At 66.9% G+C, this 56,214-nt stretch carries 51 protein-coding genes (2 of these 51 running past the window's edge); 29 read left to right on the forward strand and 22 right to left on the reverse strand.

All coding sequences use genetic code 11. From position 1 onward, the window contains the following. From QOL57_RS15230 to QOL57_RS15250, 5 genes are all read right to left on the reverse strand, one after another. Positions 1-84 carry the 5' portion of a DNA polymerase Y family protein gene (locus QOL57_RS15230; protein WP_089235965.1) on the reverse strand. Its footprint begins 1,326 nt before the window's first position, so the window shows 84 of its 1,410 coding nt (coding positions 1-84); it begins with the start codon at positions 82-84; its stop codon lies beyond the left edge, outside the window. Between the two features lie 9 nt (positions 85-93). After that, positions 94-708, reverse strand: coding sequence for a translesion DNA synthesis-associated protein ImuA (gene imuA / locus QOL57_RS15235; protein WP_089235964.1), 615 nt, complete (start codon positions 706-708; stop codon positions 94-96). 436 nt (positions 709-1,144) lie between these two features. Continuing rightward, positions 1,145-2,152: a cyclase family protein gene (locus QOL57_RS15240; RefSeq protein ID WP_089235963.1), complete on the reverse strand. Its 1,008-nt coding sequence runs from the start codon at positions 2,150-2,152 to the stop codon at positions 1,145-1,147. Between the two features lie 36 nt (positions 2,153-2,188). Further along, the gene (locus QOL57_RS15245; protein ID WP_089235962.1) at positions 2,189-2,839 is read right to left on the reverse strand and encodes a DsbA family protein; all 651 of its coding nucleotides are present in this window, start codon (positions 2,837-2,839) and stop codon (positions 2,189-2,191) included. Between the two features lie 92 nt (positions 2,840-2,931). Beyond that, the gene (locus QOL57_RS15250) at positions 2,932-3,882 is read right to left on the reverse strand and encodes a LysR family transcriptional regulator (protein ID WP_176429823.1); all 951 of its coding nucleotides are present in this window, start codon (positions 3,880-3,882) and stop codon (positions 2,932-2,934) included. Between the two features lie 94 nt (positions 3,883-3,976). On the opposite strand from QOL57_RS15250, the gene QOL57_RS15255 reads away from it, so the two are divergent. After that, positions 3,977-4,867 carry a sterol desaturase family protein gene (locus QOL57_RS15255; protein WP_089235961.1) on the forward strand — a complete coding sequence of 297 codons (891 nt, stop codon included), beginning with the start codon at positions 3,977-3,979 and terminating at the stop codon, positions 4,865-4,867. Positions 4,868-4,875: 8 nt separating this feature from the next. On the opposite strand, the gene QOL57_RS15260 is transcribed toward QOL57_RS15255, so the two are convergent. After that, positions 4,876-5,580, reverse strand: a complete 705-nt coding sequence (locus tag QOL57_RS15260) for an AraC family transcriptional regulator (protein ID WP_089235960.1) — start codon at positions 5,578-5,580, stop codon at positions 4,876-4,878. Between the two features lie 313 nt (positions 5,581-5,893). After that, positions 5,894-6,328, reverse strand: a complete 435-nt coding sequence (locus QOL57_RS15265) for a glyoxalase (RefSeq protein WP_089235959.1) — start codon at positions 6,326-6,328, stop codon at positions 5,894-5,896. A 336-nt stretch (positions 6,329-6,664) separates the two neighbouring features. Here QOL57_RS15265 and QOL57_RS15270 point away from each other — a divergent pair, with 336 nt between their 5' ends. Continuing rightward, positions 6,665-9,460 carry a glycoside hydrolase family 3 C-terminal domain-containing protein gene (locus QOL57_RS15270; RefSeq protein ID WP_089235958.1) on the forward strand — a complete coding sequence of 932 codons (2,796 nt, stop codon included), beginning with the start codon at positions 6,665-6,667 and terminating at the stop codon, positions 9,458-9,460. A gap of 103 nt (positions 9,461-9,563) precedes the next feature. Here QOL57_RS15270 and QOL57_RS15275 read toward each other — a convergent pair whose 3' ends face one another. Beyond that, the gene (locus tag QOL57_RS15275) at positions 9,564-10,469 is read right to left on the reverse strand and encodes a LysR family transcriptional regulator (RefSeq protein WP_089235957.1); all 906 of its coding nucleotides are present in this window, start codon (positions 10,467-10,469) and stop codon (positions 9,564-9,566) included. Between the two features lie 104 nt (positions 10,470-10,573). Here QOL57_RS15275 and QOL57_RS15280 point away from each other — a divergent pair, with 104 nt between their 5' ends. From QOL57_RS15280 to QOL57_RS15295, 4 genes are all read left to right on the forward strand, one after another. Next, the gene (locus tag QOL57_RS15280; protein WP_089237983.1) at positions 10,574-11,932 is read left to right on the forward strand and encodes an MFS transporter; all 1,359 of its coding nucleotides are present in this window, start codon (positions 10,574-10,576) and stop codon (positions 11,930-11,932) included. Next, the gene (locus tag QOL57_RS15285) at positions 11,932-12,318 is read left to right on the forward strand and encodes a DUF4440 domain-containing protein (RefSeq protein ID WP_089235956.1); all 387 of its coding nucleotides are present in this window, start codon (positions 11,932-11,934) and stop codon (positions 12,316-12,318) included. Before QOL57_RS15280 ends, QOL57_RS15285 begins: the two co-directional genes overlap by 1 nt. 202 nt (positions 12,319-12,520) lie before the next feature. Beyond that, positions 12,521-14,431: a CocE/NonD family hydrolase gene (locus tag QOL57_RS15290; protein WP_089235955.1), complete on the forward strand. Its 1,911-nt coding sequence runs from the start codon at positions 12,521-12,523 to the stop codon at positions 14,429-14,431. Positions 14,432-14,553: 122 nt separating this feature from the next. Then, a complete protein-coding gene (locus tag QOL57_RS15295; RefSeq protein ID WP_244900622.1) occupies positions 14,554-16,425 on the forward strand; it encodes a hypothetical protein in 1,872 nt (623 codons plus the stop codon). A gap of 57 nt (positions 16,426-16,482) precedes the next feature. Here the strand turns inward: QOL57_RS15295 and QOL57_RS15300 are convergent, their stop codons facing one another. After that, complete coding sequence (locus QOL57_RS15300; protein WP_089235954.1) at positions 16,483-17,436, reverse strand: AraC family transcriptional regulator; 954 nt, start codon at positions 17,434-17,436, stop codon at positions 16,483-16,485. Between the two features lie 91 nt (positions 17,437-17,527). Then, positions 17,528-17,860 (reverse strand): hypothetical protein, encoded by a 333-nt coding sequence (locus tag QOL57_RS15305; RefSeq protein ID WP_089235953.1) that lies wholly within the window; start codon positions 17,858-17,860, stop codon positions 17,528-17,530. Between the two features lie 127 nt (positions 17,861-17,987). Here QOL57_RS15305 and QOL57_RS15310 point away from each other — a divergent pair, with 127 nt between their 5' ends. From QOL57_RS15310 to QOL57_RS15340, 7 genes are all read left to right on the forward strand, one after another. Beyond that, positions 17,988-18,746 (forward strand): SDR family NAD(P)-dependent oxidoreductase, encoded by a 759-nt coding sequence (locus QOL57_RS15310; protein ID WP_089235952.1) that lies wholly within the window; start codon positions 17,988-17,990, stop codon positions 18,744-18,746. Positions 18,747-18,893: 147 nt separating this feature from the next. Further along, on the forward strand, positions 18,894-19,343 hold the full coding sequence (locus QOL57_RS15315) for an MgtC/SapB family protein (RefSeq protein ID WP_089235951.1): 450 nt from the start codon (positions 18,894-18,896) through the stop codon (positions 19,341-19,343). Positions 19,344-19,521: 178 nt separating this feature from the next. Then, positions 19,522-21,180: an L-lactate permease gene (lldP, locus tag QOL57_RS15320; protein ID WP_089235950.1), complete on the forward strand. Its 1,659-nt coding sequence runs from the start codon at positions 19,522-19,524 to the stop codon at positions 21,178-21,180. A gap of 52 nt (positions 21,181-21,232) precedes the next feature. After that, on the forward strand, positions 21,233-21,997 hold the full coding sequence (gene lldR / locus QOL57_RS15325) for a transcriptional regulator LldR (RefSeq protein WP_089235949.1): 765 nt from the start codon (positions 21,233-21,235) through the stop codon (positions 21,995-21,997). A 4-nt stretch (positions 21,998-22,001) separates the two neighbouring features. Next, positions 22,002-23,141: an FMN-dependent L-lactate dehydrogenase LldD gene (gene lldD / locus QOL57_RS15330; RefSeq protein ID WP_089235948.1), complete on the forward strand. Its 1,140-nt coding sequence runs from the start codon at positions 22,002-22,004 to the stop codon at positions 23,139-23,141. Continuing rightward, a complete protein-coding gene (dld, locus tag QOL57_RS15335; RefSeq protein ID WP_089235947.1) occupies positions 23,138-24,844 on the forward strand; it encodes a D-lactate dehydrogenase in 1,707 nt (568 codons plus the stop codon). Before lldD ends, dld begins: the two co-directional genes overlap by 4 nt. Positions 24,845-24,911: 67 nt before the next feature. Further along, entirely contained in the window at positions 24,912-25,784 is an 873-nt protein-coding gene (locus QOL57_RS15340; RefSeq protein ID WP_089237979.1) for a hypothetical protein, read from the forward strand. A gap of 49 nt (positions 25,785-25,833) precedes the next feature. On the opposite strand, the gene QOL57_RS15345 is transcribed toward QOL57_RS15340, so the two are convergent. After that, positions 25,834-26,127 (reverse strand): hypothetical protein, encoded by a 294-nt coding sequence (locus QOL57_RS15345; RefSeq protein WP_025878511.1) that lies wholly within the window; start codon positions 26,125-26,127, stop codon positions 25,834-25,836. Between the two features lie 168 nt (positions 26,128-26,295). Between QOL57_RS15345 and QOL57_RS15350 the strand changes: the two genes are divergently transcribed. Beyond that, on the forward strand, positions 26,296-26,958 hold the full coding sequence (locus QOL57_RS15350) for a decarboxylase (protein ID WP_089235946.1): 663 nt from the start codon (positions 26,296-26,298) through the stop codon (positions 26,956-26,958). 51 nt (positions 26,959-27,009) lie between these two features. After that, the gene (locus QOL57_RS15355) at positions 27,010-27,801 is read left to right on the forward strand and encodes a CDP-diacylglycerol diphosphatase (protein WP_089235945.1); all 792 of its coding nucleotides are present in this window, start codon (positions 27,010-27,012) and stop codon (positions 27,799-27,801) included. Here QOL57_RS15355 and QOL57_RS15360 read toward each other — a convergent pair. Further along, positions 27,798-28,319: a GNAT family protein gene (locus QOL57_RS15360; protein ID WP_342351537.1), complete on the reverse strand. Its 522-nt coding sequence runs from the start codon at positions 28,317-28,319 to the stop codon at positions 27,798-27,800. The two genes, QOL57_RS15355 and QOL57_RS15360, sit on opposite strands and share 4 nt — an antisense overlap. A 303-nt stretch (positions 28,320-28,622) precedes the next feature. Here QOL57_RS15360 and QOL57_RS15365 point away from each other — a divergent pair, with 303 nt between their 5' ends. Together QOL57_RS15365 and QOL57_RS15370 are read left to right on the forward strand one after the other, a co-directional pair. Next, a complete protein-coding gene (locus QOL57_RS15365; RefSeq protein ID WP_089235943.1) occupies positions 28,623-31,349 on the forward strand; it encodes a TonB-dependent receptor in 2,727 nt (908 codons plus the stop codon). 111 nt (positions 31,350-31,460) lie between these two features. Beyond that, positions 31,461-32,093 (forward strand): hypothetical protein, encoded by a 633-nt coding sequence (locus QOL57_RS15370; protein WP_089237977.1) that lies wholly within the window; start codon positions 31,461-31,463, stop codon positions 32,091-32,093. Positions 32,094-32,120: 27 nt separating this feature from the next. Here QOL57_RS15370 and QOL57_RS15375 read toward each other — a convergent pair whose 3' ends face one another. Then, complete coding sequence (locus QOL57_RS15375) at positions 32,121-32,762, reverse strand: hypothetical protein (protein ID WP_089235942.1); 642 nt, start codon at positions 32,760-32,762, stop codon at positions 32,121-32,123. Between the two features lie 184 nt (positions 32,763-32,946). On the opposite strand from QOL57_RS15375, the gene QOL57_RS15380 reads away from it, so the two are divergent. Then, on the forward strand, positions 32,947-34,107 hold the full coding sequence (locus tag QOL57_RS15380) for an amidohydrolase family protein (RefSeq protein WP_089235941.1): 1,161 nt from the start codon (positions 32,947-32,949) through the stop codon (positions 34,105-34,107). A gap of 116 nt (positions 34,108-34,223) precedes the next feature. Here QOL57_RS15380 and QOL57_RS15385 read toward each other — a convergent pair whose 3' ends face one another. Both QOL57_RS15385 and QOL57_RS15390 read right to left on the reverse strand, forming a co-directional pair. Next, positions 34,224-34,661 (reverse strand): DUF3806 domain-containing protein, encoded by a 438-nt coding sequence (locus QOL57_RS15385; protein WP_089235940.1) that lies wholly within the window; start codon positions 34,659-34,661, stop codon positions 34,224-34,226. Positions 34,662-34,792: 131 nt separating this feature from the next. Next, positions 34,793-35,674 (reverse strand): LysR substrate-binding domain-containing protein, encoded by an 882-nt coding sequence (locus tag QOL57_RS15390; protein ID WP_089235939.1) that lies wholly within the window; start codon positions 35,672-35,674, stop codon positions 34,793-34,795. Between the two features lie 94 nt (positions 35,675-35,768). On the opposite strand from QOL57_RS15390, the gene QOL57_RS15395 reads away from it, so the two are divergent. Both QOL57_RS15395 and QOL57_RS15400 read left to right on the forward strand, forming a co-directional pair. Further along, entirely contained in the window at positions 35,769-36,470 is a 702-nt protein-coding gene (locus tag QOL57_RS15395) for an ankyrin repeat domain-containing protein (protein WP_089235938.1), read from the forward strand. A 49-nt stretch (positions 36,471-36,519) separates the two neighbouring features. After that, positions 36,520-37,968, forward strand: a complete 1,449-nt coding sequence (locus QOL57_RS15400; protein ID WP_089235937.1) for an amidohydrolase family protein — start codon at positions 36,520-36,522, stop codon at positions 37,966-37,968. A gap of 32 nt (positions 37,969-38,000) precedes the next feature. On the opposite strand, the gene QOL57_RS15405 is transcribed toward QOL57_RS15400, so the two are convergent. Further along, entirely contained in the window at positions 38,001-38,930 is a 930-nt protein-coding gene (locus tag QOL57_RS15405) for a LysR family transcriptional regulator (RefSeq protein WP_089237975.1), read from the reverse strand. Between the two features lie 54 nt (positions 38,931-38,984). Here QOL57_RS15405 and QOL57_RS15410 point away from each other — a divergent pair, with 54 nt between their 5' ends. Continuing rightward, the gene (locus QOL57_RS15410; RefSeq protein ID WP_141134207.1) at positions 38,985-40,220 is read left to right on the forward strand and encodes an MFS transporter; all 1,236 of its coding nucleotides are present in this window, start codon (positions 38,985-38,987) and stop codon (positions 40,218-40,220) included. A 555-nt stretch (positions 40,221-40,775) separates the two neighbouring features. On the opposite strand, the gene QOL57_RS15415 is transcribed toward QOL57_RS15410, so the two are convergent. After that, entirely contained in the window at positions 40,776-41,429 is a 654-nt protein-coding gene (locus QOL57_RS15415) for a response regulator transcription factor (RefSeq protein ID WP_089235934.1), read from the reverse strand. Continuing rightward, a complete protein-coding gene (locus QOL57_RS15420) occupies positions 41,422-44,454 on the reverse strand; it encodes a sensor histidine kinase (RefSeq protein ID WP_089235933.1) in 3,033 nt (1,010 codons plus the stop codon). Before QOL57_RS15420 ends, QOL57_RS15415 begins: the two co-directional genes overlap by 8 nt. Positions 44,455-44,550: 96 nt before the next feature. Between QOL57_RS15420 and QOL57_RS15425 the strand changes: the two genes are divergently transcribed. The 7 genes from QOL57_RS15425 (at position 44,551) to QOL57_RS15455 (ending at position 51,329) form a co-directional block, all read left to right on the forward strand. Beyond that, a complete protein-coding gene (locus tag QOL57_RS15425) occupies positions 44,551-44,883 on the forward strand; it encodes a hypothetical protein (protein WP_089235932.1) in 333 nt (110 codons plus the stop codon). A gap of 115 nt (positions 44,884-44,998) precedes the next feature. Further along, positions 44,999-45,379, forward strand: a complete 381-nt coding sequence (locus QOL57_RS15430; protein ID WP_223880144.1) for an AraC family transcriptional regulator — start codon at positions 44,999-45,001, stop codon at positions 45,377-45,379. Next, a complete protein-coding gene (locus tag QOL57_RS15435) occupies positions 45,376-46,032 on the forward strand; it encodes a hydrolase (protein ID WP_089235930.1) in 657 nt (218 codons plus the stop codon). The genes QOL57_RS15430 and QOL57_RS15435 overlap by 4 nt, the downstream gene beginning before the upstream one ends. Before the next feature lie 2 nt (positions 46,033-46,034). Further along, positions 46,035-46,460: a DoxX family membrane protein gene (locus QOL57_RS15440; RefSeq protein ID WP_089235929.1), complete on the forward strand. Its 426-nt coding sequence runs from the start codon at positions 46,035-46,037 to the stop codon at positions 46,458-46,460. 119 nt (positions 46,461-46,579) lie between these two features. Then, on the forward strand, positions 46,580-48,427 hold the full coding sequence (locus QOL57_RS15445; protein WP_176429844.1) for an amidohydrolase: 1,848 nt from the start codon (positions 46,580-46,582) through the stop codon (positions 48,425-48,427). Then, positions 48,406-49,689 carry an alginate export family protein gene (locus tag QOL57_RS15450; RefSeq protein WP_089235927.1) on the forward strand — a complete coding sequence of 428 codons (1,284 nt, stop codon included), beginning with the start codon at positions 48,406-48,408 and terminating at the stop codon, positions 49,687-49,689. Before QOL57_RS15445 ends, QOL57_RS15450 begins: the two co-directional genes overlap by 22 nt. Next, positions 49,683-51,329, forward strand: a complete 1,647-nt coding sequence (locus QOL57_RS15455; RefSeq protein WP_089235926.1) for an MFS transporter — start codon at positions 49,683-49,685, stop codon at positions 51,327-51,329. Before QOL57_RS15450 ends, QOL57_RS15455 begins: the two co-directional genes overlap by 7 nt. Before the next feature lie 123 nt (positions 51,330-51,452). Here QOL57_RS15455 and QOL57_RS15460 read toward each other — a convergent pair whose 3' ends face one another. After that, complete coding sequence (locus tag QOL57_RS15460; protein WP_089235925.1) at positions 51,453-52,277, reverse strand: alpha/beta hydrolase; 825 nt, start codon at positions 52,275-52,277, stop codon at positions 51,453-51,455. 191 nt (positions 52,278-52,468) lie between these two features. Between QOL57_RS15460 and QOL57_RS15465 the strand changes: the two genes are divergently transcribed. After that, complete coding sequence (locus QOL57_RS15465; protein WP_089237973.1) at positions 52,469-52,858, forward strand: DUF4124 domain-containing protein; 390 nt, start codon at positions 52,469-52,471, stop codon at positions 52,856-52,858. A 56-nt stretch (positions 52,859-52,914) separates the two neighbouring features. On the opposite strand, the gene QOL57_RS15470 is transcribed toward QOL57_RS15465, so the two are convergent. The 3 genes from QOL57_RS15470 to QOL57_RS15480 all read right to left on the reverse strand — a co-directional run. Beyond that, positions 52,915-53,619: a DUF2968 domain-containing protein gene (locus tag QOL57_RS15470; RefSeq protein WP_088100167.1), complete on the reverse strand. Its 705-nt coding sequence runs from the start codon at positions 53,617-53,619 to the stop codon at positions 52,915-52,917. A 100-nt stretch (positions 53,620-53,719) separates the two neighbouring features. Next, a complete protein-coding gene (locus tag QOL57_RS15475) occupies positions 53,720-55,870 on the reverse strand; it encodes a TadG family pilus assembly protein (RefSeq protein ID WP_089235924.1) in 2,151 nt (716 codons plus the stop codon). Between the two features lie 8 nt (positions 55,871-55,878). Beyond that, on the reverse strand, positions 55,879-56,214 hold the 3' portion of the coding sequence (locus QOL57_RS15480; protein WP_089235923.1) for a DUF3613 domain-containing protein. Its footprint extends 126 nt past the window's final position; only the last 336 of its 462 coding nucleotides appear in the window; its start codon lies beyond the right edge, outside the window; its stop codon occupies positions 55,879-55,881.

The raw sequence follows: 56,214 nt of genomic DNA on the forward strand, positions 1-56,214 counted from the left end.
CACCAGCGGCCGCTGCGGGTCCGGCTGCAGGCGCAGTACGCTGTCCAGCGCCAGCTGCGGCAACAACAGGCAGGCCCAGTGCATGGCGCGGCCTCAGTGGGCGATGGCCAGCGGCAACGGCTGCGCCGGTGGCAGCCCGCCGCGGCACTTCAACACCCGCACCTGGCCGTGGTCGAGCTGCAGGCGCAGGCTGGCCGGGGAGGGGTTGCGGGCGGCGCGGGCTTCGCGGAACACGAAACCCAGGCACTGGCCGCTGTCGGCGGCAACCTGCAGGCGGCGCAGGGCGCGATCGTCGGCCTGCTGCGGCCAGCACAGCACGGCGGCGCAGGCAGCAGAGCGCAGGCACTGCTCGGTCGCCCACAGGGCCTGCTTTGGTGCGGCGTGGATGATCTGCAGCTGGGCCAGGTCGAGCCCGGCAGCGGCCCATGCCGGAGCATGCGGGCGGTAGGGCGGGGCGACCAGCACGATCGGCCGTTCGCGCTGGCTCAGCTTTGCCAGCGCCGGCCAGACCAGGGCTAGTTCGCCGACCCCGGGTGCGGCCTGCAGCACTTCGCACAGCCCGCTGGCCGGCCAGCCACCGCCGGGCAGGCGCGCGTCCAGCGCCGGGTGGCCACTGGCCAGATGGTCGCTGGCCTGGCCCTGGCGTGCCGGCCCGCGCCAGACCTGGCGGCCGTCCAGCAGGCGGTCGAGGGCGACGACGGCGCCCATCAGCCGGTCCTCCGAGGGAGGCGCCGGGCTGGCAGGAAGCAGCAGGAGTTGGTGGAAACGGCAGGCATGGAGCGAGTATCGACAGGCCGGTATCAGGGGCTGAGACCGGACATGCTACTCGGCTTGTGAGTAATATTACTAATGAAATCGGAGAGTGGGGTTTCAGCTTGCTGAAGGAGGTAAGGCATCCACGCATGGCGTGGATCTACTGGGGAATGGGTGGCCTGGCCACAGTAGATCCACGCCATGCGTGGATGGGGGAAATGCGGTACCGACCAAGGTCGGCACCCACCGCGGTTTGCCGGGAATGGAGTGACCTTCCCTCAGTAGATCCACGCCATGCGTGGATGAGGAAAAGGCGGTGCCAACCAAGGTCGGCACCCACCGCGGTTTGCCGGGAATGGAGTGGCCTTCACCCTGGCCCGGCGCTATCGGGTCACGGGCGGACCGGCAGGGCCACCGGGCGCAGCGGGGCGGCGTCGCCACCGCGGATCTTCAGCGGGCCACCGATGAAGGCGAACTCGTAGACCTTGTCACGGGCCAGTTCATCCAGCGCCACTAGTTCGATGATCGGCGCGCCCTGCTGCGCCAGCAGGTAGGTGTGCAGCGGCACGTAGTCGTCGGACACTTCGGAGGGGAAGGTCTCGAAGCTGAGGTTGTCGGCGCCGACGATCATCGCGCCGCTGTCCTCGACCAGGAAGCGCGCCGCATCCAGGCCCATCCCCGGCGGGTTGGCCATGTAGGCCCTGGGCTGTTCGAACAGGCGCATGCGACCGGTGCGGATCAGCACGATGTCGCCCTGCTGCAACTGCACGTGCTGGCGCGCCAGCGCATCCTTCAGGTCCTGGCGGGTGACGCGATAGCTGTCCGGCAGCATGTCCATGCCCTTGGCACCGGCCACGTCGATCAGCACGCCACGCGCGATCAGCGGCGGGAACTTCTCGATGCCGGTGACGTTCCAGCCGCGGTCGCCGAGGTGCTTGTCGGCCTCGAAGCCATTCCAGATCTTTCCATGGATGCCGAAGTGGTTCAGCGCATCGATGTGGGTGCCGGTGTGGCTGTACATCGAGAACGCGGTGCCGGTGTAGCTGCGGGTGAGGTTCATCGTCTCGCCCACGCCCATCGGGTCGTCCATCACCGTGCCGCGCGGGGTGTGGGTCATCCAGAACTGGTAGTGCGGGTCGCCGGCATCCTGCCAGCTGGGCATGCCGACGTAGTACTCGGTGGCCAGATCGTAGGCTTTGCCGCCGCTGACCCGCGACAGGATCGCCGCGCGCGAGGCCTCGGTGATCAGGTTGAGGCGGCCGATCTCGTCCTTCGGCCCCCAGGGGCTGGTGCCTACCTGCTGGCCGGAAGGAACGCGTTCGTGTGCGGATACGGGAATGCTGACGGCGGCGCCGGCCAGCAGCAGGGCCAGGGCGGTGCCCAGGGTACGTGGGGTCATGGGAAATCTCCTTGCAGGGTGGGGGAATGGTGCGGCTCAGGCCGCGACCAGCGGCGCCAAGGCCTGGCGCAGTTGCGGCAGAGGCAGGGTCTGCAGGCGCAGGCCGTTGCCGGTGATGACGGTGGGAATGGAGCGGATGCCGAGCGCGGCAGCTTCAGCGCGGTCGGCCTGCACGCGCTGGCGCACCTCGTCGCTGCGCATCCGGTCGGCGAAGACGCCACGCCGATGCCCCAGGTGTTCGGCGATATCGAGCAGCACTTCGGCATCGCCGATGTTGCGGTGCTGGTGCAGGTGTGCCCACTGCACGGCATCGAACATCGCGCCGTGCGCGTCGTTGCCGCCGAGCATGCCGGCGGCCTGGCACGCCAGTGCGCCAAGCCATCCGGAGGGGTACTCGAAGTCCTCGGCACGCATGCCGTCGACATCGATGCGTGCGCTGTCGTCATGCGCGGCGCAGTCGGCCCAGTGGCGCAGGATGATGGCCTTGGCGCGCGGCATCGAGCCGAACACCTCGATCATCTGTTCGCGCGAGTCCTGCAGCACGAAGCTGCGGTGGCGGACCTGGATGCCGAGTTCGGTCGAGACCTGCAGCAGGCGCGGGGCCAGCACGAAGCACCAGCCGCAGACCACGTCATGGAAGAAATCGACCACCGGCGCAGTGGTGGTCAGTGAAGGAGAGGCGATCATCGGCCTGCCGTCCGTGAGAGGGGAGGCGGCAGAGTAGGTGTCGCCGCCGGGCCGAAACAGCACGCGGCGGGCAGCTCAGTTTTCGCTGGCGGTTACGAATCCAGGCCAGCGCAGGCGGGCAGCTCGGCGTGCAGGAAATCGATGAAGGCGCGTACCTTCGGTTGCAGGTGGCGCGCGGTGGGGTAGACCGCGTAGACGAACCGCGGCGGATAGCGATGGTCGGGCAGCACCTGCTGCAGTTCGCTGCTGGCCAGTGCCGGTGCGGCCAGGAACGAGGGCAGCGCACCGATACCGACGCCGGCGACCAGCAGGTCACGCAGCAGCAGGCTGTTGTTGGCGGTGACCCGTGTCGGCAGCGTCACCGTGACCTGGCCATCGGGGCCGAGCAGCGGCCAGCTGCCGGGTGAATCGGACAGGCTGTAGCCGAGCACGCTGTGCGCCTGCAGTTCCTCCACCACCTGCGGTGCCGGATGGTGCTGCAGGTAGGACGGCGCCGCGCACAGCACCTGCTGCAGCGACGCCAGGCGGCGTGCGACCAGCCGCGAATCTTCCAGCTCGGCGCGGATGCGCAGGGATACATCAAAGCCTTCGCCGACCGCATCGAGCAGCCGGTCTTCCATCACCAGGTCCAGTGCAAGCTGCGGATGCTGCTGCAGGAAACGTGGCAGCAGCGGCGACAGCGTGCTCAGCGCGAACGACTGCGGTGCATTGACGCGCAGGCGTCCGCTCACTTCACCGCGCTGCTGGGCGATACCGCGCTCCAGTGCGTCCAGCTCATCGAGCAGGCGGCAGCATTCGCGGTAATACGCATGGCCGGTCTCGGTCAGGCTCATGCGGCGGGTGGTCCGCTGCAGCAGTACTACGCCCAAGTGCGTTTCCAGCGTGCGCAGCTGCTTGCTCAGCCCGGCTGGCGACAGGCCCAGGTCTTCGGCGGCACGGGCCAGACTGCCGCGTTCGACGATGCGGCGGAAGGCGCGCATCAATGTGAAGGAATCCATGCCGGTCCCGGCCGCGATGAGGTCGCCATTGTAGATCCACGCCATGCGTGGATGGACGACGCAGAGGTTGCGCCGTTTGTTCAAGCCGACCGTCTGTACGCCCCGCCAACATGCAGGCCCCTCACTTTCCGGGTTGCCCATGAAGCACTGGATCCTTCGCCTGTATGCACCGCTGTTCCTGCTGGGTTTTATCGCCGCCGCCATCGTATGGGTCGGCCACCATCACGGTGATCCGCTGTGGCTGCTTGCCCTGCTGGCTGTCTCCATCGCAGTCTCGTTCGCTGCCGAACGGATGTGGCCGTACGATCCGGCGTTCAACCACGATCAGGGCGACCGTGTGCGCGACGTCCTGCATGCGCTGGTCAATGAAAGCCTGAACCTGCTGTCGATCGCCACGGTGCCGCTGCTGGCGGCGATCGTGCCCTGGCACATCTGGCCGATGCAGTGGCCATTCGCGCTGCAGGTGCTGGTGGCGATCATCGCGGCTGACCTTGGCATCACCCTGGTCCACTACGCCAGCCATCGCATCGGCTGGTTGTGGCGGCTGCATGCGGTGCATCACAGCGTGACCCGCATGTACGGTTTCAATGGATTGATGAAACACCCGCTGCACCAGGCCGCCGAAGCGGTGGGCGGCGTACTGCCGCTGCTGCTGTTGGGAATGCCGATGCCGGTGGCCGCAGTGCTGGCGTTTGCCATTGCGATCCAGTTGTTGCTGCAGCATTCCAACGTGGACATGCGCCCGGGTATGCTGGGCAGGGTGATGGCATGGGCGCCGCTGCATCGCTTCCACCACATCCGCTATGGCACTGCGGGCGACGTCAATTTCGGCTTGTTCCTGACCGTGTGGGATCACCTGCTGGGGACGGCGTTCGATGCGCCGGGCTATCGGCTGGGGCAGCGTGATCTGGGCATTGGCAGTCAGCCGGACTATCCGCAGGCGTATTCCGCACAACTGCTGGCCCCCTTCCGCGCGCTGCCGCATGGCGATGTGCCGGAGCTGCCGGAGGGTCTGCGCAGGCGCGGTTGATCGGGGCGTCAGGCCGCGTGCAGCTGCAGGCCCTGCAGTTGTGCGGCGCTGATGCCGAACATGCGGCGCAGACTGCGCGAGAGATGGGGAAGGTCGGCGAAACCGGCGGCATGTGCGCTGTCGGTCAGGCTGTGCCCACGCAGATGATGCGCCAGTGCGCTGCGCAGCCGTTGCCACAGCACCCAGCCGCGCAGGGTCACGGCCAGGTCGGACTGGAAGCGCCGATGCAGCTGGCTGGTCGACAGATGCGCGGCCTCGGCGATATCGGCGGCCGGCACCGGGCCGGGCAGGTGCTGGGTGATGCGGGCCAGCGCCGCCTGCACGCGACGGTCCAGGGGCTGCGGGCGGCTCAGCCGTGGCAGCCATTCGTGCAGCTGCGCGGCATTGCCTGGCAACGACTGCAGGTGCTGCTGGATCTGTTCGAGGTCGGCATGCGCTGGTTCGAGGAACACCGTGCAGCCGTCAGCGGGAGCCGACAGGATCGCGTGTGGCTGGAAGGAGGGCAGCCATAACCGCTGGCCCTGCTGCCGCGCGCCATCGATCTCGATCTGCCAGGGCGCGCCTTCGCTCAGCAGCAGTTGGTGGGCGTAATGCGCATGCGCAGCGCTGTCACCGGCGTGGCCCTGCAGCACGGCAACGTGTGCATCCAGCAGCAGGGTGCCATTCCAGGGCAGAGCGGGGGAGGACATGGTGGGATTGTAGATCCACGCCACGCGTGGATGACGGTGGATGACGTATGTCCAAAAGGTTCATGAGAAAAACACCCACGCATGGCGTGGATCTCCGTGTCGACCAAGGTCGACACCTACCAACAGCAGCGGGGAGCTGTCGAAGGCGGGGTAGGTCCGGTTGCGGGGGCGTGAGCGCCATGGATGGCGTGACCGAGGCTACATGGACGTACTTGCGCCGTCCCCCGCAACCGGACCTCCCTCGCCTACCCACAGGAACCCAGCTTTTGCTTCGGCTGCTGTTGCAGTTGCCTAGGCCGTTGCCTCGGCGGGTGCCGGGCGCCGCCCGGCCGCCACCTCAGCGCCCCTGCGGATCCGGCCGGTGGTGCACGTACTCGACCACGGTGCCATCGGGATGCACCGCATTGAACGCCGCACCGGTGGGCACCACCTGCAGCGGGAAGATGATCTCGGCGCCAGCGGCCACCAGCTTGTCGTGATACGGGCGGACGTCGTCGACCAGCAACGTGCCCGTTGTCGAAGTGAACGGCGCCAGCGCCTCGTCGCCGCCTTCGATCAGCAGGAACGCACCGACCATCGCCAGGCGCAGCCCCGCCTCGGGAAACGGAAAGCCGGCATCGGCGACCACACCCTGCAGCTGCTCGTAGAAGGCCACGCTGCGTTCCAGCTCGCCGGGGGCGACGAATACCCGGATCAGCACGCGCGGGCTGCGCTGGCTGGAGGTGTCACAGCGGTCGCGCCAGAGATGGTCGAAGTCGCGATGTACGGTCATGGGCTCGATTCGTCGCCGGGGAGATCCATTATCAGCAGCGTCGTGCAGCCCGTTGATGACCGCCGGTGATGGACTGATAACCATAGCGCAGGTAGCGCCTGTGACTTAGGTCCTGTTGACAGCGATGAACGCCCTCGCACACTCTTCACATGATGGGTCGCCCTGCGCGGCCCGGACAGGCAGGTTGTCACGCACGGGAGGAGGGTCCCGCGCGCAGACCGGCCCGTCCTCTGGCCTGCAAGGCGTTGCCCGGCAACGCATACGCGGCATGACGCTGCACCCTCCGGCGGCACTTTCCCTGGACCGATTGCCTTGGCAACGGAATTACGCCCGCCGATGAAAACGTTTACAAAGCCGCTCGCCCTGTCCCTGGCCCTGTCTGCCGCACTGGCCACCCCGGCCTGGGCCGACTCCGCCGCCTTCACCGTGCTGACCCTGGAGCAGGCGCCGACAGCGGACACGATGCCGGCCCTGGCTGCACAGTTGAAGACCCTGCAGGTGGACGCGGTCAGCGTTCGCCAGGTACAGCGCGGCATCGGCCAGGTCGACCCGCTGCAGCTGCTGGCCGATGGCCTGGGCTACCAGTACCGCTTCATCGCCGCCGGCAAGGACGATGGCCAGACCCAGCAGGGCCAGGCCGTGTTGACCCGGCTGCCGATCGCCGCCGAATCCGGCCCGGACCAGCCGGGCCTGAACTACCTGCGCCTGGATGACGGCCGCCATGCCGTGGCGGTCTACACCGACGCGGGCGCCGGTGCCACGCAGTTGCCGGCGCTGGTGTCGCGTTCGCGGCTCGGCGCGCCGGCCGTGCTGCTCGGTGCGGTAGCCGGTGAATCGGCCAAGGCCGCCGGCTTCGACCCGGCACGCGTGGCCCTGGAAGCCGATGCCAGCTATTTCAGCGATGGTTTCCAGGCTGCCAGCAGTGCGCCGTTCAAGGTGGAAGGCAGCACGCTGCGTGCGACCCTGTTGACGCTGGCTTATGCCGCCGACAAGGGCGGCGAGCAGCCGTGGATGGACACCACGCTCACCGCTGATGCGCGCGCTGCGCTGCTGCTGAAGGCGATGACCGAGGACGAGAAGTTCCAGATGCTGCACAGCTACTTCGGGCTGGGCAAGGATGGCGGCAAGCTGCCGGAAGGTGCGGTGGGTTCGGCCGGTTTCGTACCGGGCGTGGCGCGCTTGGGCATTCCGTCGCAGCAGTCGGCCGACGCCGGCGTGGGCGTGACCAATCCGGGTGGCATCCGCCCGGGCGATTTCGCCACGGCGATGCCGTCGGGCCCGTCCACGGCGTCCACCTGGAACCGGGGTGTTGCCTTTGCCGGTGGCGCAACGATGGGTCGCGAAGCCTGGCAGCAGCGCTTCAACATCCTGCTGTCCGGCAGCGTCAACCTGCAGCGTGACCCGCGCAACGGCCGCAACTTCGAATACGCCGGTGAAGACCCGCTGCTGGCCGGTTCGATGGTCGGTGCGCTGATCCAGGGCGTGCAGAGCCAGCACGTGATCTCCTCGATGAAGCACTTCGCGCTGAACGACATGGAGACCCGCCGCAACTTCCACGACGTGCGCATCGGCGAACAGGCCATGCACGAATCGGATCTGCTGGCGTTCGAGATCGCGCTGGAAGCCGGTCGTCCGGGCGTTGCGATGTGTTCCTACAACAAGATCAATGGCACCTACGGCTGCGAGAACGGCTACCTGATGAACCAGGTGCTGAAGCAGGAGTGGAAATTCCCCGGTTTCGTGATGTCCGACTGGGGTGGTGTGCACAGCGGTTCGAAGGCGGCGCTGGCCGGGCTGGACCAGCAGTCGGCCGGTGAAGTGTTCGATGCGGCGGTGTTCTTCGATGAGCCGCTGCGTCTGGCCGTGCACGGCGGCGTGGTACCGCAGGCGCGCCTGAACGACATGGTGGCGCGCATCCTGCGCACGATGTTCCTGCACGGCAACTTCGACAATCCGCCGCAGCACCAGAAGGTCGACGCAGAAGCCGGTTTCGCCGTGGCCCAGCGCACGGTGGAAGAAGGCAGCGTGCTGCTGCGCAATGAAGGCAGCCTGCTGCCGCTGGCCGACAGCGCCAAGCGCATCGTCATCATCGGTGGCCATGCCGACAAGGGCGTGATCGGTGGCGGTGGTTCGTCGATGGTGGGCGTTACTGCCAAGGGCACCAATGCGGTGCCGGGCGTGCTGCCGACCACCTGGCCGGGCCCGGTGATCTTCCACCCGTCCTCGCCGCTGGAATCGCTGCGTGCCGCGCGTCCGGATGCCACCATCACCTATGTGGACGGCACCAATGCTGCCGCTGCGGCCAAGGCTGCCGCACAGGCGGATGTGGCCATCGTGTTTGCTACCCAGTGGGCCGCCGAATCGGTGGACCTGCCGGACATGCAGTTGCCGGACAACCAGGACGCGCTGATTTCGGCGGTGGCCAAGGCCAACCCGAAGACCGTGCTGGTGCTGGAGACCAATGGCCCGGTGCGCACGCCGTGGCTGGCGCAGGTGCCGGCGGTGCTGCAGGCCTGGTACCCGGGCATCCGCGGCGGTGAAGGCATTGCCGCACTGCTGACCGGCCAGGCCAATCCGTCCGGCCGCCTGCCGGTGACCTGGGTGGTGGACGAATCGCAGCTGCCGCGTCCGCACATCGATGGCCTCGGCTTCAAGCCGGCCAAGCCGTTCGGCGATGTGTTCGATTTCGATATCGAAGGCGCCAACGTCGGCTACAAGTGGATGGCGGCCAAGGGCCTGACCCCGACCTTCGCGTTCGGCCACGGCCTGTCCTACACCTCGTTCGCCTATGAAAACCTGAAGGTGAGCGTGGAAGGCTCGCGCCTGGTCGCCAGCGTCGACATCCGCAACACCGGCAAGCGCGCCGGTGCCGACGTCGCCCAGCTGTACCTGAAGCTGCCGGCCGGCAGCACCACGCCGATCCGCCTGATCGGCTACGACAAGGTCGAGCTGCAGCCGGGCGAGCAGCGCCGCATCCGCATCGAAGCCGAGCCGAAGACCCTGGCCCACTACGATGCGCAAGCCCGCCAGTGGAAGATCGAGGGCGGCACCTACCAGGTGCAGCTGTCGCGCAATGCTGCCGAGCCGTTGCAGACGGTGGACGTGCAGCTGGTGGAGCAGGTGCTGCGCTGATACTGCGGGTTGTTGATGCATGAAGACACGGCCCCGCAAGGGGCCGTGTTTGTTTGTGGTGTTGCCGCTGCGCTCGCCGGGCATGGCCCGGCGGGCGGGGGATTCACCTGGCGTCGTCACCAAACCACACGCGCAGGAAATCGATCAGCTGCCGCACCTTCGGCGAGGGCTGGTTGCTGTGCGGGTATACCGCGTACACGCTCTGCTGCGGAAAGCGGTGCTGGCGCAGAACGGGCCGCAGGCGGTCGTGGGCGAGGTCGTCCTCGATCAGCCAGCGTGGCAGCACGGTGACGCCTGCACCGGCAAGGGCAAACGCACGCAGGCTGCTGGCCCCATCCACGCGTATCACTGCGTTGCCCGGGTTGGTGGCGAACAGGGCATCGCTGCCATCCGGTGCGACCACCGGCACATCGGCCAGGCGCGGATAGCCAAGGCGGGGCAGGGTACCCAGCTGTACGGGGTCATCGACAGCATCGGCGGATGGCAGCCGAGCCAGCAAAACGGGCGCGGCGACTGCACACAACGGATGCCGCTCCAGCTCGCTGGCATGCAGTCCCGAGTCCGGCAGACGGCCGAGGCGGATCGCCAGGTCGAAGCGTTCGGGAATCAGGTCGGCCGGTGCCGGCGAGGTTGATAGATGCAGCACCAGCGCTGGATGCTGCGTGCGGAAGGCTTCCAGTGCTGGAATCAGCCGCCGCTGTGCGTACTCCGGGGTGGTGGTCAGGCGCAGCATACCCTGCAGCTGATGCTGGTCGCGGCGTGCGGCATCGATCGCGGCCTGTGCGGCATCCAGCGCCTGCACGCAGTGCTGCAGGAACTGTTCGCCGGCCTCGGTCAGCGCCAGGTGGCGGGTACTGCGCAAAAGCAGGGTCACGCCCAGCTCCTGCTCCAGCCGCTTCAGGTTGAAGCTGACCACGGCACGGCTCAGGCCCAGGCGCTCGGCGGCGGCAGTCAGGCTGCCGGCCTCGACCACGGCGCGGAAGATATCGAAGCGATCGAGGCTGACCATGGCGATTAATTGTCAAAATGGATTTGACAGTGTTGCAGCTGCCGTCGTGTTTTTCCAACAACGCCGGTCCGCCATGCTGGCGCCTTCGCTGCTGGAGCCTGCTGATGCCTTCCCCGCGCCTGCGCCATGAGGCGATCTTCCTGCTGGTGTTCGCCCTGGACCTGGTCAACATGTTCATCGCCACGGTGGCCTATCCGGCGCTGGCGGCCGAGCTGCATGCGGACGTCGGTACCCTGGCCTGGGTGGGCACCGCCTACATGCTGGGCCTGAGCGTGGTGATTCCGCTGGCACCGTGGCTGGCCGCGCGCTGCGGTGAGCGTCGCCTGCTGCTGGTTGCCTTGTTGCTGTTCGCGGTGGCCGCGGGCCTGGCCGGCGCCGCACCGTCCATTGGCTGGCTGCTGGGCTGGCGGTTGCTGCAGGGGCTGGCCGGTGGCCTGCTGATTCCGGTGGCGCAGGCGGCGGCGTACCGGCAATGCACGCCTGAACAACGCGGTGCGCTGACCCGGCGCATCCTGCTGGTGGCGTTGTTGGTGCCGGCACTGGCGCCTGCACTCGGCGGCCTGCTGGTGCAATGGATGTCCTGGCGCGGCGTGCTGTGGGCCAGCCTGCCGTTGGCGGTGCTGGCGATCGCCCTGGTACTGGCATGGATGCCGGCCGATGGCCGGCGCAGTGCGCCACGCCTGCAGGGCTATGCGCTGACCACCGCGATGTCTGCGCTGGGCGCGTTGCTGCTGGCGCTGACCTGGCTGGGTGAGCCTGGCCATCGCTTCGCCGGCGCAGGATTGCTGCTGCTGGCGGTGGCGCTGGCCATCGCCCATCTGCGCCATGCGCGCCGGCAGCCGCAGCCGCTGCTGCGCTGGTCGCTGCTGTCACACAGTGGCCTGCGCATGGCGATGCTGGTGTATCTGGCAGTACCGGGGGTATTCATCGGCAGCCAGCTGGCCAGCACCCTGCAGTTGAACCACGCCGGTTACAGCGCTGCGCAGATCGGCGCCCTGATGCTGCCGTGGGCGCTGGCCTCGGCACTGGCGATCACCGGCAGCCGGCGATTGCTGGCGCGCGTCGGGCCGGGCACGGTACTGCGGCTGGGCATGGTCCTGCAGGCCAGCGGTCTGCTGCTGATGGCGCTGCAATCACAGCCACCGTTCATGCTGGCCGCCATGCTGTTCGCCTTGATGGGTGCGGGTGGCAGCCTGTGCAGCAGCACCGCGCAGACGCTGGCGTTCCATGGTGTGGACGCCGAGGCGCTGGGCGATGCCAGTGCGCTGTGGAACCTCAACCGCCAGCTCAGCTTCTGCCTGGGTACCGCCGCCATCGCCCTGCTGCTGGCCCTGGCCATGCAGTGGTGGCCGGCGCATGCCACCGGCGTGGCGCTGGGACTGGCCGCCGTACTCACCCTGTTGCCGCTGGCGCTGCTGCACCGCGCGCAGCTGCATTCCCTTTCCACGACGGAGACCGCTTGATGGACATGACCGCCGAACACGAAATCCACCTTCTGCACGACAAGCTGCAGGCCTGGTTCCGCGCGGAGATCGTGGCCGATGCACTGGACGATCTGATGGCGCATTTCTGCGCGGACTTCAGCATGGTCGGCATTGCCGGACGCAGGTTGGACCGGAGTGCAGTGCAGGCGCTGTTCGCGGGTGGCCACGGTGCACGACCTGGGCTGCAGATCGCCATCGAGGCTCTGCAGGCGATGGAAGCGCCGATGCCACTGGCGGTGCTGCGCTATCGCGAGGGACATGCCGTAGGCGCGGGCGAACCCACATGGCGGGAATCGCTGGCGGTGCTGCGGCAGGAAGATGGTTGCTGGCGTTGGCTGGCCCTGCATGAAGTGCCGGTGGCCTGATGGATCCGCCGGGCATGGCCCGGCGCTACCGTGGTTGGCCGTGAACGGGTAGCGCCGGGCCATGCCCGGCAAGCGCAGCGGCTGCAGCCCGCACATGTGCCATCAGTCCTGCCTGTAAACGCCGCAGAATGCAAAGCAGGCACACGCTTTGCCGGGGGCTACGGGAGTAGGCTGGGGTCTTTCCTGCCGGGAGGTGATGTCCATGCGTGTGCGTGCCGTTGCTGTTGCCGTAGCCCTGAGCCTGTCCAGCACCGTGCTGGCCGCCGACACGCCGCCGATGACCCCGGACATCAGCGGAAAACCCTTCGTCGCTCCCGATGTGGGCCGCGACTACGACAAGCGCGTGGTGATGGTGCCGATGCGCGATGGCACCAGGCTGTATACGGTGATCGTGGTGCCCAAAGGCGCCCACAACTCGCCGATCCTGCTGACCCGCACACCGTACGACGCCGCCGGTCGCGCCAGCCGCAGTGACTCTCCGCGCATGCGCGATCTGCTGCCGCAGGGCGATGAAGTGTTCGTCGATGGCGGCTACATCCGCGTGTTCCAGGACATCCGTGGCAAGTTCGGTTCCGAGGGCGATTACGTGATGACCCGGCCGCTGCGCGGGCCGCTGAACGGTACCAAGGTCGATCATTCCACCGATGCGTGGGACACCATCGATTGGCTGGTCAAGCATGTGCCGGAAACCAACGGCAAGGTCGGCATGCTCGGCTCGTCGTATGAAGGCTTCACCGTGGTGATGGCGCTGACCGATCCACACCCGGCACTGAAGGTGGCAGCGCCGCAGAGTCCGATGGTCGATGGCTGGATGGGCGACGACTGGCTCAACTACGGCGCCTTCCGCCAGGTCAATTTCAACTATTTCGCCATGCAGACCGAGAAGCGCGGCAAGGGCACGCCGCTGCCGTCGCTGGGCTATGACGACTACAGCACCTTCCTGCGCATCGGCTCCGCCGGCGACTACGCGCGTTTCACCGGTGTGGACCAGCTGACTTGGTGGAAGAAGCTGGTGCAGCACCCTGCGTACGATGCGTTCTGGCAGGGCCAGGCGCTGGATGCGGTGATGGCGAAGACGCCGCTGAAGGTGCCGACCATGTGGCTGCAGGGCCTGTGGGACCAGGAAGACATGTGGGGTGCCAACCATGCCTACCAGGCGATGGAAGGGCGCGATACCGGCAACACCCACAACTACCTCGTGATGGGGCCGTGGCGGCACAGCCAGGTGAACTATGACGGCAGCCAACTCGGGGCGCTGAAATTCGATGGCGATACCGCGCTGCAGTTCCGCCGCGACGTGCTCAAGCCGTTCTTCGACCAGTACCTGGTGGACGGCGCGCCGAAGGCCGATACGCCACCGGTGCTGGTCTACAACACCGGTGAAAACCACTGGGACCGCCTGCAGGGCTGGCCGCGCAGCTGCGAGAAGGCGTGCGCGGCAAACAGCAAGCCGCTGTACCTGCGTGCCGGTGGCAAACTGGCGTTCCAGGCGCCGGCGACGGGCGAGGGCGACTTCGAGGAGTACGTGTCCGATCCGGCCAAGCCGGTGCCGTTCGTACCGCGCCCGGTGCGCTTCGGTGACCGCGACATGTGGACCACCTGGCTGGTCAAGGACCAGCGCTTCGTCGATGGCCGGCCTGACGTGCTGACCTTCATCACTGAGCCGTTGGCCGCGCCGCTGCGCATCGGTGGTACACCGGTGGTGAACCTGCAGGCGTCCACCAGCGGCACTGACAGCGACTGGGTGGTGAAGCTGATCGACGTGTACCCGGACCAGGAGGCATCGACGCCGGAAATGGGCGGCTATGAGCTGCCGGTGTCACTGGCGATCTTCCGTGGCCGTTACCGCGAGAGCTTCAGCGATCCCAAGGCGCTGGCGGCCAACCAGGTGCTGCCGTACCGCTTCGACCTGCCCAATGCCAACCACACCTTCCAGAAGGGCCACCGGGTGATGGTGCAGGTGCAGTCCAGCCTGTTCCCGCTGTACGACCGCAACCCGCAGACCTACGTGCCCAACATCTACCTGGCCAAGCCGGGTGACTACCAGAAGGCCACACAGCGCGTATGGCACAGCGCCGCGCAGGCCAGCTACATCGAGCTGCCAGTGTATTGAGCGGACTCTGCCGGGATGGATGCCGACGCAAGGTCGGCATCCGCCCGCGCAACGGCAATGCTTCGATTGCATCGTTCACCAGCATCGCATAGCGTGCAGCGCTGCTCTGGATGGTGTGAACGATGAAAAGGATGTTTCTCTGCTGCGCGCTGTCGGCCTGCGGTGTGGCGATGGCCGGTCCTGGTGCCTTCGCGCCGCAGCCGAGCGGATTTGAAGGCGATCCACTGCTGGGTGCGGATGGTCGCTTGCGGGTGGCACCTGATGGCTCGAACATCATTCCGCTGGGACCGGATCGCTGGTACCGCAGCGACTGGTACCGGCAGACAGGCAACGGCAAAGCGCAGCGCTCGCAGTGGTTCGATGATGAAGGCCGGCTGCTGCACGCGTCCACGGGAGGCATCCGCTACGGCGACCGTCTTGAGGGCAGCGATGTGCTCTGGAAGGTTGAGCTGCGCGATGCGCAGGGACACTACCTGGGAACCGGGTTGGCCGATGTGCAGGGAAAGGTGCATTTCCCACCGATGCGCGAGGCTGGTGATTGGATGGTGATCGCGTCGGATCGGATGGCCTGGCAGGGGCGCGATGGCGGGGCACGCATCTTCAGCCTCGACGGCCGCGAAGTCCTGCACATCGATGCGCAGGAGATATGGGTGGGCGGACCCTTCGCAGATCGGAAGGTGTACGTAATCTGCGGCGACTATGAAATGGCCCCATGCCGCGTGCAGGATGAGAAGGGCGCGGTGCTGTTGAGCGCCATCTTCGACGAGGCGCGTCCAGCAGACGACGACGGCTGGTGGCTGCGACAGCTGGACACCTGGGCGCGTGTCGATGCGGCGGGCACGCGCGTTGACCGGGCGCTGTACCAGGGCGTGGCGCGATGGCCACGTTATCGCAGCAGCGTCAGGTTCGATCGTGCTGCAGACAGACCACTGGAGATGAATCGCCATGCCAACGGCCTTGAGAGCGACGCGCCGGAGCGTGGTTGGCTGCTGCAGGATGGCCGCTTCGTCGTCCTGCCTGCGAGCGCCACCGGCTCGATGATGGACTATTGTCCGGGACGCTGGCTGCTGCGCGCCGAAGGCGAGGTCGATTCGATCATCGATGCACAGGGAACGGTGGTCGCGCAGGCGCGCTCATTGGGTTCCAACGACCATCCGCAGTTTCCATGGCGGCTGCGCAATGCCTATGCTGGCGTCGGCGCGGCGATCCTCGATTGTGATGGCAGGGTGTTGTTCGAGCAGGCAGACGTGGTCGACTACCGCGCGACCGATGCTGGTGTACTTGGCACGCTGGCGGGCGAACGATCACCGCGCCTGTGGATTGGCGGCGATCTGCGGCCGCACCTGATGCCAGCAGGCCTGCGCCTGCAGGAAGACTACATCGCTCCACCCCTGCTGGTGCTGGGCGATGACGAAGGCAACGCGCACCTCTACAACACGCAGCAGGGCAGGGTCGTGGCGAGATCCTTCGGCTCGGTCGAAGAGCTGACTGCCGCGCATCTGATCTTCCTGCGTGACGGCAGCTACGGGATGATGCTGGCCGATGGTCGCGAGGTGTTGCCGCCGATTCATGCTCAGATCCTGCCGATGTCGGCCGAGCGGGTCTGGACACGCCAGCACGTCGGACGCGATGGCGACTGGAAAAGCGAGATCACCCTGTTCGATGGCAACCAGCGCGTGCTGGTGCGCCGCCGGTTCGAATCCGGTGCAATGGGCAGGGTGCCTGTGCGCGAAGGCGGCGATCGCGTGCCTGGGATCCTCGCCCTGTCGCTGGATATTGCCGTGGACGACACGAACTATGGAGTGCGTCAGTGGCTTGGAGCAGACGGCCAGGTACTGGCCAGTGCCATTCACTGCAGCAAGGAACAGCGTGGGGGCGAGGGCGACTCAGGTGTCCTGCTGGGCCGAGGCTGGCGCGTGGACAGCGATCCAAAGCGGCCCTGCCAGGTACCTGCGGCAGTAATGCAGGCGGCGGAGGATAGCGGCATCCACTAGCGTTTCATGCTGCGCTGGGCCCTGCAGGGTCCAGCGCGGACAGGAACGCACAGAGCTTCAGCCGACCTTCGAAGGGCCGGTGCGCCAGCGGCTGGGCACCAGCCCGAAGCGCTTGCGGAATGCCGCGGCGAAGTTGCTGGGATGTCGATAGCCGGTTTCCGCAGCGGCCCGCTCCACGCTCCAGCCCGATTCGCGAAGGCCCTGCTCGGCATGGCGCATGCGCTGCTCGTGCAGATAGTCGAATACCGAGCAGCCATATTCCTGGACGAAGTGCCGCCGCAGCGCGCTGGGGCTCATGCAGGCCAACTGTGCAAGCTCGACCAGGCTGTGCGCATGGCTGGGGTCATCGTGCAGGAAGGCCCGCACGCGCTCGAGCCGGCTGCGCTGGCCGCTGCGCAGCATGCGTGCGCCTTCAACGTGCAGATCATCGGCCTGCAGACCCACCGTCAGCAGCTGCAGCGCCACGCCTTCGCGCCAGAGTGCATCCAGATCGTCCTGCCAAGGGCTTTCGAACAACTGCGCGAGGGTCGGCAGCATCGCGTGCGGGATGGCCCAGTGGCGGCATTCCAGCGACGCGCGCAGCGCCTGTTGCAGCTGCGGTTGCTGGAACACGTCCGGATCCAGGTCGGCAGGTACCAACAGGCTGATGCCACGCAGGCGCGTATTACCCGGATGGACGCCGACCATTGCCACATGGTCGCGGTGGCTGGTGGTCACTGCGGTGCCTGCGCGCAGGCTGAAGTCACTGCGGTTGGGAACCTGCACGTCGACCTGGCCCTGCAGCATCACGCGGATGACCAGGCCGGGCCTTTCGTGCGCTGTGGCGGTATAGGCGATGCGGTTGTGCACATCCGATGCGAGCAGGCTCATTCCCCCGCGCAGGGTCTGTTCGTGCAGGTCGCCATGGCCGGCCCACTGTTCTTCGCGCAGATGGCTTGGATCGGCACGGTAGTCATAGCCGTGTCGCTGGCCAAAACGGCGGTAATCGGCAAACGTGAAATATCGGGACATCGCTCGGCGCTCAACAATAAAAGATGGGTGCCGGCGACGATGTGCCCGCACGTTCCATCGTGCACCTGCAGCGCGGATCGGTCCTGCGCTTTCAGAGGTAGAAATAGATCCCTGTCATTTTCTCCAATGCTAGCCCGAATGCGATATCTAGCGGGTCAATCGATTGGCATTTACGGCCAAGTTGAAGGTCGCGCAGCAATGCGCGTGCGTACTGTAACTGCTCGGGTTGGGTGATCGACTCGTCTTCGTAGTGGTCAAAGAGCAGGCCGAACCGGGTATTGAGGGTGGTAAGGAAGCCGCTGTCGAACAGAAGATCGACCGTGGTATCGCTGAGCATCACCTCGTACAGGTCGCCGGGCAGGCAGGAATCGGTATCCAGCCGCCGTTCGGCATCGGCAGTAAGCGGAACGCAGGCTGTACGCATGGGAGTTTCTGTGCCGGGCATGCGCGCAAGTATCCCCCATGCAGCGCTTTCGTCACGAAGAAAGGCGTAGTGTCGGTGGAGTCGGACGTTTCTGTCCGCATCGATTCCCAACGCATGGAGACCACAGATGATTGATTACCAGCTCAACGGAAAAACCGCGATCGTGACCGGTGGTGTTTCCGGTATCGGCCTGGCGGTAGCAGAAACGCTCGCTGCATCCGGTGCGCGCATTTCGGTATGGGACCTGAAGAAGGAAGCGGTGGATGCAACAGTAGCCGCGCTGCGCAACCAGGGTGCTGAGGCCATCGGCATCGCACTGGATGTCACCGACGAAGCTGCCGTGGAAGCGGCGGTGCAGCGCACGGCGAAGGAACTGGGCGGCGTGCACATCGCGGTGAACAATGCGGGCATCGGCGGGCCTGCGGCAAGCAGCGGCGACTATCCGATCGATGGCTGGAAACGCGTGGTGGATGTGAACCTGACCAGCGTGTTCCTGTGCCAGCGGGCGCAGATCCAGGCGATGCGTGCGGCGGGCAGCGGCGGCAGCATCATCAACATGGCGTCCATCCTGGGCCAGGTGGGTTATGCCGGCTCGACCGCTTACGCGGCGGCCAAGCACGGTGTGGTCGGCCTGACCCAGACGGCTGCATGGGAGCACGCCGCCGATGGCATCCGCATCAATGCGGTAGGCCCGGGCTTCATCAACACGCCGTTGCTTGAAAAGATGGACGCCAAGGTGCGTGCAACGCTGGAAGGGCGGCATGCGCTCAAGCGCTTGGGAACGCCGCAGGAAGTGGCCGCGCTGGTGGCCTGGCTGGCCAGCGACGATGCTTCGTTCGCGACGGGTGCCTACTACGCCATCGATGGTGGCTATCTGGCGCAGTAACCGGGTGCAACCGGGGTAGGCATGGCGGTGATCAGCAGGTCCACGGCATGCCTCGATGAATCCGCGCGGTGAAGAGGGCGTGCCATCGCCTTCACCGCCGTCCCACGGCCGCCGCGCAACGCTCCGGGAAACTACCGGAGCCTCCCTATGGAACTCACCCAGGACATGTCCATTCTGCTGCGCGTGGCCGCCGCCATGGTCTTTGGCGGCGTGCTGGGCGTCGAGCGCGAGATGGGCAAGCACGCTGCCGGCCTGCGCACGCACATGCTGATTGCCGGCGCCGCTGCGCTGATCGTCGGCCTCGGTGACTCGGTGGCCGAACACTTCCAGCAGGAGCGCTACCGCGATCTGCTGCAGGTCGACCCGGTGCGCTTGATCGAAGCGGTGGTGGCCTGCGTCGGTTTCGTCGCCGCAGGCACCATCCTGCGTGGCAATCGCGAGGACCAAGTCAGCGGGCTCACCACGGCCAGCTCTTTGATCATGGCGGCGGCCATCGGCATTGCCGTGGGCATCGGCAAGTACGTGATCGCGTTCGGCGTCAGCGTGCTGTGCGTGCTGGTGCTCGCACTGATCCGACGGGTGGAGAAGAAGCTGTAGAGAAACAAATGGTAAGACCAATAATTTCGTATAGCCCTATGGTCTAATAGGCTTTTCGCAGGATTGGCGGTTCAATTCCCGCCTGTGGTCCGATCATCGGTCAAAATGGTACGACCAATAATGACGGACACGACGCCCCCACGCAGTGGGGAACCTCCTGTTCCTGTCGAGAGCCCTCATGCAGCCCTGGCAACACGTGTACGACCCCGCTGGCAACCTGTGGTTGTCGAGCCTGATCGCGCTGCTGCCGATCGCCTTCTTCTTCATTGCCCTGGCCGTGCTGCGCATGAAGGGCTGGATCGCCGGCACCATCACCGTGGCCATCGCGCTTGGCGTGGCACTGCTGTTCTATCGCATGCCCGTTGCGCAGGCGCTGGGCGCGGCGGGCTTTGGCTTCGTCTATGGCCTGTGGCCGATTGCCTGGATCATCATCGGCGCGGTGTTCCTTTACAAGGTCTCGGTCAAGACCGGCCAGTTCGACATCATCCGCGCCTCGATCCTGTCGGTCACCGAGGACCAGCGGTTGCAGATGCTGATGGTCGGCTTCGCCTTCGGTGCCTTCCTGGAAGGTGCGGCCGGGTTCGGTGCGCCAGTGGCGATCACCGCCGCGCTGCTGGTCGGGCTGGGCTTCAAGCCACTGTATGCGGCCGGCCTGTGCCTGATCGTCAACACCGCGCCGGTAGCGTTCGGCGCAATGGGCATTCCGATCATCGTGGCGGGGCAGGTGACAGGCCTGGACGCCTTCGAGATCGGCCAGATGGCGGGCCGCCAGCTGCCGTTCCTGACCATCATCGTGCTGTTCTGGATCATGGCGATCATGGATGGCTGGCGTGGCATCAAGGAAACCTGGCCGGCGGTGCTGGTGGCCGGTGGTTCGTTCGCCATTGCCCAGTACCTGACCTCCAACTTCATCGGCCCGGAACTGCCGGACATCACCGCGTCGCTGGCATCGTTGGTCTGCCTGACCCTGTTCCTGCGCCGCTGGAAGCCGGTACGGATCTTCCGCTTCGATACCGAAACCAGCGCCGAGGCGGCGGCACAGGCACTGGAAGCACCGCGCCACAGCGTTGGCCAGATCGCCAAGGCGTGGTCGCCGTTCCTGATCCTCACCGCGATGGTCACCGTGTGGAGCATAAAGCCGTTCAAGTCGTTGTTCGCAGCCGGTGGCCCGCTTGAAAGCTGGGTGCTGAAGATTCCGGTGCCGGGCCTGGACCAGATGGTGCAGAAGATGCCGCCGATCGTCGAAGCGCCGCTGAGCTATGAGGCGGTGTACAAGTTCGACTGGTTCTCGGCCACCGGTACCTCGATCATCCTCGCCGCGGTGATCGCGATCATCGCCCTGCGCATGCCGGCCAAGGCCGCGCTGCAGACCTTCGGCGAAACCGTGCGCGAGCTGCGCATGCCGATCTTCTCGATCGGCATGGTGCTGGCGTTCGCCTTTATCGCCAACTATTCGGGCCTGTCGGCCACGCTGGCGCTGGCACTGGCGCACACCGGCAAGGCGTTCCCGTTCTTCTCGCCGTTCCTGGGCTGGCTGGGCGTGTTCCTGACCGGCTCGGATACCTCGTCCAATGCGCTGTTCTCGGCGCTGCAGGCAACCACCGCGCAGCAGATCGGCGTGTCCGACGTGCTGCTGGTAGCGGCCAACACCACCGGCGGTGTCACCGGCAAGATGATCTCGCCGCAGTCCATTGCCATTGCCTGCGCAGCGGTGGGCCTGGCCGGCAAGGAATCGGACCTGTTCCGCTTCACCGTCAAGCACAGCCTGATCTTCACCACGATGGTCGGCCTGATCACCCTGGCCCAGGCCTACTGGCTGACCTGGATGATTCCCTGAGCATGCAGCGCAGGCCGACCAACAGCGGCGTGCTTCGGGCCACAATGGCGCCATGAGCACACAACGGGTTTCGGACAAGGTGGCCGCGCAGCTGCGTGCGCTGGTGCAGGAACAGCAGTTGCAGCCGGGCGACAGGCTGCCGGCCGAGCGCACGCTGGCGGTTCAGCTCGGGGTCTCGCGCACGGCACTGCGCGAGGCCATCGCGCAGTTGGCCAGCCACGGCCTGCTGACCGCGCGGGTAGGCGGCGGCACCTACGTGAGCGAGCCAGCCGCACGTGCACGGCAGGCGTTGGATGAACCCTTGGTACCGTACCTGCCGCTGTTCCAGGGCGACCCGGAATATCGATTCGACGTGCTGGAAATCCGCCACGCACTGGAAGGCGCCACGGCCTGGCACGCGGCGCTGCGCGCCACCGACGAGGACCGCGCGCGCATCGCCCAGGCGTTCCAGACCATGATGGACGCGCATGGCAAGGATGACCCCACCGGCGAAGCCGAGGCCGATGCGGCCTTCCACCTGTCCATCGCCGAGGCATCGCACAATCTGGTGCTGCTGCAGGTGATGCGCGGTCTGTTCGAGCTGCTGCAGACCAACATCTCGCAGAGCCGTGAAAAGCTGTACACCTCGGCCAGGACCTTCTCGCCACTGTCCGACCAGCACCGCGAAATGATGGATGCGGTGCTGGCCGGCGACCCCGAACGTGCGCGCGCCGCCGCGCATGCCCACCTCGAGTTCGTGCACACCACGCTGCGCACGCTTGATGACAACGAAGCCCGGCGTACGCGGGCCTCGCGCCTGCCTTCCCCACACGGTTGACCCCATGATCATTTCCGCCTCCACCGATTACCGTGCAGCAGCCGAGCGTCGGCTGCCGCCGTTCCTGTTCCACTACATCGATGGCGGCGCGTACGCCGAGCACACGCTGAAGCGCAACGTGTCCGACCTGTCCGGCATCGCGCTGCGCCAGCGCATCCTGCGCAACATGTCCGACCTGAGCCTGGAAACCGAGCTGTTCGGCGAGAAGCTGGCGATGCCGGTGGCGCTGGCCCCGGTCGGGCTGACTGGCATGTATGCCCGTCGCGGTGAAGTGCAGGCGGCGCGCGCGGCAGACAGTCGCGGCATTCCGTTCACGCTGTCCACGGTGTCGGTGTGCCCGATCGAAGAAGTCGCGCCGGCGATCCAGCGGCCGATGTGGTTCCAGCTGTACGTGCTGCGCGACCGTGGTTTCATGCGCAACGCGCTGGAGCGTGCAAAGGCGGCGGGCGTGACCACCCTGGTGTTCACCGTAGACATGCCGGTGCCGGGCGCGCGCTATCGTGACGCACACTCGGGCATGAGTGGCCCGAATGCTGCTATGCGCCGCATCGGCCAGGCCATCACCCATCCGCGCTGGGCGTGGGACGTGGGCCTGCGCGGACGCCCGCATGACCTCGGCAACATTTCCACTTACCGTGGCAACCCAACGGGCCTGGAGGACTACATCGGCTGGCTGGGCAGCAACTTCGATCCGTCCATTTCGTGGAAGGACCTGGAGTGGATCCGCGAGTTCTGGAAGGGCCCGATGGTGATCAAGGGCATCCTCGACCCGGACGATGCGCGTGACGCGGTCGCCTTCGGTGCCGATGGCATCGTGGTCTCCAACCATGGTGGCCGCCAGCTGGATGGTGTGCTGTCCACTGCGCGTGCCTTGCCTGCCATCGCCGACGCGGTGCAGGGCGACCTGAAGATCCTCGCCGACTCGGGCATCCGCACCGGCCTGGACGTGGTGCGCATGCTGGCGCTGGGCGCCGATACCGTGCTGCTGGGTCGCGCCTTCGTCTACGCGCTTGCCGCGCAGGGCGAGGCCGGCGTGGCCAACCTGCTGGACCTGATCGCCAAGGAGATGCGCGTGGCGATGACACTGACCGGTGCGCACCGCATCGCCGATATCGGCCGTGATTCGCTGGTGCGCCTGCCATGAGTGATCGCAACACGGTGCTGGCGCAGTTGCGTTCGGCGGTGGGGGACCGCCACGTACTGACCGGCGACAAGGCCACCCGTCGCTTCCGTCGCGGCTATCGCTTCGGCGACGGCCCGGCACTGGCGGTAGTGCGCCCGGGCACGCTGCTGCAGCTGTGGCAGGTGCTGCAGGCGGCGGTGCAGGGCGGCGCGGCGATCATCCTGCAGGCAGCCAATACCGGCCTGACCGGCGGTTCCACTCCGGATGGCGATGACTACGGCCGGCCGATCGTGCTGGTCAGCACCCTGCGCCTGACCGGCATCCAGCTGTTGAACGAAGGGCGGCAGGTACTGTGCCTGCCCGGCGCGACGCTGGACCGCCTGGAGCAGACGCTGGCACCGCTGGGCCGCGAGCCGCACTCGGTGATCGGCTCTTCGTGCATTGGTGCCTCGGTGCTGGGCGGTATCTGCAACAACTCCGGGGGCGCACTGGTGCGCCGTGGCCCTGCCTACACCGAGCTGGCGCTGTATGCACAGGTTGACGCACAGGGCGAACTGCAACTGGTCAACCATCTGGGCATCGCACTGGGCGACACGCCCGAGCAGATCCTGCGGCGCCTGCAGGACGGTGACTACCGCGCTGCAGACGTCAGCAATGGGGATGGCCGTGCCGCCTCCGATCCGCGTTACGCCGAGGAAGTACGCAAGGTGGACGCCGGTACCCCGGCTCGCTTCAATGCCGATCCCAGCCGCCATTTCGAGGCAGCCGGTTCGGCAGGCAAGTTGGCGGTATTCGCTGTGCGCCTGGATACGTTCGAGAAGGAGGCCGCCGAGGTCTTCTACATCGGCAGCAACCGCACCGACAGCCTGACCGCGATCCGCCGCCAGCTGCTGACCGGCTTCGAGCGCCTGCCGATCGCCGGCGAGTACATCCACCGTGATGCCTATGACATCGGTGAGCGTTACGGCAAGGACAGTTTCCTGCTGATCGACAAGCTCGGTACCGCGCGCGTTCCGGCTGCATTCGCGCTGAAGAGCCGGGTCGATGGCTGGTTCGAACGGCTTGGCCTGCGCGGTGTCACCGACCGGGTGATGCAGACGCTGACCGGTCTGCTGCCTTCGCACCTGCCCAAGCGCATGGGCGAGTTCCGGCAGCGGTACGAGCATCACCTGCTGCTGAAGGTTTCCGCACAGGATGCGGCCGCCACCGAGGCGTGGCTGCGCAGCTTCTTCAACGACCATGAAGGCGGTTATTTCCGTTGCACGGCGGACGAAGGGCGCAAGGCGTTCCTGCATCGCTTCGCCGTGGCCGGTGCCGCCGTGCGCTACCGCGAAGTGCATCGCGAGCAGGTGCAGGACATCGTCGCGCTGGACATTGCGCTGCGCCGCGACGATGCCGACTGGTTCGAGCAGTTGCCGGCCGATATCGACGGGCGTCTGCTGCACAAGCTGTACTACGGTCACTTCCTGTGCCACGTGTTCCACCAGGATTACATCGCGCGCAAGGGTGAAGACCCGATGGCCATCGAGCACGCGATGTGGGCATTGCTGGACCAGCGCGGTGCCGAGTATCCGGCCGAGCACAATGTTGGCCATCTGTATCCAGCCAAGCCGGCGCTGGCCGGTTTCTACCGCACGCTGGACCCGAGCAATACCTTCAACCCCGGCATCGGCCAGACGTCGAAGGCGAAGGGGTGGGGTAGCTGCGACTGCGACGGGCACTGAGCTGCAACGCAGCGCCTGCGCTACCATCGGCCCCTCGCAAGGACGTGCCGGCGCGCACAGGATGATCATGAGTTCCACGCGTATTGCTTACGCCGTGCTGTCCGCCCTGCTGCTGGCGTCGTCGCTGCCGGCAGCGGCGGACGTAGCACCCGTTCAACACGATGCTGCAGGCAACCGGTTGGAGGCGCTATTGCTGCAGGGCGAGCGCGGAGCGGACGACCCCGAGCGCTACTGCACTGCCGATGGCCAGTGGTGCGTGCGGGCGTTGCCTGCAACGGGCGAAGACCAGCCGGCAGCGCTGGAAGTCGCCGAGCGTGCGGGTGATGAAGCCGAACCGCGGATGCGCCACGTCCCCATCGAGGTGGTTGACGATGGCGACCTGCGGGTCTGGCCTTTCATCGTGCGCCTGGCCCCCGGCGCGGGGGCAGGTCAGGCCGTGGCCGATCCGCAACAGGCGGCACTGCAGAACGTGCTGGTCGGCGGTCTGCTGGAGGCCCGCGCGATGTATTCCGGCGGCGGTGCCAGCGCATCGACCCTGCAACTGGCGCGCATCCGTCATCTCGATGATGGCGTCCAGGTGGACGCCGACGTGCTGTCCGTTGCGTGGTCGGCCAACAAGATGATCCGGGCCTGTTTCAGCGAGCGCGATTTCGATCAGCGCGCCGGTGCCTGCCACGACGAGTACAGTTTCGATGCGGAACTTGTGCTGGCAACCGAAGGGCAGGACATGCCCGTGCTGCGCTACCGGACCGAGGCCAGCAACTATCCGGCCGGGGTATCACCGCAGCGGGACTCGCTGGCCAAAGGACGATTGAAGAAGAAGGACCTGCGTACCGAACAGGATGCGGAGTGCAGCTACACGCGCGTCTTCCGCTTCACCTCAGGGGCTTACCAGCCGGATCAGCCGCTGCCGGAGTGCTCGGGCTACACCGAGCCCTGAGCCATGGAGCCGGGCTTGGGCCCGGCTCTACGCGACGGCGCTGGCGTGCTTACTCGCAACGCGTGGCGGTGATGATGTTGTCCTTGTCCACGAACACGCGCAGGCGGTCCTGGCGGATGTCCTTGGTGGTGATGGTGGCCGGGCCGATGGGATTGACCATGCCGGCGCCGCTTTCGCTGGACAGGCGACGGATGTTCGGCTCGTTGGCCGGCTGGCCGATGGCCCAGCCCAGCTGGCTGGCATCGCAGCGGCCACTGCCCTTGACCTCCGGGCCGGGAGTGCTGACACAGGCCGACAGCAACAAGGCCGAGGCGGGCAGCAACAGAGTCAGGCGGATGGTCATGCGGGCGCTCCTGCGCAGGGGATTGGCGGCACGATAGCACTGACCGCGCGAAACCCGGCAGCGTTCGGGTCATTGCCCGCGCGGCCGCCGCACTGCATAGTGGCCGGCGTTGCCGGCAGCGCGCCGGCGGGCAGACCGGGCCAGTCCGGTGCAGGTGTTGGATCCGGTATGACGGCAGGCAGTTTGCGAGGCAGGCAGAACGCAGTGAAGGCGCTGGCAGTGCTGTCGCTGCTTTGCATGACAGTGGTGGCCGTGGCTGCCGAGCCGAGCGCAGCGCCTGCTGCCGAAGCTCCTGTGTTTGGTGCCTGGCGCAATCTGCAGACCGAAGCCGGTTACCAGCCGGCGCAGCGCAACCTGGCGTTCGCGATGCTGCCGCAGGCCGCCACCCGGGGTGATCGCTTCGTGGTCCTCGACCGTGAAGGCAAGCGCGCGGTGTGCTGCCTGCAGGTGGCCAGCGAGTCGCTGGGCGTTGCCGCGCTTCGCGAGCAGTACCACCTGCCGCAGGCCGGTGTGACCGATCTGAGCAACGGCCGCAGCCCTGCGCGCCCGTACCTGCCGCATGTCTATGCGATGCAGCGGGTGGATGAACTGGCCGACTATGGTTTCGCCGATGTTGCCGGTGCCTACAGCGATCTGGGCGGGCTGTTGCTGCCTGACGCCGCCGCGCTGGCCGCCGACGGAAGCGAGGTGCGCCTGGGCGAGGCCCATTATCGCCTGCAGTTCCATCGCCAGCCGCTGGCCGATGATGATGGCGCACTGGACCGCTATACCCTGCAGTTGCTGCCTACGGGTGCACCGGTCGTGGTTGAAGTGCCGTTCGGCACCTACTGATTGCCACATCCCACTGGCTAGAATGGCGCGCGGCGCTGCCTGTCGCGCCTGATCCCGCGAGTTGTTGCCGTGCGATTTCTGCTGCTGCCCCTGTTGTTGCTGGCCGGTTGTGCCAGCGTGCCCCCCGCGCCGCCGCCGGCACATTCGGATGCGCTGTGGCGCCTGATCGAGCGTGATTGCCAAGGCGCACAGTCGCCACGCGGCGATTGCCTGCAGGTGCGCCCTGCCGTCGACCACCGCGATGTGCTGGTCAAGGATGCGCACGGCCACTATCAGTTCCTGCTGATGCCGCTGGACAAGGTCAGTGGCATCGAAAGCCCCGCGCTGTACCGACGCGGCGCACCCAATTACTTCGCCGCCGCCTGGCAGGCCCGCGCGCGCACCGAACAGGCGCTGGGCCAGCCGCTGCCGCGCAGCGTCGCCAGCCTTGCATTGAACTCGCCGCATGGCCGTTCGCAGCACCAGCTGCACATCCACGTCGACTGCCTGCGCGCTGACGTGCTGCAGGCGTTGGAAGACAATCGCGCGACCCTCGGCACGCAGTGGGCACCGTTGCCGGTGCTGTTGCGCGGCCATCAGTACCAGGCGCGGCTGCTGCCGGGCGTGGCGTTGACCGCCAATCCGCTCAACCTGCTGGCCTATGGCCTGAGCGGTGTGGACAAGGTTGGCCAATGGAGCCTGCTGGTGGCGGGGCACGAGGACGTGCACGGCGCGCCCGGCTTCATCCTGCTGGCCACGCAGCTGGACCCGGACAGCGGCAACGATGCCAGCGCCGAGGAGCTGCAGGACCATGCCTGCAGCGTGTTGACCGGCGCGGATGCTTCGCTGGAGCGGGTGCGCTAGTTTTCCGTCGGCTGCCGCTGCAGCCAGACGGGGGCAGTCAGCGCGTACAGCTGGCGGTCCTGCCAGCCCTCGGCATCCAGGTGGTGGTCGCGCAGCAGGCCTTCGCGCTCGAAGCCGATCGCCTGCAGGGTAGCGACCAGTTCGCTGCCTGCATCGGGCGGCAGCAGGACGAACAAGCGACGGATTCCTACCTGTTCGAACAGGAACGTGCACAGCGCCTGCAACGAAGCGCGCAGCTGCCGTTGCCGGGGACAGCCCCCTGCATGCAGCCAGCGCAGTTCGACGCTGCGTGCATGCGCGCAATGCAGGCGCAGGTTCAACTGGTCCAGCAGTTCACCCGCCGCATCGAAGCTGCCCAGCAGCAGATGATCGTTGTCGTGTTGCAGCTGTGAACGCTGCACACCGCAGAGGAAGTGGGCTTCGGCATCGAAATGGCCAGGCAGGTTGCTGCTGCGTTCGACCTGCTGATAGTAGTGACGCCAGGCGGAAAGGTCCGAACGCTGCAGGGGACGCAGCACGACAGGCCCGTGCTGGAGCAGCAGGAGATGGCGGCGCAGCACCGGTCGCAGCGGTGGCAGGGAAGTAGGGAAATACCGGTTCATGGCGTGGGACGATGCCGCACCTGGGCGAACTGGAACAATGAAAGAAGTTGCAAACGCGGTGTTGCCGACGCCTGCGGTCTGATTCGGTTCAGGCATAAGGCCATCAGGCCTGGTCATTTCCGTTGCAACCATCCGTTCAGGACACTTTCGTTACGGGATCGTTATGCGCGCACCGTCGCCAGCGCCCCGGACCACCCGCCCAACTCCCCCAGGAAGCCCATGTCCGCCTCTTCCCTGGCGCTGCGCCCGCGTCCGCTGGTGCTTGCCTTGTCGTCCCTGATGCTGGCCTCGTTGCCGGCCTTCGCGCAGGAAAGCGCACCCACCTCATTGCAGGAAGTGAAGGTCACCGGCTCGCGCATCCCGCGTGCCAGCGTCGAGGGACCGTCGCCGGTCACGGTGATCAGCCGCGAGCAGATCGATGCGCAGGGCTACCGCAACGCATTCGATGCGCTGAGCGCGCTCACTGAAAACACCGGCAACGTGCAGGGTGAGGACTTCGGCAATACCTTCACCCCGGCGGCCAACACCATCAACCTGCGTGGCCTCGGCCCGAACCGCACGCTGGTGCTGGTCAACGGCCGCCGTCAGGCCGATTATCCGCTGGCCTACGAAGGCTCGGTGAACGTGGTCAACCTGGCCAACATCCCCAGCGCGCTGATCGAGCGCATCGAGGTGCTGGCCGCCGGCGCATCGGCGGTGTACGGCTCCGATGCCATCGCCGGCGTGGTCAACATCATCCTCAAGGATCGCTTCGACGGTGTGGACGTCAACGTGCGTGCCGGCGGCACCCAGCAGGGCGGTGGTGACAACCAGCGTGTGCAGGTGGTGGGCGGCAGCTCGGGCGAGCGCTGGGAAGGCCTGTTCGGCTTCGAACTGGACGTGCGCAAGGCGATCCACGCGCGGCAGCGCGACTTCATGGATTCGCTGGACGATGATCCCACCGGCAAGGCGCCGCAGCCGACGGCCGTCGCCTATCGTCGCAACGCAGCCACTGGCCGCAATATCGATCCGGGCGCGGCCGGCTGCGATGCGGCCTCGGCCATCTACGGCGGCAGCGTGTTCCGCGCCAACAACCCTCGCCAGGGCGCGTACTGCGGCAGCAACGAAGCCGCTGCCAGCTACTGGACCGTGCAGACCGAGAAGCGCAACCTCAACGGCTACGGTCTGCTGACGTTCCACGTCAACGACACCACCGACCTGTTCGCCGATGTCGCCGTGGGCAGCGCACGGATCCACAACAACACACGCGCGCCCACCTGGACCTCGTCACGCAACTATTTCTACAACCAGAACACGGGCAACCTGGAGAGCTGGTACCGCCGCTTTGCGCCAGAGGAGATCGGTGGCCTGCCGCGCAACGCCAATCGCTTCCTGGAAAACTCGTGGTCGTTCAATGTCGGTGCGCGTGGTCAGATCGGCGACAGCGGCTGGGACTACGAGGCGGTCTACAGCCGCTCGCGCTACGAGAACCGTACGCGCCGCCCGGTGCTGCTGGCTGGCATCAACGAGTACCTGCTGGGGCCGCAGCTCGGTGTGCGCAACGGCGTGGAGGTGTATGCACCGGATCCGTCGCGCCTGTTCCGGCCGCTGACGCCCGATGAGTACGGTCGCCTGTCCGACTACCAGGAGAGCCGCAACGCTGCGTGGCTGCAGACCTTCAGTGCGACGGTCAATGGTCGCCTGTTCGCATTGCCGGGTGGCGACGCCGCGTTGGCCGCGGTGGTTGAAGCGGGCAGCCAGGGCTATCGCAACCGCCCGGACCCACGCCTGGGCACCGGCGAATTCTGGAACACCAGCGCCGGCATCGGTGCCGGTGGCGAGCGTGACCGCTATGCGGCGGGCGTTGAACTGCAGCTGCCGTTGCTGCAGTCGCTGACCACCACCCTGGCAGGTCGCTACGACCAGTACCGTGCTGGTGGCGAGCATCTCGGCAAGGCAACCTGGAGCTTCGGTGTCGAATTCCGTCCGATCGAAAGCCTGCTGATCCGCGGTACTGCGGCCACCAGCTTCCGTGCGCCGGACATGAATTATGTGTTCGCCACCGAGACCCGCGGCTACAACCCCGGCATGACCGACTACTGGCGCTGCCGCACTGCCGGCCAGTCGTATGACAACTGCGACTACAACGGCCTGTCCATCGACTACAGCAACCGCGCCAACCCGCAGCTGCAGCCGGAGTCGGCCAAATCGTATGGTTTCGGCGTGGTCTGGTCGCCGCTGTCCGGGCTGGATTTCAGCGCCGACTACTACGACATCCGCATCGACAACGAGGTGACCAGCCTCGACACCAGCCGCATCCTGCGTGATGAGGCCGACTGCCGGCTGGGTCGCACCCTCGGCGGCGAAGCGCGCGACATCGGCTCGCCGCTGTGCCAGGACGCGCTTTCGCGGGTGATCCGCAACCCCTCCACTGCCACCGTGCAGCCGGACCAGGTGACCCGCGTATTGATCAACCCGATCAATGCGGCGTCCGAGTCGGTGCGCGGCATCGACCTGAAGGGCAACTGGCGCTTCGATGCGGGCCGCTATGGCCGCTTCACCACGCGTCTGGCCTACACCCTGGTGCTGGAGCACGAGTACAAGCAGTTTGCCGATGACGAAGTGCGCGATATCCGCAATTCGCTGGATGACTGGCAGTGGCGCAGCAAGGCCAATGGCAGCATCACCTGGAACCAGGGTGACTGGACCGCGACGATCTATGGCAACCGGTATGGCTCGCTGCCGAAGAGCGATGGCAGTGGCCGCATCGCGCCGTACATGACCTACAACGCCAGTGTGTTCCGCCAGTTCGGCGAGAACCTGACACTGGGTGTGATCGTCAACAACCTGCGCGACAGCCGGCCGCCGGCGGACAGGAACGGGGGTGGTTGGCCGTTCTATCCGGTCGGCAACTACGACCCGTATGGCCGTCAGTTCTGGGTGGAGCTGGATTACCGGTTCCGTTGATCGAAGCGGAAAACGAAAGGCCCGGCATTGCCGGGCTTTTCGTTGTTTGGCACTTCGCTTCCAACGCCATGGAGTGGCATGCTCACAAGGTCACCAGAGAGGAAGCAGCGCATGGACGTTCGTCATCTGATGGTTGTGGTACTTGCAGTTGCGGGCTGCAGCAGCAAGGAAGAAGCACCTGCTGTCGCTGACAAGGATGCCACGATGGCGCCTGCCGACCGGGTTGAGGCAGCGACACCGGCACGTTCCGTTGCGACATCCGCAGGCACTGCCGCCGCTTCGCCAAGGCTTGCAGTCGTTGCTCCGGCGGCCACTCAATCGGGTGCGGCGTTCCTCTCTGGGGAAAGGAGCCTGTTGAGCGAGGGGGCGATGTCCGTCGAAAGATTCCGGGCGGTGGTCGGTTCGAACAGAGCATTCGCACAGGCGGTCAGCCAGTTCGAACAGGACGTGGCGCGCAACCCGGAAGCGCAGGATCTGACCGTGCTGTACAGGTCAGCGGTGACTGCCGCACTGGACGGAAATACGGATCTTGTCTCGTTCGCGTGCGGCTACAGCCTGTGCCTGGGCGAGATCCGCAGCCGGACCGACGACGGCTTCAGCGTCTGGGCGCGCTCCTTCGGTGACGGCAATACGCCCCCCGTCTATGCATTCGCAACGGCCGAGTACACTCTGGGCCGGAACCTGCATTCAGGCCGCTTCGTGTTCTCCACCGATCCGGCTGCAAACGGCATCACCACCCAGTAGGTCGGGATATGCCGGTCGGACGAAACGCTACGGCAGTGCCTGCACCAGATACGACTCGATCACGTAGCTGAAAGGCTGCTGCTGGCGGTCGCGCAGCAGGGCGCGCACTTCCAGGATCACGCCATGGTCGCCTTCGCCGCGCGGTGGCCAGAACGTCTGGTCGGTCACGGTCTGGCGCTGGAAGCCAAGCGGACCGACCACGCGGCCGAACGGCTCGTCGGTGGTGTCGAGCACCTGGTTCATGGCCGGGCTGAGATGGTCGGGCAGGTACCAGTTGTCGGCCTCGGACAGCACGCGGCTGCCGCAGGCCAGCTGCACGCGGCGGTAACGCAGGGGCGTGGAGGCATCGGCGCCCAGGGCCTGCAGCACGTCGGCCGGCGCCGGCTTGTCCTGGCCATGCACACGCACCGCGCGGACCCGGGCCTGCTCGGCCAGGCCGTGCTCGGCGCACCAGCTTTCCAGGGTAGCGGTGGCGCTCTGGCCGGTCAGCACGCGCTGGTGCAGCACCTCGACCAGCGCAGCCGAGGCGATCCGCTGCTGGCCCGGCGGCGCCTGCAGGGGCGCGCTGGCGTTGGCATCGGTGGCGGACAGGCTGGCGATCGGGGCGGCGGCCAACAGGGACGCGGCCTGCCAGCGGCGAAGACGATCGTGGCGGTCGGACGGGCCCATGCGGCATCACAGCGGAAACAGGCGCCCATGTTACCCGTTCAGGCGTGCATCCGGCGTCCCTGCGGCGCAGGGTCGCGGGCGGGATTCATCGTGCCGGTGAATGCATGGCATGCGGATATTTCGTTGGCCGATGGCAGCGGTGACGGGCAGGATGGCGCCAGTATTGGCTTTCCGGGAGATCCAGATGACTCTGCAGTTCGTCCATGGTGGCGTCGATCGCGACGGTACCCCACTGCATTTCCATATTCGTGATGGCCGTTTTGCCGGCATCAATGGCGACGATGCCGCACCGGAGGAGTCCGAAAGCGTCGATCTGACCGGCTTCACGGTTCTGCCTGGACTGGTCGACGGCCATATCCATCTGGACAAGAGCTTCGTCGGCGACCGCTGGCATCCGCATCATCCAGTGAACAGCCTGCGCGAACGCCTGGCGGTGGAGAAGACCGCGATTGCCGCCGCTGCACCGATGGCGGACCGTGCCGAGGCGCTGATCCGCCAGTGCAGCGCATTCGGTACGGTGGCGATGCGTTGCCACGTCGACATCGATGGCAGTACCGGCCTGCAGCATCTGCAGGCCGTGCGCGAGGCGGCGCTGCGCTGTGCCGACATCATGCGCATCCAGCTGGTGGCGTTCCCGCAGGCGGGCGTGATGTCGTGCCCGGGTACGGCGGCGGTTCTGGAACAGGCGATTGCTGCAGGGGTGGAAGTACTGGGTGGCATCGACCCGAGCACGCTGGACGGGGATGCCGACGGCCAGCTTGCGTTGTTGTTCGGGCTGGCCGAGCGCTATGGCGTGCGCCTGGACATCCACCTGCACGAGCCGGGCGAGACCGGGCTGGCGCAGCTGCTGCGGATCGCGGCGCGCACGCGCGCGGCGGGCCTGCAGGGCAGGGTGGCGGTCAGTCACGCTTATGCGCTGGGCGAGGTGCCATTGGCGCGGGCGCTGCAGGTGGGTGAGGCGTTGGCTGCCGCAGGCGTGGCGATCATGAGCAACGCACCGGGCGACCATCCGTTCCCGCCGTTGCGCGCACTGCACGACGCGGGTGTACGCGTGTTTGCCGGCAACGACAACATCCGCGACTGCTGGTGGCCCTACGGCAGTGGCGACCTGCTGCAGCGGGCGATGCTGCTCGGTTACCGCTCCGGCTTCTACACCGATGCGGACCTGATGCTGGCGCTGGACATGGTCACCACCCATGCGGCGACGGTGATCGGGTTGCCGCAGTACGGCATTGCAGACGGTCTGCCGGCCACCTTCGTGGCGGTACGTGCCGATCATGGTCCGGCTGCGGTGGCAGGGGTGCCGGTGGAGCGCCGCGTGGTGGTCGACGGTCGCTGGCTGTAGATCCATGCCGTGCGTGGATGGAACCATCGCGTGGTCACATTCATCCACGCATGGCGTGGATCTATCTCTCACGCAGCGCCAACCCCTTGTAGTGCCGAGCCATGCTCGGCAGCCTTTCAGGCGTAATCGTCGGCGCGGGCGGCGACGAACTCCTCCAACCACGCCAGCAGATGGGCGATGTCGATCGTCTCGCCCTGCTCGACGCGTTTGAGCAGCAGCGTGCCAGCGCCGATCTGCAGGCTGCTGTCGGCATAACGCAGCACCGCGTCGATGCCCCAGGCATCGGTGACCTGCATCCAGGCCAGCCCCGGCACGCGCTGGGCCAGCGTGTCGCCGAACGCCACGCCCAGCGCCTCCCAACCATCGCAGTCGTCCCGATCGATCAGCTCCGCATCGACTACGCGCTGCAGCGTGGGGGCCGACAGTGGCCATTGCACCGGCAGGGTGGGAAATTCGGCGACCACGCGAGCGGCGATCCGTGAACGCTGGTGCTGCAGATGCGCTTGCAGCGCAGCGGGCAGGGGATCGAAGCGGGTGGGAATTTCGTCGGACATGGCGAAGCGCCGCGGGCCACGGAAACAGCAGGCACTCTAGCGGGTAATGCTGCCCGCCGTGCGGCCGGATTGACCATGTTTCGATGCTTGACGCGCGAAAGGCATCCACGCATGGCGTGGATCTACTGTGGTCAGTCCGGTTCGCGTTGCACTTGGCGCCACAGTTCGCTGGCCAGCGCACGCACCGCATCATCAGCGTCCGCACGATGCAGCAGGCCGATCTCGTAGTTGTCTACCACCGGCAGGTCGCGCTCGCCATCGATGATGCGGTGTTCGCGGTTGACCGCGCGACGTGGCAGCAGGCTGATGCCGATGCCGTCGGCCACCGCGCCCTGGATGCCGCTCAGCGAGGAACTGGTGAACGCGATACGCCAGCGCAGGCCAAGGGCTTCGACGGCCTGGATCATCTCGTCGCGGTACAGCCCGCGTGGTGGGAAGGTGACCAGTGGCAGCGGGTCCTGCTGCAGGCTGCTGCTGCGCAGGCTGTCGATCCAGTGCATCGGTTCGCGCCGGCAATGCACGGCCTGGCGGGTGTTGCGACGCTGCTTGACCAGCACCAGGTCCAGCTCGCCATGGTCAAAGCCGTGGGCCAGATCACGGCTGAGACCGCTGCTGATTTCCAGCTTGACCTGCGGGTGGCGGCGGCTGAAGGCAGCGAGCATGCGCGTGGTCTGTGCGTTGACGAAGTCCTCCGGTAAACCGATGCGCACCGCGGTCTCCACGGTGGCGCCGGCCAAGGCCTGGGCCAACTCCTCGTTCAGGTCCAGCATGCGCCGGGCATAACCCAGCAGGGTGTGGCCGGCATCGGTGGGATGCACGTCGCGGTGGCCGCGCTCGAGCAGGCGATGCCCGGCCAGTTCCTCCAGCCGCCGCACCTTCTGGCTGACCGTGGACTGGGTCGAATGCAGGCGGGTGGCCGCCGTGGTGAAGCTGCCGCAGTCGGCGACCATCACCAGGGCCCGCAGCAGGTCCAGTTCGAACACTGTTCTATTCGATTTGGCACTGTCTTGCATTTGAACATTTCACTTCTGGATACCCGTGCCGACTTCTACCATGCAGGGCAGGGACCGGCAATGGCCGGCGCCATCGCGCATGAGGAGAGTCACGATGCACCACCCTCGCTCCCGCCAGCGTCGTTCGGCATTGGGTCGCATGCTGTTGCTGTGCCTGTTGGTCATGGTGATCCCGGCGTGCACGGCGACTTCCCGAAGCGACGCCGATGCGCAGCTGCGCGATGCCGCCAGCCGCGGCGATGTCGAGGCCGTGCGGGAGGCACTGGACGCGGGTGCCGATCTGGAGGCGCGTGACGGCCAGGGCCGCACGGCTCTGCTGCTGGCCACCCACGGCAACAACGTGGACGCGGCGCGTGAGCTGATCGAGGCCGGCGCCGACGTCAATGCCAAGGACTCGATGCAGGACAGCGCCTACCTGTACGCCGGCGCGCGCGGCCTGGATGAGATCCTGGCGCTGACGCTCGCGCACGGTGCAGACCTGCGCAGCACCAACCGCTATGGCGGTACCGCGCTGATTCCTGCTGCCGAACGCGGTCATGTCGCCACCGTGCGTACGCTGTTGCGCGCCGGCGTGGCGGTGGACCATGTCAATCGCCTGCACTGGACTGCGCTGCTGGAGGCGATCCTGCTCGGCGATGGCGGCGCGCGCCACGTGCAGATCGTGCAGCTGCTGCTGGCCGCCGGTGCCAACCCCGAGTTTGCCGATGGCGACGGCGTAACGCCGCTGGCGCATGCCAGGCAACGCGGTTACGCCAACATCGAAACCCTGCTGCGCCAGCACGGCGCGACGCGCTGACAACCGCCCCTTCCACCCGCACGCTGCCGTGCCCACCAGGATGCTGTCCATGTTCCGTTCCCATTCGTTGTCCCTCGCCATCCTTCTTGCGGTTGCACCGCTGTCGGCGTCTGCCGCCGAGCGCGCCGATCTGCTGATCCGCAACGCCACCGTGGTCGATGTCGAGCACGCGCGCAGCGTGCCCGGGCAGAGCGTGGTCATCCGTGGCGAGGACATCGTCGCGGTCGGTCCCGATGCGCAGGTGCGCAGCCAGTGGAGTACCAGCCGCCAGATCGACGCCAAGGGCAAGTATCTGATTCCGGGCTTGTGGGACATGCACGTGCACTTCGGTGGCGGCCCGGCGCTGGTGGAAGAGAACAAGGCGCTGCTGCCGCTGTACATCGCCCACGGCATCACCACGATCCGTGACTGCTCCGGGGATCTTCCGCAGCAGGTACTGCAGTGGCGCGGCGAAATCGCCAACGGCACGCTGTTCGGTCCGCGCCTGCTGACGTCCGGTGCGAAGATCGAAGGCATCAAGCCGGTCTGGAAGGGCACGCTCGAGGTGGGCAGCAAGGCCGACGCGGACAAGGCGATCGAGCGCCTGCAGCACGACAAGGTCGACTTCGTGAAGATCACCGACAGCACGCTGACCCCGGAACTGTTCCTGTACTCGGCCAGCGCCGCGCGCAAGGCGGGTTTCAAGGCCTCAGGCCATATTCCGATGGCGTTGACGGTGGAACAGGCTGTGGATGCAGGCCTGGCCTCGATCGAACATCTGGACTATGCCTTCAAGGCGGGCAGCAAGGATGAAGCGCAGATCGCCGCCGATTTCGGCGCCGGGCGCATCGACCGCGCCGAGGCCAACCGCCAGCTCGACGCCAGCTTCGATCGCGAAACCGCGCTGCATGCCTATCGTGATTTCGCCAAGCGCGGCGTATTCGTGACGCCGACGCTCAATGGTGGCCGCATCCTCGACTTCCTCGACCAGGACGACCACGCCAACGACCCGTATCTGGCTTACATCGGCCCGGGCCTGCGTGCGACCTATACCTGGCGCGTTGAGCGCGCTGCAAAGGCCACGCCGGCGCAGATCGAGGCGCGCCATGCGCAGTACCACCAGGTGGCTGCGGTGCTGCCGTTGCTGCAGGAAGCGGGGGTGACGATCATCGCCGGCACCGATGCGGGCTTCCTCAATTCGTTCAACTACCCGGGTATCGGCCTGCACCAGGAGTTGCAGCTGTTCGTGAAGGAAGGCCTGAGCGCACCGCAGGCGCTGTCGGCCGCGACCCGCTCCGGCCCGGCCTGGTTCGGCCAGATGCAGCGCTATGGCGGTGTCGCCACGGGCAAGGCCGCCGATCTGGTGCTGCTGACCGCCAATCCGTTGCAGGACATCGCCGCCACCGAAAAGATCGACAGCGTGATCCTGCGTGGCGATGTGTACGATCGCGCGGCGCTGGACAAGATGCTGGCCGACACCAAGACCAAGGTCGCTGGCTGGAATGCCGCGGCGAAGTAGCACCACGCCCGCGTTGATGTGTCCGGCAGCGCCTAGCGTGGTGCCGGCCGCATGCCATGCAGTTGCGGCAGCGCAGCTTTCATTGCGTCGATGAAGGCGCGCAGGCGCAGGGGTTGCTGTCGCGCCGCAGGGAACACCAGATGCACGGGCAGCGGTGGTGCCTGCCAGTCCGGCAGCAGCTGTACCAGCCGTCCTTCGGCCAGGTCGTCGGCCACCAGCCAGGCCGAAACCACCGCCGCGCCCAAGCCAGCACGTGCAGCCTGCTGCACCACGAACAGGTTGTCGCTGAGCAGGCGTGGGGTGATCGCCAGCGTGTGTGCGCGGCCTTGCGCGTCGTGCAGCAGCAGACGTTCGCGGTAGTAGGTGACCAGCGAGATCCAGGGCAATGCCTGCGCCTGTTCGGGCGTGGTGATCGAACCCGCGTCGGCCAGCGAGGGTGCTGCTACGACGATGCGCGGTACTTCGGCCAGCGGCAGGGCGACCATGCGCGGTTCGTCGACCGTGCCGACCCGCACCGCGCAGTCGATGCCTTCGGCGATGAAGTCCGGACGGCGGTCCTCAAGGATCCACTCCAGGCTCAACTGTGGATGCTGGGCCAGGAAATCGAGCATGGTCGGCAGCAGCTGCGCCTGGCCGAACGCATGCGGCACCATCACCCGCAGGCGACCGCTGAGCATCTGGGCCTGGCCGTGCAGCTCGGCCTGCAGCGCTTCCCATTCGTCCACTACCCGCTGCGCATGGCGTTGGCAGCGCTGGCCGTCCTCGGTCAGCAGCAGGCCGTGTGTGGACCGTTGCAGCAGGCGCAGACCCAGTTGCCGCTCCAGGGCTTGAAGCCGACGGCTGACGGTGGGCTGGGTGGTGCCCAGTTGCAGGGCAGCAGCAGAAAGGCTGCCACTGTCCACGATGCGCAGGAAAGTACGCAGCAGGTCCAGGCGGTCGCCACCCAAGGCAAGGTCGTTCATGCGCATGACGTATGACAAGTATGTAAGTGAGCCTACTGCAGACGTGTCGCGAATATGGTCAAGCTACGCTCCACTTCTTTCCCGGATGCCCCCATGTCCACTCCCTCGCTCTCAACCATCACCGCTGCGCCCAGCGCTGCGCCCGCCCCATCATTGGTGCTGGCCATGGCCGCCGGCGCGGGCTTCTCGGTGGCCTCGCTCTATTACAGTCAGCCGATGCTGGGCCTGATCGCCCAGGATCTCGGTGCGGGCGAGCGCGCCGTGGGCCTGGTGCCGACCCTGACCCAGCTGGGTTATGCGCTGGGCATCCTGCTGCTGGCTCCGCTGGGCGACCGCTTCGACCGGCGCAACCTGATCCTGCTGAAGTCGGTGCTGTTGGCGTTGGCCCTGGGTGCGGCGGCCTTTGCCGGCCAGTTGCCGGGGCTGCTTGTTGCCAGCCTGCTGGTCGGGCTGATGGCCACGCTGGCGCAGGACATCGTGCCGGCCGCTGCGGTGCTGGCGCCGGATGCGCAGCGTGGGCAGGTGGTGGGCAGGGTAATGACCGGCCTGCTGCTGGGCATCCTGCTGTCGCGCGTGGTCAGCGGCGTGGTGGCCGAAGCCTGGGGCTGGCGCGTGCAGTTCGGCCTCGCGGCACTCTCGGTGCTGGCGATGGGCGCGGTGATGGCACGGGCACTGCCGCACTTCGCCGCGACCAGCACGCTGCGCTACCCCGCGTTGCTGGGCTCGTTGCTGGCGCTCTGGCGCGAGCAGCCGCAGTTGCGTCGCGCCGTGGCCAGCCAGTCGCTGCTGGCGGTGGGCTTCAGTGCGTTCTGGTCGACGCTGGCGCTGATGCTGCACGCACGGCTGGGTCTGGGCAGTGCCGCTGCGGGTGCGTTCGGTATTGCCGGTGCTGCGGGTGCATTGGCTGCGCCGGTTGCCGGCCGCTTCGCCGATCGCTTGGGCAGCCCTGCGGTAGCGCGGTTGGCGATTACCGTCGCGCTGGCAGGCTTTGCCCTGTTGCTGGCCGAGTCATGGTTGCCGGCCGCTGCGTTGCTGCCGTTGCTGGTGGTCAGCGCGTTGCTGTTCGATTTCGGTTTCCAGTCGGCGCTGGTCGCGCACCAGACCCTGGTCTACGGCCTGGTGCCGCCGGCACGCAGTCGCCTCAACGCGCTGCTGTTCACCGGAATGTTCATCGGCATGGCCGGCGGCGGTGCATTGGGCAGCCTGACGTTGGCGCAGTGGGGGTGGCAGGGCGTGGCGTGGCTGGCGACGATCTGTGCCGGTGGCAGCCTGTTGATCCGGCTGCGTTGAGGGGGTGTTCGGCAGGGCTGCGCCCTGCACCCGCCGAAACAACGGCAACGGCAACGGCAGAAGCTGGATTCCGTGGGAGGGCGGGGCGGTGTCGGATTGCGGGGACGCCGCAAGTACGTCCTTGTAGGCTTGGCAGCCGCATCCATGCGGCTGACACCCCGCAATCCGACACCGCCCCACCTTCGACAGTTTTCTGGTGTCTGATGGACCCATCCCATGCTGGATGAATCTCCATCGAAATCTAATATTTCGACAATTGAACGAAGAGCATCCACGCATGGCGTGGATCTACGTGTCGACCAAGGTCGACACCTACCAAGAGCAGGTCATGTCATCCGGGCAGCTCGCGGAGATCTGTCGAAGGCGGGGTGGGTCCGGTGGCAGGGGCGTGAGCCGCATGGATGCGGCGACCGAGCTTACATGGACGTACTTGCAGCGGCCCCTGCCACCGGATCCACCTCGCCATCCCGCAGCAAACCCGCTGTTGCTGTTGCAGTTGGCGTTGCTTGGGCCGTTGATTCGGCGGGTGCCGGGCGCAGCCCGGCCGAACCCCCTTCAATCCTGACCGGTGTCATCCAGGCTGATGATTCCGCGGCGCAGCGCCTGGGTTACCGCGTGGGTGCGGTCGCCGACGCCCAGCTTGTCCATCAGGCTCTTCATGTGCGCCTTCACCGTCTGCTCGGAAATCTGCATGCGTTCGCCGATGCGCTTGTTCGACAGGCCGCCGGCCACGTGGCGCAGTACTTCGGTTTCGCGCGGCGACAACCGGTCTTCCACTACATGTGCGGCGATGCTGGCCGCTACCTCTGCCGGTATCGGTGCGCGGCGGCCGCTGGCCACCGTGCGGATGGTGTCCACCAGTTCGTGGCGCAGCGTGTCTTTCAACAGGTAGGCGCTGGCCCCAGCCTGCAATGCACGCACCGCACGCACATCGCCACGATAGGTCGTCAGCACGATGATGCGTGCACGTGGATCAAGCGCGCGGATCCGCACGATCGCTTCCACGCCGTCCATGCGTGGCATCTGCAGGTCCATCAGCACCACATCGGGTTGCAGCTGCTGGTAGCGGGCAAGCGCCTCTTCGCCATCGGCGGCTTCGCCGAGCAGGCGCAGGTCTGCGTGCGTGCTCAGCAGTGCCGCCAGGCCATCGCGCAGCAGGGGATGGTCATCAACCACCAGCACGCCGATGGGAGGAAGGGATTCAGTCATGGGTGGGTCTGCTCCACGGCCAGCGCCAGCGCGATGGACGGCGGTGATACAGGCGACGGGCCGGCACGGACAGCGCCACTTCGGTGCCCAGTCCCGGTCGGGTCCACAGCTGCAGTTCCGCGCCCAGTCGCTGTGCGCGCTCGCGCATGCCCTGCATGCCCCAATGACCGCGGCCGGCATCCTCGTCGGCAATACCGACACCATCATCGCGTACGTGCAGCAGGAAGCAGCGGGTGCCGTAGGACAGCTCCACTTCAATGGCACTGGCCTGCGCATGCCGCAGCGCGTTGCGGATGGCCTCGCGTCCGATCAGGAACACTTCTTCGGCGGCATCGGTCTGCAGGGGCGGGGGACTGCCTTCCACGGTCAGGCGCAGCGGGTTGGTGCCTTGGCCCGCGTATTCGGCGTGCACATCGGCCAGCGCCGAGGCGAGGTCGCGACCGGCAAACGGTCCGTCACGGAGCGCGTTGACCCGCTCCCGGCCTTCGGCAAGATTCTGCTCGGCCAACTGCATCGCCGCCTCCAGCTGGGTGCGCACCGGTTCAGGTGTCTGCGCGGACTGGCTGATGGCGTGCAGCCGCAGGATGAGCCCCTGGCTGCCCTGCAGCAGGGTGTCGTGCAGGTCGCGTGCGATGCGTTCGCGCTCGCCGTTGCGCTCCTGCAGGCGGGCGCGGAACAGCATCGCGAGCTGGCCGCTGCGGATGCGGATGGCCAGCATCAGCACGGCCAGCACCAGCACCACGCACAACAACTTGAACCAGACGCTCTGCAGGAACGTGGGCGCGATCCGGAAGTTGCGGGTCGCTGGCGCGCGGCTCCAGATGCCGTCCTCGTTGGCAGCCTCCACCTCGAAACGGTAATGACCCGGTGCCAGATTGGTGTAGTAGGCGCGCGTGCTGCCACCAGCGTCCTGCCAGCCGTCGTCCACGCCGGACAGGCGGTAGCGGTAGCGGTTGCGCTCGGGCCGCGCCAGCGACAGCGCGACATAGTCGATCTGCAGCTGGGAGGTTCCGGCCGGCAGGCGCAGACCCTCCTGCAACGGCGTCTGGGTGGTGCCATACAGCACGTCGCCGATGCGCACCCAAGGCGCCATGGTGTTGATGTGCGGCTGCAGGGTGTCCAGCCACGCCAGGCCCTGGTTGGTAGCCAGCCACAGCAGGCCGTCGGCGGCCAGTACGGCGGTCGGGATGGGGCCGCTCTGCAGGGCAATGCCAGGCATGCCATCGACGGCATCGAACAGGCGCGGGGCAACCGGCTGGCCGTCGCGCAGTGCGCTGCGCAGGGCCGCGACTTCGAGCCGCACCAGGCCGCGGCTGCCGTTGAGCCAGAGTCGCCCTTGGGCATCGCCGACCATGCCGGTAATGCCTTCGAGAATGCCGGTGGTGTTGGTGCGCACCGGCAGGAAGCGGCCGTTGCCGAGGCGCGCGGCCAGGCCCGCCTCACCGGCAATCAGCAGTAGATCGTCATGCTGCAGCAGCGCGGTTATCGGGCCGACTGACAGCCCCTGTGCCGCGCCGAACGTGCTGATCGATGCGGCATCCAGGCGGCGCAGCGTGCCGTCGGAATAACCAAGCAGCAGCGCGCCGTTGCTGGCACGCGCCAGCGACGAGCAGGCCTGTTCGGGCAGCCGCGTCTCGCGTCGCCAGCGGTCATCCGCGTACTGCAGCACCGCCTGCTCACCGGCGCAGGCCCAGGCCTGGTCATCTTCGGCAAACAGCAGGGCATGCAGGGGCTGGCCGGTGAACGGTGCGGGCAGGGGAATGCGCGTGGTGTGGCCGCCCACCGTGCGCGCGAGGTTGATCCAGTCGAACTGCCAGACCGGCGTGGGCGCCCGCTGCGCGGCGGCCTGCAACTGCGCCGCGCTTTCGGAAAGCAGCGGGCGCTGCAGGTCGAACAGCTTGAGGTCTTCGCCATAGCCGTACACGCGGCCATCGCTGCCGCGTACCAGCGAGCGGTAAGGATCGCTGGGGCCGACGGCCAGCGTCTGCACGCTGCGGGCGCGGAAGCGGTTGAGGCCGAGGTTGGTGCCGACCCACAGGTTGCCTTCGCGGTCAGCGATGACCGGCACCGCCGAGGTCGCGGTGAGGCCCTGCGGTGTGTCGAAGCGCTCGATGCGCACGGCCTGCTGGCCATCGAAGGTGACGCGGGCGACGCCACCGTGCGGGCTCATCGTGGCCCACAGTGCGCCATCGGCGGTGAACTGCAGCCGCGCGGCCACCAGGTCCGGCATGCGCCGCGCTTCACGTTCGCTGGGGGGCAGCAGCCCCTGCGCGTTGGCCAGCGGCGAGGTGCCGCGGATACGGTCAGCCAGCCAGATCTCGCCTTGCGGGCTTTCCACCAGGGTCGCCATCTGCGAGACCGCGATGCCGGTGTTTTCAAATGCGGTCTTTCCCGCCGGGCGCTTCCAGATGTGCAGGTCGGCCAGCACCCAGAAGGTGCCGTGGCTGTCCTGGAGCAGCCATTGCACACGACGTTGTGGCACGCCTTCATCGGCAGACGGCGCCTGCCAGCGTTGCCCGTCGAACCAGCGCAGGCCACCGTTGATTGCAGCCCACAGGCGTCCATTGCGGTCATGCGCGAAGCGCGGCACAACGCCCACCGGCACGCCCTGTGCGCGCCCGAAACTGCGCAGCCGCTGCGGCGAGAACTGGCTGATGCCGGCCTGGAAATAGCCGATCCACAGGCCGTCGCCCTCGCCGTCGAGGCCGAGCGTGACCATGTTGGTGGAGGGGAAGCGGGCGCCCGTCGGTGCCGCCTGGCGCTCGAAACGACGACCGTCGAAGCGGTACAGGCCCGAGCCGGTCGCCAGCCACAGCATGCCTTCACGATCCTGGGCGATGTCCCAGATATCGCCGGGCGCCCCTTGGCCCACCCGCCACGCGGTGTGCTGGTAGCCGGGCATGCCGTCGCTGATCACCGGATGCTGTGCAGCGAGCACGGGCAGGGCGATCAGCAACAGCAGGCACGACAGCAGCGCCGGCAGGCGACGCGGGAGAGGGAAGATGTGGCCACGCATGACGCGCATTCTGGCAGGTGCGGGGCAGGCGCAGGTGACCCGAATGGGGTAGGCGTGATGCTGCGGGGTCGGCTATCACGCCGGCATGGATGATGGAGGCCGGCGATGCAGCGCTTGTATGTGATGTTTCCCGATCGCGGCCCGGGCCTGGGATTGCTGTGGCTGAGAATGTGCGTGACCAGCGCGCTGGTGCTGCCAGGTACCGCTGCAGGTGGGTCGTGGTGGCTGTGCCTGGCGGCAACGGGCTTGCTGTTGCCCGGCCTGTTCACGCCGTTGGCGGTCGCGCTGGCGGTGCCGGGGCTCTATTGGCAGGGCGCGGCGTTGCCATGGTCGCTGCTGCCGTTGGCCTTGTTGCTGCTGGGGCCGGGCGCCTATTCGCTGGACGCGCGGCTGTTCGGCCGGCGACGCTTGCGACGGCCGCCTCCCCCGATCGGGTGAGTGTTGACCTCGACCGTTGGGGGTAGGGCGCCGACGGCTGGCGCCGCACCATGGGCCACCCCCGCTGCGGCGCCCGAGCATGGTTACCGTCCTTTCGCACGCCCAGCCCATGCCCATGCTGGCGCCCCAGCAGTCGGCCGCCCTGCAGCGTGCGCTGCGCTACATCGATGAGCACCTGTCGCAGCCGCTGCGGGTCACCGAGCTGGCCGAGGTCGCCTGCGTCAGCCGTTTCCATCTGGTGCGCCTGTTCCGCAGTGGCACCGGTGCCAGCCCGCTTCGCTACGTACGTCGGCGGCGCATTGAACGTGCGCGGCAGCTGCTGGCGACCCACCGGCAGTCGATGACCTGCCTGGCCCAGCATCTGGGTTTTTTCGACCAGAGCCATTTCGTCCGCAGCTTCCGCGCCGAGACCGGCTGCAGCCCCGGCCAGTATCTGGCCGGTGATGCGGCGCTCGCACTTCCCCTTGTTGTTTCCTCCACTGGAGTCCACCCATGAACCTCGCCACCGCCACCCCCGCCAACGCACTGCTGTCACCCACCGACCACGCCCTGATCCTGATCGACTACCAGTCGCAGATGGCGTTCGCCACCCACACCATCGACATCTCGGCGCTGCGCAACAACGTGTCGTTGATCAGCAAGGGCGCGAAGGGCTTCAACGTGCCGGTGCTGCTGACTACGGTGGCCGAGAAGTCGTTCTCCGGCCCGATGTTCCCGGAGCTGCCGGCGATCTTCCCGGGCCAGACGGTGTTCGATCGCACGTCGATGAACACCTGGGAAGACCAGCCGGTGATCGATGAGGTGAACCGCATCGGCAAGCGTCGGCTGGTGCTGGCCGGGTTGTGGACCAGCGTCTGCATCGTCGGCCCAACGCTGTCGGCACTGGAGCAGGGGTTCGAAGTCTATGTGATCACCGATGCCTGCGGCGATGTGAGTGAAGAGGCGCACGAACGCGCGATCACCCGCATGGTGCAGGCCGGTGCAGTGCCGATCACCAGCGTGCAGTACCTGCTGGAACTGCAGCGCGACTGGTCGCGCGGTGAGACCTACGAGCTGACCACCGGCATCGCTCGCGACCATGCGGGCGGCTATGGCGTCGGCATCCAGTACGCCAAGACCATGTTCGGCGCGCAGGAAGGCGGGCACTGAGCGTGCGCGACGGCCATGGCCTCGACCTGGCCTTGCTGATCCTGCGGGTGGCGGCGGGAGGATTCCTGCTGCCGCACGCGCTGGGAAAACTGTTCGGCTGGTTCAACGGTCCTGGCCTGGCGGGTTTTGCCGGCGAACTGCGTGGCTTCGGTCTGCCTGCGGCGGCCCCGTTGCCCCTGTTGCTGGCGCTGCTGCAGGTGGCGTCCGGCACGGCGGTGATGCTGGGCTGGCAGGCCCGGATCGCCGCGCTCGTGGCTGCCGCGTTCATCGCCTTCACCGCACTGCTGGCACTGCCCAAAGGCTGGTTCTGGATGCGCGGCGGTGCCGAGTATCCGTTGTTGTGGACGCTGGCATTGCTGGCCATCGCCCTGGCCGGGCCCGGTGCATGGGCGATGGATGGGTTGGTTCTTTCTGGAGACATCGCATGAGCAACGAACCTCTTGATCCTGGCCGCCGCAACGTGGTGCTGGCCACCGGTGCCGCGCTGGCGCTGGGCCTGGCTGGTGGCACCGCCGCAGCCATCGAATCCCCTTCCAAGGAGCGCCGCATGAGTACGCTGGTCATCCGCAACGCACGCATCACCACCCTCGACCCGCAGCAACCGCATGCGCAGGCATTGGCCGTGCAGGAAGGTCGTATCGTCGCTGTCGGCAGCGATGAACAGATCATGCGCGACTGGGGCAGCGAAGCCACCCTCATCGATGCACAGGGACGGCGCGTGGTGCCGGGTCTCAATGACAGCCACACCCACCTGATCCGCGGCGGCTTGAACTACAACCTGGAACTGCGTTGGGACGGCCTGCGCTCGCTGGCCGATGCGATGGCCATGCTGAAGGCGCAGGTGGACCGCACGCCCGCACCGCAGTGGGTACGTGTGGTCGGTGGATTCACCGCTACCCAGTTCACCGAGAAGCGCCTGCCGACCCTGCAGGAACTGAACGACATTGCCCCGGATACGCCGGTGTTCCTGCTGCACCTGTACGACCGCGCGCTGCTCAACCGCGCGGCGCTGCGTGCCTGCGGCTATACCAAGGAAACGCCCGATCCGCCCGGCGGACAGATCGTGCGCGATTCGCTGGGCAACCCGACTGGCCTGCTGCTGGCCAAGCCGAACGCACTGATCCTGTATGCAACCCTGGCCAAGGGGCCGAAGCTGCCGATCGAATACCAGGCCAATTCCACCCGCCATTTCATGCGCGAGTTGAACCGCCTGGGCATCACCTCGGTGATCGACGCCGGCGGTGGTTTCCAGAACTACCCCGAGGACTACCAGGTCATCGAGCAGCTGCATCGCGACCAGCAGCTGACCGTGCGCATCGCCTACAACCTGTTCACCCAGAACAAGGGCAGCGAGGTGAGTGATTTCCGCGGCTGGAGCGAGATGCTGCAGCCCCGCCAGGGCGATGACCTGCTGCGCCACAACGGTGCCGGCGAGATGCTGGTGTTCTCGGCAGCCGATTTCGAACTGTTCAACGAGCCGCGCCCGGAACTGCCGCCGGAGCTGGAGCCGGAACTGCACGACGTGGTGAAGCTGCTGGTGGAGAAGCGTTGGCCGTTCCGCATCCACGCGACCTACGACGAAAGCATCAGCCGCATCCTCGACGTCTACGAACAGGTCAACCGCGAGGTGCCGTTCGACGGCCTGCACTGGTTCATCGACCACGCCGAGACCATCACCCCGCGCAACATCGAGCGTATCCGCGCACTGAACGGCGGCATCGCCGTGCAGCACCGCATGGCCTACCAGGGCGAGGCATTCGTGCAGCGCTATGGCGTGCAGGCGGCGCGGCACACGCCACCGGTGAAGCGGATGCTGGCCGAGGGCGTGCCGGTCGGCGCGGGCACCGACGCCACCCGCGTGGCCAGCTACAACCCTTGGGTGGCGCTGTCGTGGCTGGTGACCGGGCGCACGGTCGGTGGCCTGGCCCTGTACGGCGATGAAAACCTGCTGGAACGCGAGCAGGCCCTGCGCCTGTGGACGCAGGGCAGTGCCTGGTTCTCCGGCGACGAAGCGGTGAAGGGCACGCTGAAGACAGGCCAGCTGGCCGACTTCATCCTGTTGTCGGCGGACTTCTTCCGTGTCGATGAGCAGCAGATCGCCGACATCACCAGCCTGCTGACCGTGGTGGGTGGCCGCATCGTACATGGCGACGGCGACTACGCCGGGTTGGCCCCGCAGCTGCCACCGGCGATGCCGGACTGGTCGCCGGTGAACCGCTTCGGTGGCTACCACGTCGGCGGCGCCGCCACTGGCCTGGCGGCGGCCCATCATCACCATCACGGCGCAGCCTGCAGCACCCATGGTGCGCACGGACACGCGGCCCGCCATGCCGCGCCAACCGATGACCTGACCGCGTTCTGGGGCGCGATGGGATGTTCGTGCTTCGCGTTCTGACCCTGGCGTCACTGGCGTTGCCGTCGTTGGCACTTGCCTGCGACGGTGGCGCCTGTGCCGCGGTTGGCGATGGCCAGTTGCAGTGGGATGCATCGCTGCGCCTGCGTGGCATGTACTACGACCCGAGCCGGTTCGGCGTTGGTGGCGGCGAGGATGGCTACGGCCTGCTGCGTGCGCTGGCATCGGCCACCTTCGCCCGCGATGACTGGCAGGCGAAGCTGCAGCTGGGTGCGCATGCCGAGCGCGGCAAGGTCGGTGGCCCAGGTCGAACCGATCGCGGCGCGCTGGACGTGCAGCAGGCGTACTGGCGCTGGACTGCTGGAGGCATGCACGTGCAGCTGGGCAGGCAGGAAGCGGGCTATGGCAGCTCGCGCCTGCTGTCGGTGCGCGACGGGCCGAACATCCGCCTGGCCTTTGATGGTGCACGGGTAGGTTGGCAGGGCCGGCGGGGCGCGCTGGACCTGATGGCGCTGCGACCGGTGGAGAACCGCCCGGGTGCGTTCGATGACCGCGGTGAGCGCGGTGCACACCTGATCGGCGTGTATGCGACGACGGCGAAGGCCGCAGGCGGCAGCCAGTGGGATCTCTATCTGCTGGACTATCGTCGCGAGGGCGCGCGCTTCGCCGCAGGCAGCGGTACCGAGCGGCGGCAGACGCTCGGCGCGCGCTGGTTCGGCCAGTCCGGTGCGCTGGACTGGAATACCGAACTGGTGGTGCAGGGCGGTGAGCTGCGGGCCGTGACCGGCGATCTGGACATCCGCGCATGGACCCTGGCCACCGATACCGGCTGGCGCTGGGCCGGGCTCCCGTTGCAACCGCGGCTGGGCCTGAAAGCCGATATCGCCAGCGGCGATGCAGATCCAGGTGATGGTCGGCTCGGTACGTTCAATGCACTGTTTCCCAAGTCCGCCTATTTCAGCGAAGCCAGCCTGTTGGCACCGGCCAACCTGATGGATCTGCAACCGACACTGGCACTGCGCCTGCATGACGCGGTGACCACCGAGCTGGGTGTACAGCTGGCCTGGAAGCAGCGGCGCGCCGATGCGGTCTACACCACGCCGGCACCGTTGGTTGCGCTGCCCGGCAGTGCCGGTGGCGCACGCCGCATCGGTACCCAGTACAAATCCGAAACCCGCTGGCAGGTCAATGACCGCTGGCAATGGCAGCTGCAGCTGGCCTGGGTCGATGCGGGCCCTGCACTGAAGCAGGCCGGCGGCCAGGACACGCTGTTCGCCTCAATCGTTGGAGCATGGCAATGGTGAACGCATCCGCGTCACAACACTCCCCACAGGCCGATGGCGCCTGGTCGCCGCTGAAGATCCGCATGTTCCGCTCGATCTGGCTGGCGATCCTGGCCAGCAACATCGGTACCTGGGTCAACGACGTCGCTGCGGCCTGGGTGATGGCCGAACGCACCGGCTCGGCATTGATGGTGGCACTGGTGCAGTCGGCCACCACCGTGCCGATCGTGCTGCTGGCGCTGGCTGCCGGCACCCTGGCCGACATCGTCGACCGCCGGAAGTACCTGCTGTTCACCCAGGGCTGGATGCTGCTGGTGGCGGCAGTGACGGCGGTGCTTACGGCGATGGATCTGCTGACGCCACAGCTGCTGGTACTGCTGACCTTCTGCATGGGCTGCGGCGCGGCGATGGCGATGCCGGCGCAGGCCGCGATCGTCTCCGAGCTGGTGCCGCAACCGATGCTGGCTTCGGCGGTGGCACTCAATTCCATCGGCATCAACATCGCCCGTTCGATCGGTCCAGCCATCGGCGGCGTGATCGTGGCCCAGCTGGGTGCGGTGTGGGCCTTCGGGTTCAATGCCATCACCTTTGCGGCAATGCTGTTCGTGGTGTGGGGCTGGAAGCGCGATCCGAAGGCGTCCAGCCTGCCTCCGGAAGGGTTCGGTGCCGGGTTGAAGGCAGGCCTGCGCTATGCCAGCCGTGCCGGACGCCTGCAGGCGGTACTGATCAAATCGGCCGGTTTCTTCTTCTTTGCCGCAGCGATGAACGCGATGCTGCCGGTGGTGGTGCGCGGACAGATGCAGGGCGGGGCAGGGCAGTACGGCGTACTGCTGGGTTGCATCGGCATCGGTGCGGTGGGCGGTGCGCTGCTGCTGCCGAAGCTGCGGGCCAAACTCGACCGCGACCTGCTGGTGCTGCTGGCCACCTTGTCGCTGGCTGCAAGCCTGGCCGGCCTGGCGCTGACCCGCAGCTGGTACGTGTTGCCGCTGGTGATGCTGGTCAATGGCTTTGCCTGGATCACCGTACTGTCCTCGTTGCAGATCGCAGCACAAACGGCGGTGCCGGCCTGGGTGAGAGCACGGGCACTTGCCCTGTACATCATGGTGTTCTCGGCCGGCATGGCGGCCGGCGGCCTGAGCTGGGGCGCGCTGGCGCAGCGCACATCGCCGGAGCTGGCATTGCTGGTGGCCGCAGCAGGTGCGGTCATCGGCGGCCTGCTGGTGTGGCGCGTGCGCATTGCCGGCGCCGAGGATCTGAACCTGAGCCCGGCTGGCCATTGGCCAGCGCCGGAGCTGTCGGTACCGGTGTCGAATGATCGTGGACCGGTGCTGGTGACCATCGAATATCGCATCGACGCCGCCGATCGTGCCGCGTTCCAGGCGCAGATGCGCACGCTGGGAACGATCCGTCGACGCGATGGCGCCGTGGTCTGGGGCGTGGTCGAGGATGTGGCTACCCCGGGCATCCATCTGGAATATTTCGTGGCGGCGTCGTGGTTGGAGCACCTGCGCCAGCATGAGCGCATCACCGCCGACGACAAGGCGATCCAGGAGGCGCTGCGCGCGCTGCATCGCGGTGAGCGCGCCCCGGTGGTGCGTCATTTCGTCGGCGGCCATGATCCGCTGCCGGCGGCGGCGCCACATCACCACAGCGACATCTGACGGCCCCGTGGTAGAGGCGGCCGTTGGCCGGCTGAACGCGGTTTCGAGCGGGGTTGATGCGGTTGCCGGCCAGCGGCCGGCACTACCGCAGGAGCGGCGGCGCCGGAGCGCCGCCGCGATACCTCATCTGCGTGCGAACGCCAGCAGGTCGGCGTTGAACTGATCTGCATGGGTAAGGGTGAGGCCGTGCGGCGCACCGACATACACCTTCAGTTCGGCGTCCTTGATGATCTGCGAGGACAGCTTGGCCGAGGCGTCGAACGGCACGATCTGGTCGTCATCGCCGTGCACCACCAGCGCCGGCACGTCGATCTTCTTCAGATCTTCGGTGTAGTCCACTTCCGAGAACTCGTGGATGCAGTCGTACTGGCCCTTCACGCCGCCCAGCATGCCCTGCAGCCAGAACGAATCACGCATGCCTTCGGTGACGCTGTTGCCATCACGGTTGGCGCCGAAGAATGGCGTGGCCAGATCCTTGAAGAACTGCGAACGGTCGCCACCGGTGCCCTTGCGGATGCCGTCGAACACGTCCAGCGGAGTGCCGGCCGGATTGCTGGCGGTCCTCAGCATCAACGGCGGCACCGCACCGACCAGCACCACCTTGGCCACGCGCGTGCTGCCATGGCGGCCGATGTAGTGGGCCACTTCGCCACCGCCGGTGGAATGGCCGACAAGGATCGCGTCCTTCACGTCCAGCGCATCCAGAACGGCAGCGAGGTCGTCGGCGTAGGTATCCATGTTGTTGCCGTCCCAGGTCTGGCTGGAGCGGCCATGGCTGCGGCGATCGTGGGCGATCACCCTGTAGCCGTTCTGGCCCATGAACAGCATCTGCGGGTCCCAGGCGTCGGACGACAGCGGCCAGCCATGGGCGAATACGACAGGCTGGCCGGTGCCCCAGTCCTTGTAGAAGATGCGGGCGCCATCGTTGACGGTCACGAAATTGCTCATTGCAGGTTCCTTGGCGGAAGGGAGGGAAGACGCCCGCGGGTTGGCGGGCGCCTGTGGCAGTACAGCGCACGATGTGCCGTGTGCATTGCACGGCTGTGGCGGATTGACGGGTTCGTTGCGCTGACGCGACTCGCTCTGGCGGCAGGCCCGTACTGATGACAACCATGGCCATCGGACGCGCGAGGGCTGCCATGAAGATGCCGAGATGGGGAGTGTTGCCTGGACTGCTGTTGGCCGCTGTCGCGACGGCGCAGACCAACGTCTACAAATGCACTGATGGTGACCACCCGGTCTACCAGCAGACGCCCTGCCAGGGGCGGGCGGAGTGGCGCTGGGAAGTGCCAGATGTGGAGTCGAGGGCGCGTGGGCCGCTACCTTCGGTCGTGCAGCCTGCCCGGAGCAGAACCACGCGGACGCCACGGCGCGGGCGTACGCAGGGCGCGCTGATATCGATCACGGCCAACCCGCGCGGCTGCGAGCAAGCGCGGCAGCGGCAGGTAGCGACGCTGGCCAAGCCGCGCAGGCTCGACTACCTGCAGCGCAGGCAGCTGGATGACGCGGTGCGCGAAGCCTGTCGTTGAGCACAACGAAAAACGGCACCCGAAGGTGCCGTTCTGGTCTACAGGCCGGGTAAGCCTCAGCGGCCGTCGCTGGCGGCGGCCGGCGCCGCGGCTGCATCCGGCTTGGGCAGGCTCAGCTCCGGGTTGCCCTGTTCGGCCTGTAGGATCTGGATCCGGCGCTGCAGCGCATCGAGTTGGCTGTTGGTGCTCTGCACGTCGGTGCTCAGGCTGACCGCCTGCTGCTGGGCCTGCTGCAGCGCTGCACTGACCTGCGCCGACTGCGCCTGCTGCTGTTCCATTTCCTGCTGCAGGGTACGCAGGCGTTCTTCGTTGTAGGCCACCAGGCGCTCGGTGTAGCGCTTGCCGGCTTCCAGCCGGGTGGTATCGATGTAGACCTGCGCCAGCTGTTCGGACTGCTGCGCGAAGGTGCGGTAGACACGCTCGGCGTTGTCGACCGCATCGGTCTTGATCACCCGCCAGAAGTTCTTCTCCTGGAACAGGGCCACGTAGTAGGTCAGGGTATTGGCGTTGAACAGCAGGCTGGCGCCGTAGTTGCCGTTGTAGGTGGTACGCAGCTCGGTGAGCTGCTGCGCATCCATCAACTGCTTGAGTTCGTCGACGGTGTTGCGTACCACCGGTGCGGCCTTGGCCGGCTCGACGGTGGCAGTGCGATCGCCACGTGCGGCCAGCGCCGACGGCGCCACCACGATCATGGCCACGGCCAGCAGTGCTGCGCCGCGCGGATACCGGGCGAAGACGGTGCCCCCTGAAGTTTCTCGCATGTCTAGACCATCCACGGATGTAGTGTGGGTTGAGTTGAAAGTGGTTCCCCGCCGCGAGTCTAGCATGGGCGCGGACGCCGCCAACCGGCGCCCGCGCGGCTCAGAAGACCAGCTGCGCCGAGCTGCACTGGATCGACTGCATGCTGACATCGGTGCGGCCCAGTTCCAGCCCGAGCAGGTTTGCCAGGGTGTTGGTCAGCAGGGTGCCGACGCTGTTGAGCACCGGCTTGAGCGCGGCCAGCACCGGATTCAGCAGCGCGCACAGCAGGCCGCTGCAGGTCACGTTGTTGCCCGGGGTGGTCACGCCGCCGCCGTTCTGGCCATCGAGGAATCCGGCCGGGGCGGTCTGGATGTAGGACGCCAGGTTGGTGCGCACGCAGCCGTTGTAGTCGATCAGGTTGCCCAGCAGGCTGTCGCAGCGGTTGATCAGCAGGCCGCCGACCAGCGAGCCGAGCAGTCCGTCGAGCAACCCAAGGCCCTGGCCGGTCACGGTGGTGCGATAGCCCGTCCACACCGAGCCATCTTCCCAGCAGGTGGTCAGGCCAAGCAGGCAGGGCTTCGGTACACCTTTGGTGACTGTCCAGTTGCCCAGCGGTGCGAGGTTGCGTGACGGATCGCCATCGCGCAGCAACGGAATCACCTGGTCCACGTTGTAGCGCCCGCCGCTGGGGAAGGCGGCCTGGAGATAACGGTCGGCCAATGCCTTGGCGGTGTCATTGGCGTTCATGCCCTGCTTGGGCGAACTGAGCATGCCGGACAGCACGCGCAGCAGTTCGTTGACCAGATCGGACACGGCGGTGCCGACGGCCAGCGGGTTGATCCGGGTCGAGCCGGTCTGTCCGGCCGCCAGAGTCAGGCTCTGCGTGCTGGTCAGCGCCGGCAGGGTGATCTTGTCGTTGATCAAGGGCTGCCCCAGCAGCTTCAACAGCTGCTCGTTCTGCAGGGTCGCGTCACAGACGTTGCTCTTGGAGAAGCGATCGGTTGCGTTGACCTTGCCGACGCAGGCGCGCAGCACCGAGGAATCTACCTGGACGGTGGCCGTCGGTGGCGTCGCCCCGCACTGGATGCTGGTCAATGTCCCCATCGCATTGGCCACATCCACGTGCAGTGGCAGATGCAGGCGGGTGCCGAGCAGGTTCAACAGTGGGCCGATCGCGAACAGGCGGTCGCTGTCGACGTCCACCATCAGCCGCACCTGTGCGTTGTAGGCACGTGCGCCGACACCGCCGATGGCGATCGACGGCGGCTCCACCACGCCGGCCTTGATGTCGATTCCCAGCAGGTTCAAGCCCTGCACCTGCACGCCATTGCCATCGTTGGCGATGGAGATGGCGGCGGTGACAAGATCCAGCACGTTGACCCGTGATTCCAATGCGCTGCCGATGGTGCCGTCCGGCGAGATCACCTGCGCGAACAGACCGCCGCCGCCGTTCTGGCTGCCCAGAAGAATATTGAGCTGGTTGATGTCCAGCCGGGTGCCGACCAGGTTGGACAGCGCCTGCAGCTGTACGCCGACGGCGGTCTCGCGGCCGACTACCGTGGCGGTGGCATTGACCAGCTGTGCCAGCGAGATGCGGTTGATCGACAGCAGCCTGTTGAAGTCGGCCACGCTGAGGTCAGCGGTGACCGGGATGCCCAGTGCAGCCAATAACCCTGATGGGGTGATGGTGGCCTGCGCCAGACCGTCGTAGGACAGCACCGTCGCGTTGGTGACGTCCAGGCCGACCAGACGGAGGGTTGCCATCAAGGGGGAGTTGCCATTGGTGCGCAGCAGCTGCGAACCCACCGCAAACACCGCGGTGGGTTCCGAGCGCTTGGCCACGGCCTGCACGCGCAGGGTGGGCAACGTGCGGTTCTGGCCGAAGAACGGCAGCACGCCGCGTTCTGCAACGACGCGCACCGCGTTGCGTGGATTGCTGGCGTCTACGCTCGGGCTGAAGTGGTCTGCGGTTCCACGGGTGGCATTCCAGTTGCCGCACTGGATCTGCACCTGGCCGCGGAAGCGGTTCTGCGCGAGTGCGCTCTGCCGGGCCGCACTGTTGTCGGCATTGCTGGCGTTGCACAGGTCGAGCCGTTGTGCGCCTGCCAGTGCGGCCAGATCGACCACTTTCTGTGCATCGCGCTTGGCCCAGAACAGGAAGCCGATCTCGATCAGGCCGAGCATCGCCAGCAGCGCGATCATCACCAGCATCATGGTGACCGACATACCGCCGCGCGGGCGACTGAAGCTGATGTGGCGTGCTCGGTTCATGGCAGACCTCAGCGTCCGGATCGGGAGGATCCTGCGGACTTGGCGACGTCGGTTTCAAAGAACTGCGGGATGTCGTACTGGAAGCTCTTCAGGTAACGCGCGTAGCTGGATGTGGCCTGGTCGCCGAGGATCGGCAGGCGGGCACCGGCTACCTGGCCGGAGGCCTGCAGGCGGAACAGGCTGCGAGTGGTGTCGCCGATCTGTGAGGTATTGGGCCGCAACTGCGTGCCGCCAAAATCGGGTGCAAATGCAGGTGCAGGGGCTGGCGGAGGCGGTGGAGCCGGTTCCGGCGATACGTCCACGGTGGCCAACGGCTCGCTGTGCAGAGAGGCGGCGGTCGACGC

This window comes from Stenotrophomonas sp. yr243, from assembly GCF_900184195.1.
GTDB lineage: Bacteria > Pseudomonadota > Gammaproteobacteria > Xanthomonadales > Xanthomonadaceae > Stenotrophomonas > Stenotrophomonas lactitubi.

What these genes read in the sequence shown, in the direction of transcription:
- imuA (WP_089235964.1), bottom strand. Translation starts at nt 708, where the DNA reads ATGGGCGCCGTCGTCGCCCTCGACCGCCTGCTGGACGGCCGCCAGGTC.
- QOL57_RS15240 (WP_089235963.1), bottom strand. Translation starts at nt 2,152, where the DNA reads ATGACCCCACGTACCCTGGGCACCGCCCTGGCCCTGCTGCTGGCCGGC.
- QOL57_RS15245 (WP_089235962.1), bottom strand. Translation starts at nt 2,839, where the DNA reads ATGATCGCCTCTCCTTCACTGACCACCACTGCGCCGGTGGTCGATTTC.
- QOL57_RS15250 (WP_176429823.1), bottom strand. Translation starts at nt 3,882, where the DNA reads ATGGCGTGGATCTACAATGGCGACCTCATCGCGGCCGGGACCGGCATG.
- QOL57_RS15255 (WP_089235961.1), top strand. Translation starts at nt 3,977, where the DNA reads ATGAAGCACTGGATCCTTCGCCTGTATGCACCGCTGTTCCTGCTGGGT.
- QOL57_RS15265 (WP_089235959.1), bottom strand. Translation starts at nt 6,328, where the DNA reads ATGACCGTACATCGCGACTTCGACCATCTCTGGCGCGACCGCTGTGAC.
- QOL57_RS15270 (WP_089235958.1), top strand. Translation starts at nt 6,665, where the DNA reads ATGAAAACGTTTACAAAGCCGCTCGCCCTGTCCCTGGCCCTGTCTGCC.
- QOL57_RS15275 (WP_089235957.1), bottom strand. Translation starts at nt 10,469, where the DNA reads ATGGTCAGCCTCGATCGCTTCGATATCTTCCGCGCCGTGGTCGAGGCC.
- QOL57_RS15280 (WP_089237983.1), top strand. Translation starts at nt 10,574, where the DNA reads ATGCCTTCCCCGCGCCTGCGCCATGAGGCGATCTTCCTGCTGGTGTTC.
- QOL57_RS15285 (WP_089235956.1), top strand. Translation starts at nt 11,932, where the DNA reads ATGGACATGACCGCCGAACACGAAATCCACCTTCTGCACGACAAGCTG.
- QOL57_RS15290 (WP_089235955.1), top strand. Translation starts at nt 12,521, where the DNA reads ATGCGTGTGCGTGCCGTTGCTGTTGCCGTAGCCCTGAGCCTGTCCAGC.
- QOL57_RS15295 (WP_244900622.1), top strand. Translation starts at nt 14,554, where the DNA reads ATGAAAAGGATGTTTCTCTGCTGCGCGCTGTCGGCCTGCGGTGTGGCG.
- QOL57_RS15300 (WP_089235954.1), bottom strand. Translation starts at nt 17,436, where the DNA reads ATGTCCCGATATTTCACGTTTGCCGATTACCGCCGTTTTGGCCAGCGA.
- QOL57_RS15305 (WP_089235953.1), bottom strand. Translation starts at nt 17,860, where the DNA reads ATGCGTACAGCCTGCGTTCCGCTTACTGCCGATGCCGAACGGCGGCTG.
- QOL57_RS15310 (WP_089235952.1), top strand. Translation starts at nt 17,988, where the DNA reads ATGATTGATTACCAGCTCAACGGAAAAACCGCGATCGTGACCGGTGGT.
- QOL57_RS15315 (WP_089235951.1), top strand. Translation starts at nt 18,894, where the DNA reads ATGGAACTCACCCAGGACATGTCCATTCTGCTGCGCGTGGCCGCCGCC.
- lldP (WP_089235950.1), top strand. Translation starts at nt 19,522, where the DNA reads ATGCAGCCCTGGCAACACGTGTACGACCCCGCTGGCAACCTGTGGTTG.
- lldR (WP_089235949.1), top strand. Translation starts at nt 21,233, where the DNA reads ATGAGCACACAACGGGTTTCGGACAAGGTGGCCGCGCAGCTGCGTGCG.
- lldD (WP_089235948.1), top strand. Translation starts at nt 22,002, where the DNA reads ATGATCATTTCCGCCTCCACCGATTACCGTGCAGCAGCCGAGCGTCGG.
- dld (WP_089235947.1), top strand. Translation starts at nt 23,138, where the DNA reads ATGAGTGATCGCAACACGGTGCTGGCGCAGTTGCGTTCGGCGGTGGGG.
- QOL57_RS15340 (WP_089237979.1), top strand. Translation starts at nt 24,912, where the DNA reads ATGAGTTCCACGCGTATTGCTTACGCCGTGCTGTCCGCCCTGCTGCTG.
- QOL57_RS15345 (WP_025878511.1), bottom strand. Translation starts at nt 26,127, where the DNA reads ATGACCATCCGCCTGACTCTGTTGCTGCCCGCCTCGGCCTTGTTGCTG.
- QOL57_RS15350 (WP_089235946.1), top strand. Translation starts at nt 26,296, where the DNA reads ATGACGGCAGGCAGTTTGCGAGGCAGGCAGAACGCAGTGAAGGCGCTG.
- QOL57_RS15365 (WP_089235943.1), top strand. Translation starts at nt 28,623, where the DNA reads ATGTCCGCCTCTTCCCTGGCGCTGCGCCCGCGTCCGCTGGTGCTTGCC.
- QOL57_RS15370 (WP_089237977.1), top strand. Translation starts at nt 31,461, where the DNA reads ATGGACGTTCGTCATCTGATGGTTGTGGTACTTGCAGTTGCGGGCTGC.
- QOL57_RS15375 (WP_089235942.1), bottom strand. Translation starts at nt 32,762, where the DNA reads ATGGGCCCGTCCGACCGCCACGATCGTCTTCGCCGCTGGCAGGCCGCG.
- QOL57_RS15380 (WP_089235941.1), top strand. Translation starts at nt 32,947, where the DNA reads ATGACTCTGCAGTTCGTCCATGGTGGCGTCGATCGCGACGGTACCCCA.
- QOL57_RS15385 (WP_089235940.1), bottom strand. Translation starts at nt 34,661, where the DNA reads ATGTCCGACGAAATTCCCACCCGCTTCGATCCCCTGCCCGCTGCGCTG.
- QOL57_RS15390 (WP_089235939.1), bottom strand. Translation starts at nt 35,674, where the DNA reads ATGCAAGACAGTGCCAAATCGAATAGAACAGTGTTCGAACTGGACCTG.
- QOL57_RS15395 (WP_089235938.1), top strand. Translation starts at nt 35,769, where the DNA reads ATGCACCACCCTCGCTCCCGCCAGCGTCGTTCGGCATTGGGTCGCATG.
- QOL57_RS15400 (WP_089235937.1), top strand. Translation starts at nt 36,520, where the DNA reads ATGTTCCGTTCCCATTCGTTGTCCCTCGCCATCCTTCTTGCGGTTGCA.
- QOL57_RS15405 (WP_089237975.1), bottom strand. Translation starts at nt 38,930, where the DNA reads ATGAACGACCTTGCCTTGGGTGGCGACCGCCTGGACCTGCTGCGTACT.
- QOL57_RS15410 (WP_141134207.1), top strand. Translation starts at nt 38,985, where the DNA reads ATGGTCAAGCTACGCTCCACTTCTTTCCCGGATGCCCCCATGTCCACT.
- QOL57_RS15415 (WP_089235934.1), bottom strand. Translation starts at nt 41,429, where the DNA reads ATGACTGAATCCCTTCCTCCCATCGGCGTGCTGGTGGTTGATGACCAT.
- QOL57_RS15420 (WP_089235933.1), bottom strand. Translation starts at nt 44,454, where the DNA reads ATGCGCGTCATGCGTGGCCACATCTTCCCTCTCCCGCGTCGCCTGCCG.
- QOL57_RS15425 (WP_089235932.1), top strand. Translation starts at nt 44,551, where the DNA reads ATGCAGCGCTTGTATGTGATGTTTCCCGATCGCGGCCCGGGCCTGGGA.
- QOL57_RS15430 (WP_223880144.1), top strand. Translation starts at nt 44,999, where the DNA reads ATGCTGGCGCCCCAGCAGTCGGCCGCCCTGCAGCGTGCGCTGCGCTAC.
- QOL57_RS15435 (WP_089235930.1), top strand. Translation starts at nt 45,376, where the DNA reads ATGAACCTCGCCACCGCCACCCCCGCCAACGCACTGCTGTCACCCACC.
- QOL57_RS15445 (WP_176429844.1), top strand. Translation starts at nt 46,580, where the DNA reads ATGAGTACGCTGGTCATCCGCAACGCACGCATCACCACCCTCGACCCG.
- QOL57_RS15450 (WP_089235927.1), top strand. Translation starts at nt 48,406, where the DNA reads ATGTTCGTGCTTCGCGTTCTGACCCTGGCGTCACTGGCGTTGCCGTCG.
- QOL57_RS15455 (WP_089235926.1), top strand. Translation starts at nt 49,683, where the DNA reads ATGGTGAACGCATCCGCGTCACAACACTCCCCACAGGCCGATGGCGCC.
- QOL57_RS15460 (WP_089235925.1), bottom strand. Translation starts at nt 52,277, where the DNA reads ATGAGCAATTTCGTGACCGTCAACGATGGCGCCCGCATCTTCTACAAG.
- QOL57_RS15465 (WP_089237973.1), top strand. Translation starts at nt 52,469, where the DNA reads ATGAAGATGCCGAGATGGGGAGTGTTGCCTGGACTGCTGTTGGCCGCT.
- QOL57_RS15470 (WP_088100167.1), bottom strand. Translation starts at nt 53,619, where the DNA reads ATGCGAGAAACTTCAGGGGGCACCGTCTTCGCCCGGTATCCGCGCGGC.
- QOL57_RS15475 (WP_089235924.1), bottom strand. Translation starts at nt 55,870, where the DNA reads ATGAACCGAGCACGCCACATCAGCTTCAGTCGCCCGCGCGGCGGTATG.